Here is a 56,658-nt window from a genome sequence, read left to right on the forward strand (position 1 = left end):
GGCGCGCCCAGTTCCAAGGGGTGCAGTGGACACCCGGTGAGGACGGCGTGCCCCGGCTGCGCTCCACCCTCAGCTGGCTGCACTGCCGGGTGCACGAATGCGTCCCGGCCGGGGACCACGCGGTCGTGCTGGCCACCGTGACGGCCTGCGCGGCCGAGAGCGACAGGGCTCCACTGCTGTACTTCGCCGGGCATCTTCACCCCGGTCACATCCGGATCGAGGAGGAAACCACATGACCACGCCGATTCCCGCCGAGGCGGACTGGGACCAGGCCCCCGGACTGCTCGAAGGCGCCATGGACCTGGAGCTCACCGCGGCGGACTGCAACCTCCGCTACTGGCTGCAGGCCGTACCGCAGGGCACCCTGCGCGGCCGCCCGGACGGACACGACCCCACTCTCACGGTGGCCCCGCACATGCTGGAGGGGCCGTTCTACGAGGCCATCACCCAGGAGTACGCCTTCCGGGCACTGGCCGAGGAGAAGGCCACCAGGGTGCTGTCGTACCTGGTCCCGATCGCGCCGGACAACGACACCATGGAGTTCTACGCGACCCAGGTGCTGGACGAGTGCCGGCACGCCATGGTCTTCCGCAACCACCTGCTGGCGCTCGGCATCGCCCCCGAACGGCTGGTCGAGGCGGTCGACACCTTCGCCTCCCCGTACAAGGAGAGCGTGCTGGGGCCGCTGGAGCAGCGCAGCCTGGAAATCATGCGCGACGACCGCGACTTCATCGGCGGCGTGGTGATGATGACCATCATCCTGGAGGGCGCCCTCGCGCCCGCGGCCGAACTGAGCGAGCGCAAGTGGCGGCCGCTCGACCCGGCCGCCGCGGAGATCGACAAGGGCGCGGGCATCGACGAGATCCGCCATCTGACGGTCGGAGCGGACATCGCGCGCCGCCATCTGATCGACCACCCGCAGGACAAGGACCGGGTCGTGGAGCTGATCCGCCGCGGCATGGACATGTGGGAGGAGCTCCCCACCCACGACATGGTGCACTGGCGCGAGGAGAGGTTCCAGGAGGGACTGCGCCGCCACGGCGACGTGGTGGGCGACTACGAGATCTGGCCGGGCCGACGGCTGATGGACACCACCCCGCAGGAGCGTCAGGACACCGCCGACCAGTGGTCCGACGACATGAAGGCCAAGCGCCTGAAGTACATGGGGCTGGAAGAGGCCCTCATATGACGGGCGAGGCCGCCGCCGGCCGGCCGGCCGGACCGGCCGCGGTGCTGTGCGGGCTCGGCGGCTGGCTGCCGCCCAGGGTGGTGACCAACGAGGATCTCGTCGTCCGGCTGGACACCTCGGACGAGTGGATCCGCACCCGTACCGGTATCCGGCAGCGGCATGTGATCGAGCCCGGGATGTCCACCGGTTCGCTGGCCGTCGAGGCCGGAGCCAGGGCCCTGAAGTCGGCGCAGCAGGACTCCGTCGGAGCGGTGGTCCTCGCCACCACCACCTCGGACCGCCCCTGCCCGGCGACCGCCCCGGAGGTGGCCGCGCGGCTCGGCCTGGCCGGGGTACCGGCCTTCGACGTCGGGGCCGTCTGCGCAGGATTCGTCTACGCACTGGCGATCGGCGCCGGACTGATCGCCTCGGGCACGGCGGACGACGTCCTGGTGATCGGCTCGGACGCATACTCGACGCTGCTCGATCCCGAGGACCGCACCACAGGACCGATCTTCGGGGACGGCGCCGGAGCCGTCGTACTGCGCCGCGGCGAACCGGACGAGCCCGGAGCGCTCGGCGGATTCGACCTGGGCACCGACGGACACCTCTCCGATCTGATCGAGATCCCCGCCGGGGGCTCGCGCCAGCGGGGCAGCGGCGTACCGGCCGGGCCCCGTGACCACTACTTCGCCATGCAGGGCAAGCAGGTGTTCCGGCACGCCGTGCTGCGGATGACCGGCTCCGTGCAGAAGGCCGTCGAACAGGCCGGCTGGACCGTGCGGGACATCGACCGGCTCGCCGCCCACCAGGCCAACTCCCGCATCCTGGACGCCCTCGCCGAACAGCTCGGGCTGCCGCAGGAACGGGCTCTCTCCAACATCGACCGGGTCGGCAACACAGCGGCGGCATCGGTCCCGCTGCTGCTCGCCGACGCGGTAGCCGACGGCTCCCTGCGCGCCGGCCACTCGGTGGTGCTCACCTCCTTCGGAGGCGGCCTCGCCTGGGGCTCCACCACGCTGCGCTGGCCGCAACTGGACGCCGTCTGACCGCACGACCACACCCGTCCCATCCCGTCCCGTCCAAACCCTGTGCGTACACCGTTAGGAGACAGAGATGCCCAGCGTTCTCGACCGGATCACCGAGGTCCTCGTCAGCCGGTTCGGAGTCGAGCCGGAGGAGGTCACCGAGGACACCACGATGCGCGATCTCGACCTGGACTCCCTGGCCCTGGTCGAATTCGCCCTGGTCGCCGGTGGTGAGTTCAACATCCAGATCGACGACGAGGAGATCGGCGCGGAATCGTCGGTCAAGGACCTGATCGCCCTGATCGACAGCAAGAGCGCGGTGCTGTGAGCCCCGGCCGCGACGACGCCGGGGCCCGTGACATCGCCGTCACCGGTCTCGGCCTGCTGACCCCGGCGGGCAACGGGGTGGCGGAGAACTGGGCGCGGGTCCTGGACGCCGAGCCGGCCGCGGCCACCGACCCCGGTCTGGCGGGGCTGCTGGTCGACTTCAGCTGCCGCGCCGCGGACTTCGACCCGGTGGCCCACTTCGGCAGGCGACGGGCCTGGCGGCTCGACCGCTACGTACAGCTGGCCCTGATCGCCGCGGCGGAGGCCGTCCACGACAGCGGGCTCGACCCCGCCGACTGGGACGGAGCCCGGGTCGGCGTGGTCCTGGGCAACGCCCTCGGCGGCACCGCCACGTTCGAGCAACAGGTCCGCACCCTCGACCGGCAGGGGGCAGCGGCCGTCTCACCGATGCTGGTGCCGATGTCCGCGGTCAACATGGTGTCCGGTTACGCGGCCATGGAGTTCGGCGCCCTCGGCCCCAATCTCGTCACTGCCACGGCGTGCGCATCGGCCGCCACCGCCATCGGCACCGCACGGGACCTGCTGCGGTCCGGTACCTGCGATGTGGTGATCACGGGAGGCACCGAGGCGAGCCTGACCCCGGCGGTGCTGTCCGGCTTCGCCCGGATGGGAGCACTCTCCCGGCGGTGCGACGATCCGGCCGCGGCCTCCCGCCCGTTCGACACGGACCGGGACGGCTTCGTGGCGGCGGAGGGCGCGGGGGTGCTGGTGCTGGAGCGACTGGCCGACGCCCGCGCCCGCGGCGCCCGGGTGCGGGCCCGGCTGAGCGGATACGGGGCATCGGCCGACGCCCATCACGCCACCGCCCCCGACCCGGAGGGGCGGGGCGCCGAACGCGCGATCCGCACAGCGCTGCGCGACGCGGGCGTGGCCCCCGACGAGGTCGACCATGTCAACGCGCACGGCACCTCGACCCCGCTCAACGACCTCACCGAGGCACGGGTGTTGAAACGAGTGCTCGGCACGCGTCCCGTGGTGACGTCGTCCAAGGGCGTGACCGGGCACTCACTGGGCGCCGCAGGAGCCGTCGAAGCGGCGCTCACCGTCCTCGCGCTGGAGCAGGGGACCGTGCCGCCCACCGCGAACCTCGACAGCGTCGACCCCGCCATCGAGGTCGACATCGTGGCGAAGGCGCCCCGGGCCCTGCCGATCGGAGTGGCCCTGAGCAACTCCTTCGGATTCGGGGGACAGAACGCCGTACTCGTGTTCACCGCGGCCTGACCGCGGCGCCATTCGGCCCGACGTTTCGGCCCGACATGAAGGAGAAACGCTCATGCCCGCCCGACAGGACTCCCTGACCATCTCGCCGACAGGCTCCTTCGAGGAACTGTCCGATCTGGTCAAGCAGGCCGGGCTGATGGATTCCCGGAAGGACTACTTCACCTTCAAGATAGCCTCCAACCTCGTTCTGTTCGGGGCCTGCTGGGCGGCGCTGTTCTGGTTCGGGGACACCTGGTGGCAGTTGGTGACAGCGGTCGCGCTGGGGCTGGCCTTCGTCCAGACCGGCTTCATCGCGCACGACACGGGCCACAAGCAGATCAGCAAGGCCAAGGTGCCGTCCGAGGTGCTGGGTGCCATCCATATGAACCTGCTGATGGGCACCGCGTACGGCTGGTGGATCAACCACCACAACCGGCACCACAGCAACCCCAACAACCTCGACCGCGACCCGGACACGATGCGCCGTCAGGTCATCTTCGACGTGGACGAGATGCCGGCGAAGGCGACGAGCGGCTTCCGGCGGTTCGTCATCCGCTTCCAGGCGGTGATGTTCTTCGTGCTGCTGGGACAGGAGGCTTGGCGGCTGCACGCGTCCGGCTTCAAGGCGGCACGCGCGGGCGGGCTGCGCCGCCCCGTCCTGGAGCTCGGGCTGATCGGGGTGCACGCCGTGGTCTGTCTGGCCGCCGTGTTCACCGTGCTGTCACCGCTGACCGGCGTGGTGTTCGTGCTCCTCAACCAGGCGGTGTTCGGCCTGTATCTGGGCGCCGTCTTCGCCCCGAACCACAAGGGCATGGTCGTCTACCGCAGCGATGTCCAGCTCGACTGGCTCCACCGCCAGGTGCTGACGTCACGGAACATCCGGTCCAGCCGGCTGACCGACTTCCTGTACGGGGGGCTGAACTACCAGATCGAGCACCATCTGTTCCCCGCCATGCCCCGGGTCAATCTGCGGTACGTACGGCCGCTGGTCATCGACTACTGCGCGGAGCACGCCATTCCGTACCGGGAGGTGTCCGCCTGGGCCTCCTACCGCGAGGTGGCACGCTTCCTCGGGAAGGTCAGCGACGAGGCCCGCAACGGCGCGGAACCGCAGGCTGCGTGAGTGTCACGGCCGGGTCCGCCGGTGCCGGACCCGGCGGCGTCGCACGGCATCAGGTGCCGCCGGGCCCGCGTGCCGGATGGTACGTGGGCCCTCAGCCGTACCGGCCGACCCCCATACATTCTTGGCTATTTTTTTGCATACTCCGCTGAGAATGGGTTTTATCACGCCCCCGGTGATGCGTCAATTACTGGATGGGTAATGGACTTTGCCATTTCCCCTGCTGCACAGTTGGCTGTGCGAGGGGCGTGCTCGATAAACACCGACGAGTTACGGCCCTTCCCGATGGTCAACGGGCGATTGGACACGGGGGGATTCGTGACATTCAAGGTTCTCGGCTCAGTGGGAATAGTGAACGGAACCGGTCTGACCGCTTTACGGGGGGCGCGTCAGTGCACGCTGCTCGCACTGCTGCTCCTGAAGGCGGGGGAGCCGGTGACCAAGGAACAGTTCTTCGAGGAGCTGTGGGAGGAGGGAATACCGAGTCAGCCCGGAAACGCATTGCAGGCCCAAGTGGCCCGGCTGCGAAAAGTGCTCCGCGCCGAGCTCGGTGACGAGTTCGTCGGCCGGCGGCTGATCACCCGCCCGTCAAGCTATGTGCTGGACGTCGACCCGCTCGAAGTGGACGTGCACCTCTTCGGCTCCCTGACGAAACAGGCGCGCGCTTCGATGCGGAACGATCCGGCGGGCGCGAGGGAACTGTTCGACCGGGCCCTGTCGCTCTGGCACGGTGCGCCGCTGGAGGGTGTCACAGGCGGCCCGATCTGCCAGAGCGCCGCCGCGCAGTTCGAGGAGAACCGGCTCTCGGCCGTGGAAACGCGAATACAGCTCGACATCGCGATCGACGGATACGCCCAGGCCGTCAGCGAGTTGAAGATGCTCGCCTATCTCGCCCCCTGGCGGGAGCGGCTGTTCGAGCTGTTGATGGTGTGCCTCTACCGCCTCGGTCGTCAGGCCGAGGCCATACAGACCTACAACCAGCTGCGCAGCCGTCTGGTCGAGGAGTTCGGGATGGAGCCCTCGCCGAGCGTCAAGAGCTGCATGATGGCGATCCTCAACCAGGACCCGGCGCTCGGCGGCGCCGAACGGCTCGTGGTGGCACGTACCCCGCTGCGCGGTTCCGCGATCGCGTCCTGACCCGCAGTCCCGGCGCGCCGCTCCCCACCCCGCACCCCACGCACCCCACGCACCCCACGCACCCCGGAAAACGACTGTCGATGACGGAGGAATTTCTCGTGACGAAGCCCGACCGGACCCCTTCGCCGGATGCGTCGAAGACGGAACTCGACGAAGTGCGCGATCTGATTCTGCAGTACCCCGGCGTTGCCCGTGCACGACTGGAGCGCACGGCCGCGGGCCGGCTGACCGCACGCGTCCAGGGCTGGAACAATGCGAATGACCTCTCGCCCGCCGGGCCGCTGAGTGAACTCGCCGAGATCAATCCGCACGAGACACGATTTCTCTACGACGAGATATTCTCCGCCGAATCCTACTTACAGGGCGGTATCACCCTGCGCGAGGACGCCGTCGTCTTCGACGTGGGCGCAAATATTGGAATGTTCAGCCTCTTCGTCGGGGCCCGCTGCCCCTCGGCCAGTGTTTTCGCATACGAGCCGGTGCCCGATGTCTTCGACGTGCTGCGCCGAAATGTCGAGCGGCACGGCGTGTCCGCGCGGCTGCTTCCCTTCGGGCTGTCCGACCGGGAGCAGGAGATCGTCTTCAACTTCTATCCGGGCATCTCGATCATGTCGTGCCGCAGCGACTACGCGGACCTGGAGAACGAGGTCGATCTGATCAAGCAGTACGTCGCGAACACCCGGGAAACCGGCGCCGCGGGCCGGGACGACCATCTGGCCCAGGTGGAGGCCCTGGTCGCCAAGGACTTCGAACTCACCGAGCGGCGCTGCCGGCTGCGACCGCTGTCCGATGTGATCGAGGAGACCGCAGTGGAGCGCATCGATCTGCTCAAGATCGATGTGCAGCGGGCCGAGCTGGATGTCCTGCGAGGCGTCGAAGGCCGTCACTGGCCCTTGATCCAGCAGATCAGCATGGAGGTCCACGACGAGAAGGACACCCCGACCGAAGGCCGGGTGCAGCTCGTGCGGGACCTGCTGACCGCGAACGGTTTCCGGGCCACCGTGGCCGAGGAGGACCTGCTGCGTGGCACCGGCCGGTACGCCGTGCAGGCGGTACGCCCCGAGTACGCGGACGATCCCCGCCCGGTGGTGGCCTCGGCCGCGTCCGGCAGGCCGCGCCTCGACCCCCGGGCCATCGCCGACTGGCTGGCCGGACGCAGGCCCGCCGGACGCCTTCCGGACGAGATCGTGCTGGTCGACGGCCTGCCCCCGCAGGACTGAGCGACCGGGCCGCCGCCCGCACAGCCTGAAAGACCCCCGGGCCTGCGGGCCAGGGGGTCTTCCCTGCGGTGAGGGGGGGCAACCGTCAGGCGGTGGCCTGCTCGGGGACCGCATCCAACAGGGCGTCCAGCTCCGCCAGTGCAAGGTCCGCCGCCGCGGCGGCGGAAGCGCTGTCCGGGTCGCCGGCCAGGCCGAAGAACGAGTTCAGCAGCTGGCCTTCGGCGGCCTCCAACTGCTCCGGTGTCGGTCCCATGACAAGCTCCCGGGTCTCGGAACGGATCGGTTTGCGTACTCCGTACGTCACGAACGGACGGCGGGCCGCACCGGGCAGGTGCGGCGCGTCCTCAAATGGCGTTGGCCGCCTTGAAGATGTGAAGAAGCCCGCTCAACCGGGCCTCGCCCTGGAAGGCCACGTACTCCGGCAGTACCAGCGGTGCCCACTTCTGCTTGTACGCCAGCTGTGTCTGAGCCGGGTACACAGCGGCGCCATTGGCCAGCAGCCACCGCATGAACCAGGCGAAACCCCTGCTGGCGCCGGGCACTTCGTACTCCTCGGCGAGCCCGGTGAACGGTGTGAAGCCGAAGTGCAGCCAGTCGGCCCCCTCGGCGACGAAGGTGTCGATGGCCGTCCTGTTGATGGCCTCCATGATGCCGGGCACCTTGTCCGGAAGACGACGGCTGAGATCGTGCAGCCAGCCGCTGCGGCTGCCGTGGGCGGGCGAGTAGGAGATGTAGCCGACGGGCTTGCCGTCGATCCGGCCAACGAAGAGCCGGCGCAGCGCCTGCGCTTCACCGCCGAGCTCACCCACCAGGAACTCCAGCGGCTTGGCGTGCTCGCCCTTGCTGCCCAGCCAGGCACGGTCGACCTCCGCCACCGCCTCCGCGCAGCCCGCCAGCGGACTCTCCGTCACGGTGAGACCGGCCCGGAACGAGCGGGCGATCTTGTTCCGCAGCTGCATGAAGCGCGTGCCGCGCAGGCTGAAATCGGCCAGGTCGATGGCGTACGACGCACCCACCTGGTTCACGGTGAAGCCGTGTTCGGCGTACAGACCGGTCTCCGCCTGCTGGAGCTGCACCGACACGACCGGACGCTCCTGGGCCGCGGCGAACTCCAGAAAGCCCTTCAGCAGCCGGCCCGCGGCGTCCGGGGGAGACAGGGGACCGCCGAACTGCACCAGATACGGCCCGGAGGTCCGGTACACGATCACTCCTGGAACCCCGGGCAGCGCGAAGCGGGAATTACCGCTGCTGAGGGCCAGGAATGCGCTGGGATTGTCGCTGAACTCCGCCACGGCGCGGAGCGTGTTGTCGAAGTCGATGCTGTCTGCTGTAACACTGGAAGTCATCCTGCACGCCCCACGAGAATAGACGGGTAATGCGGTCTGCCGCCGCGCAGCGGGAAGTCAGACAGATCCGGCCCTGCTCCTGATGGAGTGCAGGGCCGGATCCATTGCTGCGTGCTGCGGAGAGGGCAGGATTCGAACCTGCGTGGACCGTTGAGGGCCCGACCTTGCTTGCGCGCGGTCCCCGATAAACCACTCCGGGCACCTCTCCGTGTTTCCGGTCCGGTTTCCCGTCCCGTTCACAGTTGAGAGTCTGCCAGAGGGGCCTGACATGGCCCTGACGTCCCGCTGATGGTGTGCCGGCCCCGGTTCAACCCTGCCCGGCGCGCCCTCACATGCGCCGCAGGCCCACGTACTGGAGTGCACCCATGGCCGCCACGACCAGGCCCTGGAACACGATCCAGCCGTTGCCGATCCCCGTCGCGGTCAGTGCGTCCACGGCGACAGCCGCGACGCTGGCCACGGCCCAGGCCACGTTCAGGGTGATGATGACGGCGACCGCGCCGCGGTTGATGCTCTCCTGGCGGGAGACGACCAGCACCCACAGGGCGTACACGGTGAGGAACACGCCCACCGGGTACTGCACCGAGAGGCGCACGCCGAGGAACGAGTCCAGGACCGTGGCGAGTACGAGGTATCCGATGCCGTTCGCACCGGTCAGGATCACGTCCGCCACGAGGGCGAATCGGAGAAGGCTGTCGGAACGGGCGGCGTCCGTCGCCGGGACCGTACCAGCGTTCTGGGACGACATCATGAGGTCTTCCTTTCGTTGTCATGCTGCTGACCTGGAGGTGTGTGCCGAGTGGGCCCTGAGGTGCTCCCGGCATCGGGGAACACCGGGGCGGGCGAACCGAGGAGGAACCGGGTCTCGGTATTCGCCGGCAGGAACGATTCGAGCGCGATGCCGCTCAGCGGACCGGATGGAAGATCGGAGAAGAGGGTGCCGGGGCGCTCTCCGAACGAGGTGACGATGTGGAAGAAGGTCAACAGGTGCCCCTCCCGGTACAGCTCGATGGGCAGAAGCAGGCGGTCCGCCTCCCCGGATGCGGTGAATTCGGCCTCCTCGGATTTGGCCAATTCGGCATCCTGCGCCGATGGAAGGCCCGCTATGGACGCTTCCAATTCCCGCAGGCGGCCGTCCCCGGTGATTGCGCTCCATCGCCGGAGCATTCGTATGACGTGGTATCTCACCTGGGGAAGATTGGTCAGATGTGGTGCCAGCCCCTCCGGGTGCAGAATGATGCGGAGGAAATTGGCGGGCGCCAGGAGATGGCCGGCGACATCGCTCATCAGCATTTCCATCGTGTGGTTGAGAGCCACGATGTTCCAGCAGCTGTCGGTGACCATGGCCGGATACGGTTCATGGCCGGTCAGTACCTTCTCCAGAACCGGGCGAGCGTCGGCCGGTAACGGGGGGACGCTGTCGTACCAGCGCAGCCTTCCCGCCGCGGTCGCACGGGCAACGAGCTGCTGCCGGTGCGCGGGCGGCAGCCCGAGCGCCTGGGCGATGTGGAGAACCGTCTCGGCGTCGGGCGTCTGTTCGCAGGCCTCGATTCTCCTCAGATGGCTGAGGGAAAAGCCGGCCCGCTCGGCAAGTGCCTGCTTGCTGAGCGATTTCTGGCGCCGCAGGTCACGCAGGAGCAGCCCCAGGACTCCGTCGTCTTCTGTGGAACGCATGCCCATACGGGGAAGGTAATGACCGGCACGGGGCCACCTCAATTACCTCCCAGGTAATGCTCGAAGGGGCTGCACCGGCTCGCGGGGCGTGCCAGGGCCCGTCCACCCCGGCCGGAAAAGGGGAGCCGCAAAAGCAGCTCCCCTTTTCCGGCCTCGCGATGTCAACGCGTAAGGGCTGTCCCGTAATCCCTGGCGGGCGCACGACGACAGCTACGGCACCTCGCCGCGTTGTCGGAACGCCCGAATACGCCCAGTATGAGGACGCCCCTCCGCCTTGCGATGCACCGCATCTGACGCCGTGCGCTGATCCGCCAGGGATTACGGGACAGCCCTTACCGTCCGCGGTCCTCTCGGCACCGACCGCCTCGGCGATCGTCCGTTCCATCGGAACGGCGCCCACCCGCCCCCGAGACCAGGAACGCGGACACCGTCGTCGCGACCGTGATCACTGTGCCGGGCCACACCATCGTCCCGACCGGCACGGTGTACGCCCCGAAGGAGGCCGGGGGCTCCGCCGCACGCGAAACTCGCTCGCCGCGCCGGTCGGACCGGTGCTGTGATGAGGTCATGACCGCCCCGACCAGGCCACAGCACGAGATCCGCGCCCAGTACACCGATACGACCGTCACCGTCTACCAGGCGTACGCCCCGTTCATCGGTCTTCCGGCCGTGCGCGACGGGCGCTTCCCGGAAGTCTGGAAGCGCGACCGCATGACATGGATCAAGCCGAGCTTCCTGTGGATGATGTACCGCTGCGGCTGGGCCACGAAGGAGGGCCAGGAGACCGTCCTGGCCGTCGAGATCACCCGTGAGGGCTTCGACTGGGCCCTGGCGAACTCCGAACTCTCGCATTACGTAAGGGGAGTTCACCCCGACCGTGCCGCCTGGCAGCGCAACCTGCGCCGGAGCCCGGCCCGTGTCCAGTGGGACCCCGAGCGCGACCTCCGCCTGGACCGGCTCGCGTACCGTTCCCTCCAGCTCGGGCTCTCGGGGGATGCGGCGCGGCGATACGCGGACGAGTGGACGGTGTCGATCCGTGACGTCACCCCGCTCGCCCGGCAGATCCATGAACTGGTGCGGGCCGGGCGGCTCGACGACGCGGCGGAACGCCTGCCGCGGGAGTCCCCGTACCCGTCGGCCGGTGCCGGGCTCCCGGCGGGGGCGACGGCCTGACCCGTAACCCGGGCAAAAGAGTTAATGCCCTATAAGGGATATATCTGGCGTTACGCTCCGCGCATGACCCACCATGCCATCCCCCTGGCGGCATCCGGCCTGAAGGTCGACTGGGCCAGGATGCCGACGTACAACACGATCATGGCGGTGGCCGCCGGTGCCGGGCTGTTGCTCGTGGTGGCGCTGGGGCGTCAGATCCTCGCGTCCGGGCGCGTCATCACCCCCGACGGCTGGGTGCTGGCGTTCGGGGCCATCGGCTTCACTCTTGTCACCACCGGCCTCCATATGACCCTGACCTGGCCGCTCGCCGGACAGGGCTTCCCGTTCGACAACGTCATCTTCGGCGAGCCGGCACTCGCCTTCGGCGTCTTTCTGCTGGCCGCGTCCTTCTACCTCTGGAAACGCGGCGCCGAACTCAACAGCGCCGACCGCATCGTCCGCACGGCCCGCGTCGCCTCGCCCATCTCCGTCTTCGTGTTCGGCCTCGGGCTCGCCTGCTTCGGGATCGCCGCCGCGGGCTGGAAATACACCCTCTTCGCCGCGCCGCCCGAGGAACCCATCTCCGGAGAATTCGCGAAGTGGCCGATGGTGGAAGCGAGCTTCATGTCCGGGCTGTACGTCCTCGTGGGCATCGGTGCGCTCCTGTTCCCGTTCGCGCTGCACCGGCCCAAGAGCTGGATGGCTCCGGTCATCGGAGTCGTCTGGGGTCTGGCCGGACTGGCGTTCCTGCTCTTCGGCGGGCTCAACTACTTCACCCACATCGGCCTCATCGTCAACACCATGTGAGTCGCTCAGGACCACGGTGGGCCCGGTCGGACGGCCGGGTCCACCGGGTCCCCCCACCCCGTGACGGCCACCACCTCGCGCGCGATGTCCGTCACCTTCCGCCCGTCCGTCGCGATCCGGACCGTGTCCGCCGGTGCATGCTCGTCCAGGAGACGGGCCTTGCGGACACTGTTCGCCACCTCACGGTCCAGTTCCGAGCCGATCTCGCGTCCCGAGAGCCGGCCGTACGTCGTGGCATCGGAGGCGGTGAGCAGGATGCGGACGATCCGTACATCCGCACCCATCGCTCGCTCGAACATCACCGCCGACTCCGGCAGCACGCTCACCGTGTTCGTGTAGATCAGGCGCCGGTAGCCGAGTTCCGCGAAGTTGGACCAGACCGCCGCCAGATTGCGCTCGGTGATCCCCGCGCGGTGCGGATCGCCCTTCGGCGCCGGATGGACCTGGCCCATCAGATCGCCCTCCACGACCGCGTGCGCCGCCTCGACGGCCCGCAGTTGCGCCGAAACCTCCCAGGCCACGGTCGACTTGCCTACGCCCGCGCGCCCGCCGATGAGCAGTACCTCTGCGTGATTCATGTCGGCAGGGTGCCAGCCCACGAGAGCTCCCGCGATCCGATCGCGCGGCCGTGTCGAACGCGCCCGCCCGAACGGCGCGGCATACCGCACATGGAGTACGGCGGGGGAGTGCCGTACGCCGCAAGAAGGCCGGAGAGTTCCCCCTGGCGGCTGCCCGCGCACCACGACTGTCGGCTTAGGGTCGTGAACCATGGAGACCCCTATTGCGCGTACGTCCCGGTGGCGGCGACTGCTGCCCCGTAAACGCGGCCGGTGGGCCGCGGGCCTCACGGCGCTCGTCGTGCTGGCCGGTGCGGGCACCTGGACCGCCACTGCCGACGACGGCGGGCCCGCCGTGCACCGCCAGGACCGGATGATGCGCGTGGACGGCGTGTCCATCGACACCTCCTACTTCACCACCGGGGGCACGCAGCGCAGGCCCGCCGTGCTGATCGGGCACGGATTCGGCGGCAGCAAGAACGATGTACGGGCGCAGGCCGAACAACTGGCCGGTGCCGGGTACGCCGTGCTGACCTGGTCCGCCCGCGGGTTCGGGAAGTCGGGCGGGGAGATCGCACTCAACGCCCCCGACCGCGAGGTCAAGGACGTGTCCCGGCTGATCGACTGGCTGGCGGACCGGCCCGAGGTGGAGCTCGACGCCAAGGGCGACCCCCGAATCGGGGTCACCGGGGCCTCCTACGGCGGAGCCGTCTCGCTCCTTGCCGCCGGGTACGACAAGCGCGTCGATGCCATCGCACCGCAGATCACCTACTGGAACCTGGCCGACGCCCTCTTCCCCGACGGGGTCTTCAAGAAGCTCTGGGCCGGAATCTTCGTCACCACCGGTGGCGGCTGCCAGAAGTTCGAGAAGCAGCTCTGCGACATGTACGAACGGATCGCCGTCAGCGGGAAGCCGGACGCCGCCGCGCGAGCGCTGCTGACCGAGCGTTCCCCGAGCGCCGTCGCCGACCGGATCAAGGTGCCCGCGCTCATCGTGCAGGGGCAGTCCGACTCCCTCTTCCCGCTCGGCCAGGCCGACGCCATGGCCGAGGCGATAAGCGGCAACGGTGCGCCGGTCGCCGTCGACTGGATCGCCGGTGGGCACGACGGCGGTGACCTGGAGACCGACCGGGTGCGGCAGCGGATCGGCGCATGGTTCGACCGGTATCTGAAGGGCGACAAGGGCACCGACACCGGGCCCGGCTTCCGCGTCACCCGGACCGGAGGTATCGACTCCACCGACGGGGCCGCCCTCACGCGTGGGGCCAGCAGCGATACGTATCCGGGGCTGAACAGCGGAGGAGAAACGATCGACCTCGGGCGCCGGACGCAGACGTTCCGTAACCCGGCCGGCGCCAACCCGCCCGCCATCTCGGCCGTTCCCGGCGTCGGCGGCGGTCTCTCCCGGCTGTCGTCCCTCGGCGTCGGCCTCTCGATCGACTTCCCCGGGCAGTACGCCCGCTTCGACTCGGCCCCGCTGGGCAAGTCCCTGCGCGTCACCGGCTCACCGACCGTGCGGGTCGTCGTCGATGCGGAACGGGGCGACGCCGTGCTGTTCGGGAAGGTGTACGACGTGTCGCCGGACGGCAAGCAGCAGGTGCTGCCCTCCCAGCTGGTCGCACCCTTCCGGATTCCGCAGTCCCAGCAGGGCAGGGGCGTGCAGCTGACGCTCCCCGCCATCGACCACCAATTCGACGCGGGACACCGGCTCCGCATGGTCCTCTCCGCCACCGACCTCGGCTACGCCTCACCGGCCGAGCCGACGACGTACGAGGTGACCGCCGCCGGCCCGCTGACCGTCCCCACCGCCCCCGCCCTGAAGACCGCGGCGGCCACCCCGCCCTGGTGGACCTGGGGGCTCCCGGCCGCCGCCGTCGTGATCGCCGCCCTGCTGCTGCTCACCGCCCGCCGCCGTACCGCGACCCCCGCACCCGAGCCGGCGCTCGCCGGGGTGCCTCTCCAGATCACCGGCCTGTCGAAGAAGTACGCCAGGTCCGCCGAAAGGTACGCCGTGAAGGAACTGTCCTTCCGGGTCGAGAAGGGGCAGGTGCTCGGCCTCCTCGGACCCAACGGCGCGGGCAAGACCACCACCCTGCGCATGCTGATGGGGCTCATCACGCCCGACGACGGCGAGATCCGCGTCTTCGGGCAGGCCATCCGGCCGGGAGCGCCCGTGCTGTCCCGCGTCGGCTCGTTCGTCGAAGGAGCCGGCTTCCTGCCGCACCTGTCCGGGCGCGCCAACCTGGAGCTGTACTGGCAGGCCACAGGGCGGCCCGCCGAGGACGCGTACATCGAGGAGGCCCTGGCGATCGCCGGGCTCGGCGACGCCCTGGCGCGTGCCGTCCGCACGTACTCGCAGGGCATGCGGCAACGGCTCGCCATCGCCCAGGCCATGCTCGGGATGCCGGACCTGCTCATCCTCGACGAACCGACCAACGGACTCGACCCGCCCCAGATCCGCGAGATGCGCGACGTGATGATCCGGTACGCGGCCGGGGGCCGGACCGTCATCGTCTCCAGCCACCTCCTCTCCGAGGTCGAACAGTCCTGCACCCACCTCGTGGTCATGGACCGCGGCCGGCTCGTCCAGGCGGGCCCGGTCGCCGAGATCACCGGCTCCGGCGACATGCTGCTCGTCACCAGCGCGCAGGACGTGGCCGAACCCCTCGTGGGCAAGGTCGCCGCACTGCCGGGGATCGGCTCGGCCGTCCGTACGGACGACGGCCGCGGACTGCTCGTACGGCTCGACGGCGCCACCTCGTCCGAGCTGATCGCCGAACTGGTGCGGCTGGACATGCCGTTGACCGGTGTCGGGCCGCACCGCCGCCTGGAGGACGCGTTCCTCACCCTGATCTCCGGAGGCTCCGCATGAGTGCCGCAGTCGATGTCACAGAAGCCGCCGAGGCTCCCGGCTACCGCGCCCGGCACACCCTGCCGCTGCGCGTCGAGGCGGTACGTCAGCTGCGCCGGCGCCGCACCCTGCTCATGGGCGGGGTGCTGGCGGCGCTGCCGTTCATCCTGATCGCCGCGTTCGCGATCGGCGGCACGCCGTCCTCCCGGGGCGGCGGCGACCGGCTGACCCTGATGGACACCGCGACCGCGTCCGCCGCGAACTTCGCCGCGACATGCCTGTTCGTGTCCGCCGGGTTCCTGCTCGTCGTCCCGGTGGCGCTGTTCTGCGGGGACACCGTCGCCTCCGAGGCCAGTTGGTCCTCGCTGCGCTATCTGCTGGCGGCGCCCGTGCCACGGGCCAGGCTGCTGTGGAGCAAGCTCGTCGTGGCGCTCGGCTTCAGTCTGGCCGCGATGGTGCTGCTGCCGCTCGTCGCACTGGCCGCGGGAGCCGCCGCGTACGGCTGGGGGCCGCTCGAACTCCCCACCGGCGGGGCGCTGGCGACCTCGGCCACCGTGCCGCGCCTGGCGCTCGTCGTCGCGTTCATCTTCGTCTCCCAACTGGTCACCGCCGGGCTGGCGTTCTGGCTGTCGACGAAGACCGACGCCCCGCTGGGCGCGGTCGGCGGGGCGGTCGGGCTGACCATCGTCGGCAATGTGCTGGACGCCGTCACCGCGCTCGGGTCCTGGCGCGAATTCCTGCCCGCGCACTGGCAGTTCGCCTGGGCGGACGCGCTCCAGCCCGATCTTGAATGGGGCGGCATGGCGAAGGGCGCGGCGATCTCGGTGACCTATGCCCTGATCCTGTTCGCTTTCGCCTTCCGGGGGTTCAGCCGTAAGGACATCGTGTCCTGAGCTTGACCTTCCGCCGATTCCCCGGCCTCCGTTGCCGCATCGAGATTCATCCGCAACGTCTTCGTCTGCTCCTCGGCACCGTCTCGCACGTCACATTCACAAGTGCTGACACGACGACGTTGGGGGCAGGGCATGGAACGCCGGACAGGGAAGTACGTACGGACATGGCGAGGGGCACTCGGCGTGCTGCTGGCGTGCGGGATGCTGCTCACCGGGTGCTCGGGGGCATCCGACGGAACGAAGTACTCCTCCGCCGACCGCCGGGCCGCCCCCGCCCCCGCACCCGCCGCGTCGGGCGGTGCGGCCGACAACGACGGCGCGAAAGGCGCGGACGGCTCGAAGAAGCAGGACGGGCCGCGGGAATCCGCGCCGCCCGACTACCTGTCCACCTTCGCCCTGGACGTCGACACCGCCTCGTACGGGTATGCGCGCCGCACCCTCGCCGACGGCAACCTGCCGGAGCCGGCCACCGTGCGGCCCGAGGAGTTCGTCAACAGCTTCCGCCAGGGCTACCGGCGCCCGGCCGGCAACGGCTTCACCGTGAACGTCGACGGCGCCCGTGCCGGGGCCGACGGCTGGTCGCTGGTACGGGTCGGCCTGGCCACCCGGGCCGCCCCCGCCCGTGACGAGCGCCCGCCCGCCGCGCTCACCTTCGTCGTCGACATCTCCGGCTCGATGGCCGAACCGGGCCGCCTCGACCTGGTGAAGAAGTCCCTGGGCATCCTCACCGACGAACTCCGCGACGACGACTCGATCTCCCTGGTCACCTTCAGCGACGAGGCGAAGACACTGCTGCCGATGACCCGGCTACGGGACCACCGCGGCAGGATCCGCGACAAGGTCGACTCCATGGAACCCACCGACTCCACCAACGTGGAAGCAGGCATCCGGCGCGGGTACGACGAGGCCGTCGACGGCCGCGTCAAGGGCGCCAGCAACCGGGTCGTCCTGCTCTCCGACGCCCTCGCCAACACCGGGGAGACCGATGCCGCAGCCATCCTCGAACGCATCGACTCCGCCCGCCGCGAGTACGGCATCACCCTCTTCGGCGTCGGCGTCGGCAGCGACTACGGCGACGCGCTGATGGAACAGCTCACCAACAAGGGCGACGGCCACACCACGTACATCGCCGACGAGACCCAGGCCCGGAAGGTCTTCGTCGACCAACTGCCCGCACACCTCGAACTGACGGCGCGCGACGCCAAGGCCCAGGTCGCCTTCGACCCGGAGAGCGTCGAGAAGTTCAAGCTGATCGGTTACGAGGACCGGAAGGTCGCCGACGAGGACTTCCGCAACGACCGCGTCGACGGCGGCGAGGTCGGCCCCGGCCACACGGTGACGGCGCTCTACGCCGTACACCTCCGGGACGGTGCCTCCGGGCATGTGGCGACCGCGACCGTGCGCTGGCTGGACCCCAGGACCCGGGCCCCGCACGAGCAGACGGGGGCGGTCGGGACGAAAGCGATCGACGGTCCGCTGTGGGGCGGCGACAGCGAGCGGCTCCAAGTGACGGCGGTCGCCGCCTATTTCGCCGATGCGCTGCGCGGAGGCCGGCTGCCGGGTGCGCCCGGACTCGGAGAACTCGCCTCACATGCTGACAAGTTGGCTTCCGGGACCGAGGACGACTCGGTACGGAAGCTGGCGACCGCGATCGGACAGGCCGACCGGCTCAAGGGCGGCGGGGGCGACAACGGGTCCGGAGGCGCACCGGAAGGCGAGATGGACTGACCGGGGGAGGCGTCGGGCCGCACCGGCATATGAAAGTGGGCTGTGCGGCCCGCCCGCCGACGCCATGATGTGCACCATGTCCTCTCTGTTGGCGACGCTCGCCGTGATCACGACCGGCCTCTATGCCGGCTTCCTGCTGACGTTCCTGATGGCGATCATGCCCGGCATCGCGGTACTGCCGGACGAGCGGTTCACGGCCGCGATGCGCCGCTTCAACGAGAAGGTGCCCTCACCGGCCTTCCTGGTCCTCTTCGTCGGTGTGATCGCCTTGCCGGCCGCCGTGGTCGTGGGAGCCGACGACGACGCGGACCGGGCGCTCGCAGTGGCGGCGCTGGTCTGCGCGGTCGGCAGCCACCTGATCACGATCGCCGGGAACATCCCGCTGAACAAGGCGCTCGCGGCGTCCGAGGGCGGCGATGACAGCGCGGCCCGCGAGGCGTTCGAGTCCCGCTGGAACAACCTCCACCGGATCCGGACGGCCCTGTCCCTCGCCGCGTTCGCACTGCTGGCTGTGGCCGCCGGGTAGGACGACGGGCCGGTTCCTCCCACCGTGAAGGTGCCGGCCCGCCCGCGCATCACGCGAGGTGGAAGACCTCGGCCGGCGGGACCATCGCCTCGTCCGCCGCCTCCGGCTGCTCGAAGAAGTCCGTCATCCCTGATCCCCGCAGGGAATCCCGGCCTTCAGGCCGGGCGGGAATGCGATCCTTGGACCGGAGGCGCGGAGCGCCGGAGTGCTCCGCCTCCAGGCCGGCGAGACCATCACCGCCGACCACATCGACGGTGACAAGTATGCCGACCTCGTCGTGGGCCGCACGGTCGAGGGCTACGACAGCGATCTCACAGGCCCTCTGCCCCCCGTCACGATCGCGGCCGGGGGTAGGGCCGGCCCTACCCCCGGAACTCGGGCAGCACGGATGTAACCGCCCCGGGACCGTCTCCTACGGTGGGGCCATGCGCCCTCGCACTGTGTGGCAGGCCCTGCCGACCCTCCGCTATCTGCTGACGCCCTGGCCCTGGAGGTCGGCCGGCTACCTGATCAGCGGTGCCCTGGCCGGCGCGGTCGTCCTGGTGGTGATCGTGATCGGCGTGGCCGTGGGCGGTGCGCTCTCCCTCGCACTGATCGGACTGCCGCTGCTCGCCCTCCTCGCTCTGACCGGGATTCCGGTCGCGGCCCTGGAGCGGCGCAGGCTCCGCCTCATGGACCGCACCCCGGCCTCCGACCCGCACCGCCGGCCGGAGGAACCGGGGCTGTGGAGCTGGATGACGTGCCGGTTCCGGGAGCGGGCGACCTGGCGGGAACTCGGGTACGTGCTGCTGCTGGCGGTGGTCCTGTGGCCACTCGACGCCCTCGCGGTGGGCATCTGCACGGTCGTCCCACTGGCGGTGGTGAGCACTCCCGTGGTGATGGAGGTGTACGGGGACGGCGCGGAGGCCCGGGTGGTGAAGCTGTGGACGGTCACGACGTGGCCCGAAGCCTTCGCGACCGCGGCGGGCGGACTCGTCACTCTGATGCTCGGCTGCTACTTCCTGGGCCTGCTGGCCGGAGCGAGGTCGGAGCTGACCCGCTTCCTGCTCACATACCGATCAGCCGAGCCGGACGCCCGGGTCATGGAACTCACCCGTTCCCGGGTCCGGTTGGTCGACGCCTTCGAGGCCGAACGCCGCCGTATCGAACGCGATCTGCACGACGGGGCCCAACAGCGCATTGTCGCGCTCACCATGATGCTCGGGCTGGCCCGTCTGGACGCCCCGCCCGGCCCCCTGGCCGACCAACTGGCCAGGGCCCACGAGGAGGCCGGCAAGGCTCTCGCGGAGCTGCGCGAGCTGATCCACGGCATCCATCCCAAAGTCCTCGCCGACTACGGCCTCCAGGCCGCGGTCGCCGACGCCGCCGACCGTTCCGTGATCCCCGTCGACCTGGACCTCGAACTGCCCGGCAGATTCCCCGAAGCCGTCGAGGCAGCCGCGTACTTCGTGGTCTGCGAGGCACTGGCCAACGTCGCCAGACACAGCGGCGCGCACCGCGTCGCGGTCAGCGGCGGCCACGCAGGAGGCCGGATGTTCCTGGAGATCCACGACGACGGACGGGGCGGTGCGAGCACATCCGGCGGCGGCAGCGGACTGACCGGCTTGGCCGACCGGGTGTCCGTACTGGATGGCAGACTCTCCCTGTCCAGTCCGGCCGGGGGCCCGACCCGATTGCGTGTGGAGATTCCTTGCGAGTGGACCGATCGCTCCGCGTAGTTCTGGCCGAGGACAGCGTGCTGCTGCGCGAGGGCCTCATCGGCCTGCTCACCCGCTTCGGCCACGAGGTGGTCGCGGCCGTCGGAGACGCGGAGGCGCTCACGGCGGCGGTGGCCGAGCACGGCCCGGACATCGTCGTGACCGACGTCCGGATGCCGCCCGGCTTCCAGGACAAGGGCCTGTACGCGGCGGTGAGGCTCCGCGAGAAGCAGCCCGCCCTCCCGGTGCTGGTCCTGAGCCAGTACGTGCAACGCACGTACGCCGCGGACCTCCTCGACTCCGGGGACGGCTCGGGCGTCGGCTACCTGCTCAAGGACCGGGTCGGCCAGATCGAGGAGTTCACCGACGCCCTGCAGGAGGTCGCCGACGGTGGCACGGTCGTCGACCCGGAGGTCGTACGCCAACTCCTGCGCCGCCGCCGCGATCCACTGGAGCGCCTCACCGCCAGGGAACGCGAGGTGCTCGCCCTGGTGGCCCAGGGCAGGTCGAACGGTGCGATCGCCCGCGACCTGGTGGTCTCCGAGGCCGCGGTGGGCAAGCACATCGGCAACATCCTCGCCAAGCTGGACCTCCCACCGGCCGACGAGACGCACCGCAGGGTGCTGGCCGTACTGACCTTCCTGCGCGCGTAACCCGGCGGATCTGCCACGACGTTCCGTGGCCGGATGCGGCAACCCCGCCGAGGAGCGCGCCGGAAGACACGGCAACCCGGGTCCGCTCGGCCTGTGGGCCGGCTAGAGCGGTGTGGCCGCGTGCAGGAGCAGGGCCAATGTGACCGCCGAATTCGCTGAGAACATCGCGGACAGGGCGGCGCCCGTAGTCGCGGCCCACAGCGCCAGGCCCACCATGGTGAAGGCGGGCGGCCAGGTGCGCGCCGCAGGCGGTGGACCGAGCAGGGCCGAGACCCGGCGCGGGAGAGGGCCGGATGCGGCGAGGGCCGCGAGCGTCGCCGGGAAGGTGCTGCGCGAGACGAGAGCGGCCTTGCCGATCGCACGAGCGACGGTTTTGCGGCTGCCGACGGCTTGGGCGGCCTCCTCGTCCGCCCACCGCTCGGCCGAGTAAGTCACCGCCGTGCGCAGGGGCCACAGGAACGGGTTGGCGCAGGCCGCCAGTTGCACGGTCAGGAGGTGGCGGTGATGCCGGGCGGCGAGATGGGTGCGCTCGTGGGCGAACAGGGCCCGGCGCTCCCGTGAGGTGAGGCAGGCAAGCATGCCGGTGGACACCACGATCCGGTCGCGCGGCCCGCCGGGCAGTGCGTAGGCGTACGGTTCGGCGTCGGGAAGCACCGCCACGCCTGTGCGGGGCAGGCCCGAAAGCGCGTTGTGGGCGCGCCACCGTACCCAGCGGTGGCGGAACAGGGCCCGGCCGCAGCTCATGACGACCGCGATCAGCGCGGGAATCGCGGCCTTTCCGGCGATCTCATGCCGGGGCACGCTCTCGCGCACCTCAGGATCCGACCAGCCGTCCGGCAGCGGGTTTCCGGGCAGTTGCGCGGTGCCGACCACCATCAGCAGCGCCAGGCACAGCGTGCTGCACACGGCCATGACACCGGACACGCCGGTCAGCAGCCCGGTGGCAGTGCGTGGATGCAGGTGTTTCTCGGCCAAACGCGCGACAGGCCACGCAGTCAACGGCAGCACCAGCGGCAGGAAGACGAAGATTCCCACGAGACGTCAGTCCTCCGACCCGTCGTCCGCCTGGTCCAGCAGTTCGCGCAGCAGTTGCCCGTCATCGGCCGGCAGTGCGGTGATGAAACTGGCCAGCACAGCCCTCCGATCGCGCTCACCGTCCAGCACCTTGTGCATCTTGAACGCGGCGAGCCCGGCCTCGTCAGCGGCGGGCAACCACACGAACGACCGGCCCTCCCGCCTGCGGGTGACGGCGTTCTTGCCCAGCAGCCGGGCCAGGACCGTCATCACGGTCGTGTACGCGAGGTCGGCGTCCAGGTGCTCCTGCACCCAGCCCGCGGTGGCCGGCCCCTCAGCAGTGTGCAGCGCCGCGAGGACCTGCGTCTCCAGCTCGCCCTGTGCTCGGCGCTGACCACGCAGAGGAGATTCCGCCACCCTCGCTCTGCCTCCTGCCTGATCCCGCTTCGCCCTGGGGCATTCGTGAGCCTCACATCGTATAGACCCCGTGCCCACAGCCCAGCGATCACGGCACGTGTGGCCGCGGTGCGTCAACCACTGCGGGCCGGTTCCATGCTCGGCGAGTGCGGCAGGGGCCGGAGACCCTGCGGCGCCGAGGGGCCGACAGCGCGCGCAGGAGCCGTTCGTCGTCCTCGGGCGGGGCGGCGAAGGCCCGACGCCGACAGCTGCGGCCCCAGGGAGGCGCGCCCGCCTCGCTCGCGGGGTTCCGCCCCCTTGGCTCAGAGCCGGGTCAGCAGGTGACCACGGTGGTGTGGGCGAGGTCGCCGTCGAACATCTCCCGCACGCGGGTGGCCGGTACCGGTCGACGTCCGGCGTACAGGGCGGCCGGCAAGTGGGGCCTCCAGCCCGGCAGGAACCCCGGTGTCTGGCATGCCGTCATATGCGCTTCCTCTTCGGCTCCTTGTGCGGGGAAGTCTGCGGGTGGCGCAAATTGGCGGCGCCTGTCCGCGTCGCCCCCTCCGTAACTTCTACAGTGTTGTAGATTTCAGTTCGGGTCCGTCTCCCGGATCCGTGGCGACCGCGTGCGTGGAGGGATGAGTCATGGGTGTTTCCCTGGCCAAGGGCGGCAATGTGTCGCTGAGCAAGGAGGCGCCGGGCCTGACCGCGGTGCTGGTCGGCCTGGGCTGGGATGTGCGGACCACGGCCGGTGCCGACTTCGACCTGGACGCGTCCGCTCTGCTGCTCAACGAGTCGGGCAAGGTCCTCTCCGACCAGCACTTCGTCTTCTACAACAACCTCACCAGCCCGGACGGTTCGGTGGAGCACACCGGCGACAACCTCACCGGCGAAGGCGAGGGCGACGACGAGTCCGTCAAGGTCAACCTCACCGGCGTGCCCGCCGACGTCGTCAGGATCGTCTTCCCGGTCTCCATTCATGACGCCGAGGCGCGCGGGCAGAGCTTCGGGCAGGTACGCAATGCTTTCATCCGTGTGGTCAACCAGGCCGGCGGTGCCGAACTCGCCCGCTACGACCTGTCCGAGGATGCTTCGACCGAGACCGCGATGGTCTTCGGCGAGCTGTACCGGAACGGCGCCGAGTGGAAGTTCCGTGCCGTCGGCCAGGGGTACGCGTCAGGTCTGGCCGGGATCGCCGCAGACTTCGGCGTCAATGTCTGACAGAGCTCGGCGCAGACGATCAGGGTGAGGGCCGCGTCCTTGGCCCTCACCCGTCCGTACGCGGGGACGAACGTCCGGGTGGTGTCCATCGAGTCTGCCAGGGAGATGGCGTGACCGGCGCGTCCAGCCTCCGTCCGGAGGCCGCGCGGACTTCGAGTCGGTGCTGCGCCTCGTGCTCGGCCTCCTCGGCATCCGCTCCGGGCTGTTCGACGACCCCGCCTTCAGGTCCTCGCCGCGTCTGTACGCCCAGGCGTCGGCTGCGGCGAGTCACGGACGCCGTCGGTGACCAGCGGCCGGACGGGTGCTCGCGCTCGCCGCGGTGGTGACCGCGGCCATCGGGCTCAGCGCCCTGCCGCATACGGCGGTCCGACAGCACGGCGGTCCCGATTTCGACGCCGGAGCCGTGTGAGCGGCGAGCTCGTGGACCGAGCCCGGGAGTGATGGCTGCAGGCTCTTCTGGACAGAGGCGTGCTGCCCTGCCCACGCAGCCGCCCGCCTGAGCCCCCGCCCCGTAGACCACACCCTGAACAACCCCGCAACAGAAAGCGAGATGACGCATGTCAGTCAACCTGAGCAAGGGCCAGCAGATCAGCCTGAGCAAGTCCGACGGCAGTGCCCTGATTTCCGTACGCATGGGACTCGGCTGGCAGGCCGCTCCCCGCAAGGGGTTCCTGGCCAAGCTCACCGGCCCCCGGGACATCGACCTGGATGCCTCGGCCCTGCTCTTCGCCGACCGTCAGCTCGCCGACGTCGTCTTCTTCCAGCACCTGACCAGCAACGACGGATCCGTGCGGCATGCCGGTGACAACCTCACCGGCGGTGCGGGTGCCGGCGGAGACGACGAGACCATCCTCGTCGACCTCGCCCGCGTGCCCGCCCACATCGACCAGATCGTCTTCACGGTCAATTCCTTCACCGGCCAGACGTTCGCGGAGGTCGAGAACGCCTTCTGCCGACTGGTCGACGACGCCAACGGCACCGAACTGGCCCGCTACACCCTCAGCGGCGGTGGTGCCCACACGGCGCAGATCATGGCCAAGTTCCACCGGAACGGCGGCTCCTGGCAGCTGCGGGCAATCGGCGAGCCCGCCGCCGGCCGGACGTTCGAAGACCTGCTGCCCGCCATCAGCGCACACCTGTAGCCAGGCCGGCGGGGGCTGGGCAGCCGTAGCCGCTCAGTCCCGGGAGTTGCCGAACAGGAGGCGGTATCCGATGAGCAGGACAAGGGAGCCGCCGATCGCCGCACCCCAGGTGGTCAGGTCGAAGAACTGCTTCTCCACCGGGCGGTCCAGGAACCGGGCGGAGATCCAGCCGCCCACGAAGGCGCCCGCGATACCGATGAGCGTCGTACCGATGAAGCCGCCCGGATCGCGGCCGGGAAGCAGGATCTTGGCGATCGCACCCGCGAGAAGCCCGAGGATGATCCAGCTGACAATGCCCATGTCGTCGTCTCCTTGCCGGGCCGCGTCCGGAAACGTCTCCCGCTCGACCGGCCGTTTTATGTTGCTCGGTTGCGCAAACTACAGCTACTCCGAGGACGCGGGGCGGGGCACTCGCGGTTGCGCGTTCCCCGGGTGCGAGATCCGTACAGGAGACACTCACTTTAAGTATTGCGCAACTATGGAACTGAAGGGATCCGGACCGCGTTGAGCAGGACGAGCGCGGAACGCCGGAGCAACTGCGGAGGAAGTTCATGGGTGTGCCCCTGACCAAGGGCGGAAACGTCTCATTGAGCAGTCAGGCCCTCGGCCTGACTGCCGTGACGGTGGGGCTGGGATGGCAGGTGGGAGCCGGCTGCGATCTGGACGCCAGTGCGCTGCTGTGCGACCGGGCCGGGAAGGTCCTGTCCGACCAGCACTTCGTCTTCTTCAACAACCTGAGCAGCCCGGACGGCTCGGTCCGCCATTCCGGAAGCGGAGACGCGGGCGCTGGAGGGGACGACGAACAGGTCCATGTCGACCTCGTCAAGGTTCCGGCAGACGTCGCGAAGATCGTCTTTCCGGTGTCCATCTACGAGGGTGTGCCCCGCGGCCAGAACTTCGGGCAGGTGCGCGGCGCCCATATTCGCGTGGCCGACCAGGAGGGTGGCGCCGAGCTCGCGCGCTACGACCTGGTGGCCGGGAGCCTGTCGACGGAGACCGCGATGGTTTTCGGCGAGCTGTACCGGCACGGTGCGGAGTGGAAGTTCCGCGCCGTGGGGCAGGGCTATGCCTCCGGGCTCGCGGGCATCGCCACCGACTACGGCGTCGACGTCCTGCGTGAGACGCCGGGTCCGAAGTCCACCACTTCGGCGCCGGACGCCGCGGACGACAGAGGCACCAGTACGTATGCGCCGACCGCGCCTGCGGTACCGACACCGACCGTCGTCGTGCCACAGCCGCCGATGGCCGCCCAACCACCACAACCGACAGGGAGTTCTCCCATGACCTGCTTCTTCGACCCCAGCCACGGTCCCGGCATGACGCCCGTGACATGGTCTCCTCAGTGGGGTGTGCCCCGGCAGATCCAGACGTGCGGCGGCTGCGCCCAGCGGGTGCAAACCACCCCTCCGCCTTACTACACCCCGCCCCAGCCGGGATATCCGCAGCCCGGCTACCCGCAGCAGCCGCAGGGCTACCCGCAGCAGCCGCAGGGCTACCCGCAGCAGCCGCAGGGGTACCCGCAGCAGGGCTATCCGCCCCAGCACGCAGACCACCAGGACCAGCAGGGCGGCCGCAGATTCGGTACGGGTGCGCTCATCGGCGCCGGTGCGGCCGGTCTGGTCGGTGGTGCGCTGCTCAACGAGGCGTTCAGTGACGACGAGCCGGAAGTGGTCGTGAACAACTACTACGAGGAGGACTGACCGGCTCATCCTGCCGCCCGCCCGGACGTCCTCGTCGGACGGCCGGGCGGATGCGCGAGCACCGGCGGTGATCCGGACGGGCACGGACGCCGGGTGGCGGACACCTAGACTGGGCCGAGGCACAGGACGGTGATCACGACGGGACGGGAGAGGGCTGTGGCGGCAGACGTTGGTGGCTCCGAGGATCCGCCCGCCGGGGTGCTGGCCGAGGCAGCCGCTGCGTTCGGGCTGCTGGCGTCGTCGGCGCGGCTGCACATCATGTGGGCCCTGGCGCAGGGGGAGAGCGATGTCACACACCTCGCGGAACGGGTGGGTGGGGCCCTGCCCGCGGTCAGCCAGCACCTGACAAAACTGAGACTCGCCGGTCTCGTGCGCTCCCGCCGCGATGGCCGACGCCAGGTCTACTACGTCGACGACCCCGACATCGTGACCGTGGTCCGGCTGATGGTCGGCCAGCTGGCCGCACGTGCCGAGGGAGCATCGGCGCCGACGGGCCGACTGCGCGAGACCGGTGCCTGAGACCTCCGCGGCCGCGGGAACGGGCTCGGAGATGTCCGGGCCCGCAGTCGCGTCGGCGGCGGGTAACGGCCCCGTCGGCGGCGAAGTCATGCACGAACGGACGGCGCCGACCACGCTTGAGGTGCTGCGGCGGCTGGACAGCGGGCCGCGCGGGCTGATGGAGGTCCAGGCCGAGGAGCGTCTGACCCGGTTCGGCGAGAACACTCTGCCCACCCGGCGGCCGGATCCCTGGCTCGGGCGTTTTCTGCGCAGTCTGCGGGATCCGTTCACCGCCGTGCTGCTGTGCCTCGCCCTGGTCTCGGCGCTCGTGGCCTCCTGGGGCACCGCGGGCGTGATCATGGTGCTGGTCGTGGTCAGTTGCGTGCTGCGCTCGTCCGGCGAGCACCGGGCGGAGGGGGCGATGACGACGCTGCGCGCGTTGGTCGCGACCACGGCGACCGTGCTGCGGCGCGCCGACGAGGACGCGCCGTCCGTGGCCCGGGAGATCCCGGTCGACCAACTGGTGCCGGGAGACGTGATCCGCCTCGGCCCGGGCGACCTGGTCCCGGCCGACGTACGGCTCCTGCGGGCCTGCGGGCTGAGCCTCTACCAGGCGGCGCTGACCGGGGAGTCGGCGCCGGTCGCCAAGTACCCCGTCGACGCGCCGCCCCCGGTCGCGGGCGGGATCTTCGATCAGCCGCAGCTGTGCTTCCAGGGCAGCAGCGTCGCCGCAGGCAGTGGCACCGCGGTGGTGTCGGCGACCGGGCCGCGCACGCGTCTGGCCGACAGGTACGAGGAGCGCGGGCACCGCGAGGCGAACGCCTTCGACCAGTCCGTGCACGGCATCTCCTGGATCCTCATCCGGTTCATGCTGCTCACGCCGCCGCTGGTGCTGATGGCCAACGCGGCGCTGCGCGACCGGGGCCTGGAGACCCTGCCGTTCGCCGTCGCGGTGGCGGTCGGCCTGACCCCGGAGATGCTGCCGGTCATCGTCACCACCTGCCTGGCCCGCGGCGCGTCACTCCTCGCCCGCTCGCACGGGGTGATCGTGAAGCGGCTGCCCGCGCTGCACGACCTCGGTGCCGTCGACATGCTGTGCCTGGACAAGACCGGCACGCTCACCCTGGACCGCCCGGTCGTGGACCGCGCACTCGACGCCAAGGGCAAGGACACGCCCGAGGCACTGCACTGGGCCTCCGTGAACGCCTGGTGGACCCTTCAGCTCGCCGACCTGCCCACGCCGGACGCCTTCGACGAGGCGATCCTGGAGGCGGCCGGCGTGGACGCGGCGGAGCGTTACGACGGCACAGCGGCCATCCCCTTCGACCCGGTACGCCGCCTGGCCACCGCCGTCGTACGCACCCCCGGGCGCCTCGGCACCCACATCCTGGTGGTCAAGGGCGCGGTCGAATCCGTACTGGAACGCTGCGTGCTGGAGGACCGCGAGCGCGAGCGCCTGCTCGCGCTCGCGGCCGAACAGGCGGACAGCGGACTGCGAGTGCTGGGGGTCGCCACCGCCGAACGCCACGCCCGCACCCGCGACTACACCCCGGCCGACGAACGCGGCCTGACCTTCCGGGGTTTCGTCACCCTGCGGGACGCGCTCGTACCGACCGCGGCCGACGCCCTCAAGGCATTCGCCGACCGAGGCGTCACCGTCAAGGTCCTCACCGGTGACCACCCCGGTACGGCGGCCCGTGTCTGCCGCGACCTGGGCCTCGCCCCCGGAGACGTACGGATCGCCGACGACATCGATACTCTCACCGATACCGAACTCACCGAACTCGCCCGCCGTACCACCGTCTTCGCCCGCTGCACACCGCAGCACAAGGCCCGGATCACCACCGCCCTGCGCGCCGGCGGACACACCACTGGATTCCTCGGCGACGGCGTCAACGACCTGCCCGCACTGCACGCCGCCGACGTAGGCATCTGTCCGCGCGACGCCGTGAACGTGACCCGGGAAAGCGCGGACGTGGTGCTGGCCGACAAGGACCTCACCGCGATCGACCACGCCATCACCGCAGGCCGGTACTCCAGCGGCAACATCGCCACGTATCTGCGTACCACGCTCTCCTCCAACCTCGGCAACGTCATCGCGATGCTTGGCGCGGGACTCCTCCTGCCCTTCCTGCCGATGCTCCCCACACAGGTCCTGGTGCAGAACCTGTGCTTCGACGCCGCCCAGCTCGCCTACGCCTACGACCGTCCCGCACGCAATGCGCTGCGGCGGCCCACGGTTCTGCGCCCGCGGGACCTCCTGCGTTTCATCACCGGCTTCGGCGTCCTCAACGCCACCGCCGACCTGGCCACTTTCGGTGTGCTCGCGCTGGCCCTGCACGGGCCGGGGACGGGAGACGACGAGGCGGTGTTCCACTCCGGCTGGTTCACCGAGAACCTGCTCACCCAGGCTCTGGTGATGCTGCTCCTGCGCCTCGGCCGGCGCGGTGCCGAAGTCCGGACGTCAGGACCGGTCGGCCGGGCCGCGGCCGGGCTCGCCGCTGCCGGACTTCTGCTGCCCCTGTCCCCGCTCGCTCCGCTGCTCGGCATGGCACCGCTGCCGGGTCTCTACTACCCGTTGCTCGGCCTCGTCCTCGCGCTCTACGCAGCCGCGCTGAGGGTGGCCAGGGCACGCTACGAACGACAGTGAGCAGCTTTGTCGGCGAGGTGCCATCGTATGAACGCGCTGCCCCGAAGACGAGCACGCCGAAGACAAGACGCCGCTTTCCTGGATGGTGTGCACATGCGTCTGCCGGGTGGCCCTACCCGTACGACAGGTTGGAGCACAGGTCGTCATCGGCTGAGCGGGCGTCGTCGGCCACGGTGGTGGGTACCGCGGCAGCCTCGGCCGAGGCGTCCTCGGTCGCGTAGGACCGGCCCAGGGTCACACTGATGCCTGTGCTGGTTGTCGACTGCAACCGGGCGCTCGGGAAGAGCCTGGCGACGCTCTGGGCCTGGCTCTTCTGCCCCGGTCCGTACTCGATCACTGTGATGGCGTGGTCCTGGGTGCTCGCGTTCGCCGTACCGGTGACGGTGAAGTGGTGGTCGGTAAGGGTGGCTGCGGCACGTGCGGCAAGGCCGCTGGTGGTGGTGCCGTTGTAGACCACGACGTCGACGCCTTCTCCGGACAGGTTCTCGTCGGTGCTCGGCGAGGCGGAGGCCGCCGCCTCGCTCTTCTTGCCGCTGGCGTCCTTGCCGTCGACGGTCCGGTCGGCCTTCAATGCGGCCCAGAGTTCGTCGGTGTCCGGCTGGACGATCGCGACGCGTGCACCCTTGTACCGCCAGGGGATGGTGACGAACTTGGTGTTGTGCAGGTCGATGTTCTGCAGGGACATCGCGAAGGAGATCAGTTTGTCGGCCGAGCCGAGACCGGGGTCGACGGTCATCGACTTGGTGGCGGCGTCGGCGAGCGGCAGCAGCTTGGTGGGGGTGATGCCGTCGCTCTTCACCCTCGTGATCAAGCTGGCCACGAACGCCTGTTGGCGCTTGATGCGGCCTATGTCGGAGCCGTCGCCGATGCCGTGCCGGATGCGTACGTAGTCCAGCGCCTTCTGGCCGGAGACGGTCTGCTCGCCCTTGCTGAAGAGGAGTCTGCCCTGGGTGGTGCGGTTGGGGTTGAGGTCCTTCTGGTAGATGTCCTGCGGCAGGCACACCTTCACACCGCCGACCACGTCCGTCAGCTCGGCGAAGCCCTTGAAATCGACGACCACCGTGTGGTCCACGCGCAGCCCGGTGAGTTCCTCGACGGTGTTCTGGGTGCATGCGGGACTGCCGTTGGCTGTCTGCCCCACCGCGTAGGCCTCGTTGAACATGGCGTCGGTCCGCGTCTTGGTCCACGAGCCGTCCGGCAGCTTGCAGGGCGGGATGGTGACCAGAGTGTCGCGCGGGATGGATACGGCGACGGCGTGCCGGCGGTCGGCGTAGACGTGCAGCAGGAAGGCGGTGTCGGAGCGGCCGATGTCGCTCTTGTCGCCGCCGCCCAGCGCGCTGTTGCCGCCGGTGCGCGCGTCCGACCCGATGACGAGGACGTTCTCGCCCTTCGCGGCTTTGGGGCGGTCGCCGGAGATGCCGTCCGCGCTGAAGGTGGCGATGTTGCCGTTCAGGTTCAGGAAGACCCAGCCGAGCCCGGCTGTGCCGAGCACGAGTATGGACACCGCTATGAGGAGGGTGATCCGCAGGGGACTGCGTTTACGGCGCCGCCTGGTGCTGCCGCTGTGGTGTCCGCCGTTCCGCGGTGGAGGTGCCGTGTGCCTGCGGCGCGGCGGAGCCGCCGGGTGGCTGGTTGTCATGTGTGCGCCCTCATCCGTCTGCCTCATACGGAGGGGACGACTGACCCCACCGAAAGGTTGTACAGTTGCGCAATGTAGCAAGCATTGCGGATGGTGCGGCGCGCTCGGCACCCACCTCTGTCCGGTGAAGGGAATGGGGTGGGCGGGATGCTCCGCAACGGACTGGAACCCTGGCACTTGCTGATCGTCGCGATCGTGGTGATCGTGCTGTTCGGCTCGAAGAAACTGCCGGAGACCGCCAGATCCCTGGGCAAGTCGATGCGCATCCTCAAGAGCGAGGCCAAAGCCATGAAGCAGGACGGCGCCGCGGAGACCTCTGCCGCCCCTGCCGGTGACACCTCGGCGCAGGAAGCGCCGCGCATCATCCGGGCGGCACCGGGAGACGCCGCCTCGGGCCGTCCCGCCACGGAGAGCGACGCCACCCGCTGAGCCGCGCGCGACGCGCCCATCAGGGACTGGGCTCCGCCGACCGTCTCGCCCTTGCGCGCGAGGCCGAGGCAGGGGACCGGCGGGTAGCGCGCGCCCTGCAGGTGCTGGAACGGCCGTCCTTCATGCTGTCCGGCGCCCAGCTCGGTATCACGGTGACCGGTCTCGTGGCCGGCTTCATCGCCGAGCCGCCCGTGTCCGCGCTGCTCAATCCCGCGCTGTCCGGCATCGGTAGTGGTGGGCGATGGCCCCCAAGTCGTGGGCCATCGCCCACCCCGAGCGCTCGGCAGTGCTGCTCTCCCCACCCTTCCGGGCGCCGGCGAAGGCCGTACGCCCGCTCATCCGGCTGCCGAACAGGATGAGCAACAGCCTGGTCCGGCTGTGCAGGGTCATCCCGCGCGACGAGCCCGCCTCGGTCCACAATCGCGAACAGTCACCCAGCTGGTCGAGGAGTCCGAACGGCTCGGGCTGATCAGCGAGGCGATCGGCGCCAAAACCCCATGCCGGACGAGCATCAACTCGGCGGCGTCATGGAGCAGATGGCGCGTTGCGCTCCCACTGCCCCGGAGCGGGGCCGGCTTCAGGCACGCGGAGAGCGCTGGGCGCCGTCGACGACGCTGCCGGACACCACACTGCCTTCCGAAGTCGTCGGCGTCCCGGAGTCCTGCTCCTTGAGAGCCTTGGCCTCGCTCTTGAAGATCCGGGCCGCCTTGCCCGCCGAACGCGTCAGCTCGGGCAGCTTCTTGATCCCCAGGATCACGATGACGACGACGAGGATCACGGCCAGCTCGCTCAAGCCGAACATCAGGTCTGCTCTCTCCCGGGGCGGTCGTGGGCCGATACGGCGTACCGGACACCCGCCACAATCTACAGTGCTGTAGAAGTCTCTCCTGGAGCGTAATCGCTCAACAAGCCCGCCTTCCAGCCCGGTTGGCCAAAAGGGGCGCACGACGCGAAGGAGCGGAGACAGCATGATGTCGGACCATCACGGCCACGGGGCAGGGGCCGCCGTCCGGCCGGCCCGGCAGGAACTGGCCGGCCTCTGCCGCACCATCACCGAGGCCCGATGGTTCGCCCTCACGGTCTTCGGCGTCATTGTGGCCAACGCGGCGTTGCTGGGCCTGGAGACATACTCCGGTCTGGTCGCCGACGGACAGCGCTGGCTGCGGCTCGCCGAGCACACCTGCCTTGCCGCTTTCACCGTCGAGATAATCCTGCGCCTGGCCGCACACGCCGACCGCCCCCGCGACTTCTTCCGCGACCCGTGGAACCTCTTCGACCTCGCCGTGGTCCTGTGTGCCTTCCTGCCCGTCGTGCGGGAGAACACCACCGTACTGAGGCTGCTGCGGCTGGCCCGCGTCCTGCGCACCGCCCGCTTCCTGCCGCAGCTGCGCGTCGTGCTGGTCGCGATCGCCCGCAGCCTGCCCGGCGCCCTGAGCTTCCTGCTCGTCGGCGCCCTGCTGTTGTACGTCTACGCCATGGTGGGCTGGGTCTTCTTCTCCCGCCATGACCCCGAGCATTACGGCTCCATCGGCCGCGCCGTGCTCACCCTTTTCCTCCTGATGACCCTGGACGGCATCGGCGACGCGGTTCAGGCCGGCCTGGAGATCTCCCGCTGGAGCCTGCTCTACTACGCCTCCTACGTCCTGCTCGCCTCCTTCGTCCTCGTCAACGTCCTCATCGGCGTCGTCATCACCTCTCTCGACGAGGCCCGCGAGCTGGAGCAGGAGCCACAGCTGCCGGGATCACCCGCTCGGTCGGCGCCCGAGGACGCGCAGCCGCTGCTCGAACGCATCACGGCGGCCCGCCGCGCTCTGGACGAACTCGAACGTGACCTTGTCCAGGCTGCGACGCCGCGGGCCCGGGAAGCCGGACGCATGGTCCCGGCCCCGGGCGAACACCCGTGATCCCTCCCTGCGGCCGCCGCTCCTGCGGTCCATGGGCGGCGATGTCGTCCCCGCCATGAGCACCCAGCAGCTTCCTTATCCGGCCCCGCCGTAGAGAGACCACACCCAAAGCTTCGGGAAGTTTTCGGGAAGAACAGCCGCCGGAAGCCGTGTGAAACCGCCTCCAGCCGGACTGTCGCCCGCCCCACCAGCGCTTCCGCCAAGGCTTACGCCGCCACTACGCTGCGCTCGCTAACGTGCCTCTGATCCCGCGAAAAGGCCCTCCTGGTCAGAGGGCCTCGGGGTGGTGCGGGCAAAGTGCCCCCGGCAGGACTCGAACCTGCGGCCAAGCGCTTAGAAGGCGCCTGCTCTATCCACTGAGCTACGGGGGCCGGGTGTTGGCCTGGGCGGCCTGGAGCCCTGGGGCCGGGCCGGTCGATGACCCGCCGGGACAAGGATAGGGCTCCGATCGCCTCGACCCGGTTGCTTCACCTGCGTGGCACGATGTGGAGGTTCGGTGAAGCGAACCGATAATCGCAGGTGGGCGGGATTCCCGCATCGCTTTTGACGCCTCGCGGCCCGGGTGTTGTGCACTCGTTATGCCTGTGCCCCACTCGTCCCCTCTGTCCCGACTCTGTCCCAGCAGGAGAACCGGCGCGCAGAGGTGGCTATACGCTTCAAAAAGGCGCCAAAATTGGGCATTCTTCGCATGTGGTGACCTTGGACGTACGGCCTCAGCTCATCGACGCACTTTCCGCCCTGCGCGACCGTGTCGCTGCCGTGCGTCTTCCACTTCCGCTGCCGGGGGCCGCGCGCGCCCGCCAGACCCGTAGCGAGCTGCTCGCCCAGCTCGACGACTATCTGCTTCCCCGGCTCAGAGATCCTGAAGCGCCCCTGCTCGCGGTCATCGGCGGGTCCACCGGGGCGGGGAAATCGACGCTCGTCAATTCGCTGGTGGGGCGGCTGGTCAGCGAGGCCGGGGTACTGCGCCCGACCACGCGGACGCCCGTGCTCGTCTGCCATCCGGATGATCACCACTGGTTCGCGGGGGTCCGCGTGCTGCCGCAGCTCACCAGGGTCTGGCTGCCCCCGGAGGAGAACGGGGACCCTGGCAGGTGCGACGACCTCGACGGGAGCGAGGAGGACGGGACCGCGCTGCACGTCGAGACCGCCACCGGGCTGCCGCGCGGGCTCGCGCTGCTCGACGCGCCCGATATCGACTCGCTCGTGGTACGGAACCGGGTCCTGGCCGCCGAGCTGATCTGCGCCGCGGATGTGTGGGTGATGGTGACCACGGCCTCCCGGTACGCGGACGCCGTGCCGTGGCACCTGCTGCGTACCGCCAAGGAGTACGACGCCTCGCTCGTCACCGTCCTCGACCGGGTACCGCACCAGGTGATCGCCGAGGTGTCCCGGCAGTACGGGGCGCTGCTCACCAAGGCGGGCCTCGGTGAGGTGCCGCGCTTCACCATCCCCGAGCTGCCCGAATCGGCCGGCGGCGGCAGCGGCCTGCTGCCCACCACCGCGGTCGCCCCGTTGCGGGCCTGGCTCAGCCACCGCGCCCAGGACCCGGCGGCCCGTCAGCAGGCGGTCGGGCGCACGACGGCCGGGGTCATCGACTCGCTGGACGTACGGATGCCCGCGCTGGCCGGGGCCGTCGCGGCACAGTACGCGGCGGCCGTGCGGCTGACCGGTGTGGTCGAGGACGCGTACCGCACGGAAGGCATCCGGGTCCGGCGGCGGCTGCGCAACGGCGGCGTGCTTGCCGGGGACGCCCGGACCCGGTGGCGTGGATATCCGACGTACAGCAACTCCGAGGAACTCCTCGAAGCGCTGGTGGAGAGTCTTGCCGCACTTCTGCAGTGCGCGGTGGCCGCAGCCGACGAACAGATCCGCACGACCTGGCAGCGCGAGCCCGCGGCCGGGGTGTTCGGCTTCGAGGATGTCGGCCGGGAGGCCGGGGGATGGGGGCCCGCCGAGGACATCCGGGGCCGGATCACCATGGCCGTACGGCGGTGGTGGCGGGTGCTGGAGGAACTGGCCGAGGAAGAGGTGCGCCGGCTCGAACGCAACGCCGCACCCGACGCCGAGACAGTGGTGGCGCTCCTGGCCGCCGCACTGCTCGGCGGTCGCCGTACCCGCGGTGCCGGGGAACAACTCGCCGAACGGATCGGGGCCCAGGGTGCGCTGCGGCTGCGCGACAAGGGCGGCGCACTGCTCACCAACTGCCTCGACCGGGTGCTGGACAGCGAGCGCGACCGGCGGCTCGCGCCGCTCGACGCACTCGATGTGGCCCCGGAGCCGCAGGCCGAACTGATTGCCGCGCTGTCCGTACTGCAGAAGGAGAGGTGGCAGCGATGACTGCCGTCATTGACGAGGGGCCCGGCCGGGGCGAGAGTCCCACTTCTCACGAGGACCGGAACCGGAACCACCGGAGCCGGCGCCGGACACCCGACGACCTGCGCACAGCCGTGCCGGAGGCGGGCGGGGACTGGAACGACGGGCTCATCGCCCGGCGCGCAGCCGCCAAGGGGGCAGACACCGAGACCGGGAACGCCCCGAACGACGAGGTACGGCTGCCCCAGGTCGAGGCGTACGTACCGTCGAGCGGTCCTCTCCGGCCGCGGCTCGACGCGCTGCGTGAACTCGTCGGGCTGTCCAGGGCCAGGCTCGACCGGGCCACCCTCGCCGAGGCGGGACGCGTGCTCGACGAAGCGGCGGCCCGCCAGCGGCTCTCCTCCAGGCACACCGTCGTCGCCATCGCCGGAGCGACCGGCAGCGGCAAATCGACCCTCTTCAACTCCCTCGCGGGTGCCCCGATCTCCGACACCGGTCTGCGCAGGCCGACCACCTCCGCCCCCATCGCCTGCTCCTGGACCGACGGGGCCGCGGGGCTGCTGGACCGGCTCGCCATTCCGGGACGGCTCAGGCGCAGGCCGCAGCAGAGCGGTACGGACGCCGACGAGGCACTCCAGGGGCTTGTCCTCGTCGACCTGCCCGACCACGACTCGGCGGCGACCGGACACCGTGATCAGGTCGACCGGGTGCTTGCGCTGGTCGATGCGGTGATCTGGGTCGTCGACCCGGAGAAGTACGCGGACGCGGCCCTGCACGAGCGCTACCTGCGGCCGCTCGCCGGGCACGCCGAGATCACGTTCGTCGTCCTCAACCAGATCGACCGGCTGCCCGGCGACGCCGCCGACCAGGTTCTCGACGATCTGCGCCGGCTGCTCGACGAGGACGGCATGGCGCTCGGCGAACACGGCGAACCGGGCGCCACCGTCATGTCCCTGTCCGCACTCACCGGCGAAGGCGTGGGCGAACTGCGCGAGGTGCTCGGCCGGTTCGTCCAGGAGCGCACGGCAGCGGCGCGCCGGCTGTCCGCGGATGTGGATGCCGCCGCGGCCAGGCTCCGTCCGGTGTACGTCGCCGAGGGGCGGCCCGGTCTCGGCGAAGGGGCCCGCGAGGAGTTCGCCGACCGGCTCGCGGAGGCCGTCGGAGCGGCCGCGGCGGGACAGGCGGTCGAGCGCGAGTGGCGAAGGAACGCCGGCCGGGCGTGCGGCACGCCGTGGCTGCGGCTGTGGCGCTGGTACGAGTCCACCCGGCGGCCGGGAAGCCTGGAGTGCCCGGCGCAGCCCGCACCCCCCGAGGAGCAGCTCACCGCCCGGCAACGCGTCGAACAGGCCGTGCGGACGGTGGCGGACGAGGCCGCCGACGGGCTGCCCGGCCCCTGGGCACAGGCGGTCCGCGAGGCCGCGGTGAACGGTGCGGAAGGGCTGCCGGAGGCGCTCGACGAGCTGGCGGAAAGGGCCGGCAGCACGGACGGGCGGGGATGGGCGGTGAGCTGCTTCTCGGGTGGTGCGGCAGGCGGTGCGCAGGGTTCGGTCGGTCCGGGCGGTTCGACGGTTGTGGCGACCGGGGTGGCCGGGGCCTCCGGTGTGGCGCACAGCGGTCGCGTGGGCGGGAAGCCGCCGCGGCCCAGGTGGTGGCCCGCCGCCGTGCTGGCACAGGCATCGATGACATTGCTGCAGATCTTCGGCGGTCTCTGGCTGGTGGGCCAGATCGTCGGCGTACTCGAACCGGGACTCCTCACGCCCGCCCTGGTGATGCTGGCCGGGATCACCGGCGGTCCGCTCGTGGAGTGGTCGTGTGCGGCCGCGTCCCGGGGGCCCGCCCGACGGCACGGGCAGGAGGCCGAGCGGCAGTTGCGCGAGGCGGCGGCGGCCTGTGGGCGGGCACGGGTGCTCGATCCGGTGGCGGCGGAACTCGTGCGGTACCGCGAGGTGCGGGAGCGGTACGTGACGGTGACGGAGTTTTCCACAACTGTTCGGTAGTCCACAGGCATCAGCAGGATTTCCGCCTTCCCTTCAACCTGGGATCAGTGGCCGTGCGGGTGCGGTCGCTGGAGCCGAAGGCCGAAGGGGAGGCGGAGTCATGAATGACACCTTGGTGACACTGGTGGGAAACGCGGCGACGGGCGTGGAGTTCCGGGAGACCGCGACCGGCGGAATGGCGCGATTCCGGTTCGCGGTGACGCCGCGCCGCTGGGACCGCGAGAAACAGCTCTGGACGGACGGGCACACCAGCTTCTACACCGTGTGGGCCTGGCGGACGCTGGCATCGAATCTGGCCGGTTCCGTCTCCGTCGGAGAACCACTCGTCGTGCACGGCAGGTTGAAGGTGCGCGAGGAGGAACGGGAGGGCCGGCGCAGGACGTTCGTGGACATCGAAGCGGTGGCGGTGGGGCACGACCTGACCCGGGGGACGGCTGCGTTCCGGCGGGTGGTGAGGGGCGATCCGGGGCTGGTGACGCGTGGGGGGAGTGTGGACCAGGGCGACGGGCCGGTGCGTTCGGACGAGCCGGACTGGTCGGGCGGCCCGGCGCGGGAGGCACAGGAAGCACGGGAGGTGGGCGAGGCGCGGCCGGGTGGTTCGCGCGAAGCGTCACGGGCCGAGGGGGACGAGCGGGAGGGGGGAGGCGAGCAGAGTGAGCAGTCCGAACAGTCACAACGGGTCGGGCGACAGCGGGTGCGGCGGCCGACGGTACGTCAGAAACGCGGTCAGGAACTTGCGTCGGTGTCGTGACGGGACGGGAGCGAGGGGCAGATCTGACGGGAAGTCGGATCGGGGGGCGTCGAGGCGCCGCGCGCGATACCGGCGATAACGATTCCGATTCGGAATGGTTGTACGACGGTATGAGGGGGGAATGTTCATCTCTTCCTCCTTAGGATTCCCCCGTACTCACGGGGCACTTGAGTCGACTGGCGGGGCAATCCCCACACGCGCATCAGGCGCGGAGGGTCTCGCCCGGAGGGGAATTCTGTGTTTTCTGCTCATTCAGCGACCGTTTCGTCTTCCACGGAGACGACCAGTTCTCCACGGCGGCGGGGCATAGCCCGGCTGGCCGCTACGGTGGTGGCATCCGGTCTGGTCATGGCAGGCACCCTCGTCGGTGCCGGCAGCGCGGTCGCCGACGAGGCGCCGCAGCATCAAGGTGGCGCGGCAGCGGTTCTGGACGGGTTGAAGACCTACGACCGCGCCGTGCTCCACGCGAACGGCAAGAACGAGCCGCTGCCCGCCGGGCTCTTCGAGATGACCGTCGACGGCGGCGGCAAGCTCAAGACGTACTGCATCGACATCCACAACCCCACCCAGGACCAGGCGAAGTACCTGGAGACCCCCTGGAACCAGACCTCGCTCGGCAGCAACAAGAACGCGGGCAAGATCCGCTGGATCCTGGAGCACTCCTACCCGCAGGTCGACGACCTCTCGGAGCTCGCCAAGCAGGCCGGCACCGGGCCGCTCACCGAGAAGACCGCAGCGGCGGGCACCCAGGTCGCCATCTGGCGCTACTCGGACAACGCCGATGTCGACGCAACCGACAGCCAGGCCGGGAAGCTCGCCGACTGGCTGGAGAAGAACGCCGCCGATCAGGCCGAGCCCAAGGCGTCTCTCGCCCTGGACCCGGCCGCGGTCTCCGGCAAGTCCGGTGAGCGGCTCGGCCCCGTCACCGTCCACACCAACGCGGGCCAGGTCTCCGTGACCCCGCCCGCCGACGCCGCCAGCGGTGTAAAGGTCACCGACAAGGCCGGCAAGCCTGTGACCACCGCGGCCGACGGTGCCCAGCTCTACTTCGACGTTCCGGCGGGCGCCGACGACGCTTCGGCCTCGCTGACCGTCCAGGCCACCACGTCGGTGCCGGTCGGCCGGGCCTTCGCCGGGGTGACCAAGAGCCAGACCATGATCCTGGCCGGCTCCAGCGAGTCCACGGTCTCCGCGACCGCCACCGCGACCTGGGCCAAGCAGGGGGCGATCCCGGCGGTCTCGGCGAAGAAGAACTGCGCCAAGGGCGGCGTGGACGTCACCGCGAGCAACACGGGCGATGAGGCGTTCACGTTCGAGCTGGCCGGGGCGGAGCACACCGTCGAGGCGGGCAAGTCCGAGACCGTGACCGTCCCGGTCGCCGAGGACCAGGCGTACGACATCACGGTGACCGGCCCCGGTGGCTTCACCAAGACGTTCAAGGGCGTCCTGGACTGCAAGACCAGCGGCAGCGGCACCGGCGGCACCGGCACCGACACCCAGACCGGCGGTGACAAGCCCGCCCCGGCCACGACCGGTGGCGGCTCGACCGGTGGCTCGGGTGACCTCGCCGAGACCGGTGGCTCCAGCGCCACTCCGATCATCGGGGGCGTCGCGATCGCCCTCGTCGTCGTCGGCGGCGGCGCGGTCTTCTTCCTCCGCAAGCGCACGACGCAGTCCTCCGCCCAGTAAGCACGGAGTGACGAACGGCGGGCAATCTGTCACGCCTGCCTGATGGTGGCCCCGGTACGCGTCCGCGTACCGGGGCCGTCGCATGCCGGAAGACAGGGGCGGTGCGTGCCGGGAGGCGGGGCGGGGTGTACCGGGGAGCGGACTGGTTTCCGTCCCGGGATGGACGTCAGGCAAGATGGGGTGTATCTGCCCACACATCGATTGCCGGACGGTTTCTCTTGGCTGAGTACATCTACACGATGCGCAAGACGCGCAAGGCGCACGGCGACAAGGTGATCCTTGACGACGTCACGCTGAGCTTCCTGCCCGGGGCGAAGATCGGTGTGGTGGGCCCCAACGGCGCCGGTAAGTCCACGGTGCTGAAGATCATGGCGGGCCTGGAGCAGCCGTCCAACGGTGACGCGTTCCTGTCGCCCGGTTTCAGCGTCGGCATCCTCATGCAGGAGCCGCACCTCGACGAGGCGAAGACGGTCCTGGAGAACGTCCAGGACGGCGCCGCCGAGATCATGGGCAAGCTCAAGCGCTTCAACGAGGTCGCCGAGCTCATGGCGACCGACTACTCCGACGCGCTCATGGACGAGATGGGCAAGCTCCAGGAGGACCTGGACCACGCCAATGCCTGGGACCTGGACGCCCAGCTGGAGCAGGCCATGGACGCCCTGGGCTGCCCGCCCGGCGACTGGCCGGTCGTCAACCTCTCCGGTGGTGAGAAGCGCCGCGTCGCGCTCTGCAAGCTGCTGATCGAGGCCCCCGACCTGCTGCTCCTCGACGAGCCCACCAACCACCTCGACGCCGAGTCGGTGAACTGGCTGGAGCAGCACCTCTCGAAGTACGCGGGCTGCGTCATCGCCGTCACGCACGACCGGTACTTCCTGAACAACGTCGCCGAGTGGATCCTCGAACTCGACCGCGGCCGCGCCATCGCCTACGAGGGCAACTACTCCACGTACCTGGAGAAGAAGCAGGCCCGCCTCAAGGTCGAGGGCCGCAAGGACGAGAAGCGCGCCAAGCGGCTCAAGGAAGAGCTGGAGTGGGTCCGCTCCAACGCCAAGGGCCGGCAGACCAAGTCCAAGGCGCGTCTCGCCCGTTACGAGGAGATGGCGGCCGAGGCGGACAAGATGCGGAAGCTGGACTTCGAGGAGATCCAGATTCCGCCGGGCCCGCGGCTCGGTTCCGTCGTCGTCGAGGTCGAGAACCTCTCGAAGGCCTTCGGCGACAAGGTCCTCATCGACGACCTGTCGTTCACGCTGCCGCGCAACGGCATCGTCGGCGTCATCGGTCCGAACGGCGCGGGCAAGACCACGCTGTTCAAGATGATCCAGGGCCTGGAGACCCCGGACACCGGCTCCATCAAGACCGGTGACACGGTCAAGATCTCCTACGTCGACCAGTCCCGCGCCAACATCGACCCGAAGAAGACCCTCTGGGCCGTCGTCTCGGACGAGCTGGACTACATCAACGTCGGCCAGGTCGAGATGCCCTCGCGGGCCTATGTCTCCGCGTTCGGCTTCAAGGGCCCGGACCAGCAGAAGCCGGCCGGTGTTCTCTCCGGTGGTGAGCGCAACCGCCTGAACCTGGCGCTGACGCTCAAGGAGGGCGGCAACCTGCTGCTCCTCGACGAGCCCACCAACGACCTCGACGTCGAGACCCTGTCCTCGCTGGAGAACGCCCTGCTGGAGTTCCCGGGCGCCGCTGTGGTCATCTCCCACGACCGCTGGTTCCTGGACCGCGTCGCCACGCACATCCTGGCGTACGAGGGCGACTCCAAGTGGTACTGGTTCGAGGGCAACTTCGAGTCGTACGAGAAGAACAAGGTCGACCGCCTCGGCGCGGACGCGGCCCGCCCGCACCGTGCCACGTACAAGAAGCTCACGCGAGGCTGATCGTCTTGGCACGTCACATCTACAACTGCCCGCTGCGCTGGTCGGACATGGATGCCTTCGGCCACGTGAACAACGTGGTCTTCCTCCGCTACCTGGAGGAGGCGCGCATCGACTTCATGTTCCGGCTGGCGCCGGGGGACGGCTCGCCGTCCTTCTCGGGCGGGTCCGTCGTGGCCCGGCACGAGATCGACTACGTGCGTCCGCTGGTCCACCGGCACGAGCCGGTGACCGTCGAGTCGTGGGTCACGAAGATCGGCGCCGCGTCGCTGACGATCGCGTACGAGATCAAGGACCCGGACCAGGTCTACGTACGGGCCTCGACCGTCGTCGTGCCGTACAACCTGGCCGAGGAGCGGCCCCGGCGGATCTCCGCCGAGGAGAAGCTCTTCCTCCAGCAGTACCTGGCCGAGGAGCCTGCCGCAGCATGACGGTGCCCGTGCGGTCGCTGGAGTTCGCCGACACGAGGGAGGCCGCGGATCTCGCGGCCTTCCTCGGCCGGCTGCTCCACTACGACCGGGCAGCCGCGGTGCGGATGCAGGCCGGCGGCAGTGCGCTGGCCGTGTTCGGCAGGCCGCCGTCGTTCGAGGTCCTGGCGATCCGGGCGGCGCGGCTGGCCGGATCGCACGACTTCGACGTCACGGTGTCCGCCGGCGAACTCCTCGAATCCCTCGACGCCGAGGGCACGGCAGCCGGTTCGGGCGCCCTGCCCGCACCCGTCACCGGGCCACCGTGGACGGGTGTCCTCCCGCCCCGCGGCGGCTGGCACGAACTGCCGGGCCTGCCCGACCCGGTCTCCCTGCGCACGGCAGTCACCGCCGCGGTGGCGGAGTTCCGCTCCCGCGACGAGGCCCTGCCGGAGGACCGCCGCACCCGGGCGGAGCGGGACCTGATCGGCCGCGAGATCTGGTCGCGCACGGTCGCCGGCACCGAACTTCCGCTGCGGGCCGTGCACGCCGCCCAGTCCCTCGGCTTCCTCCGCCCGGCGCCGGACTTCCCCATCGCCCTGCTCGCGGCCGGGTCCTGGCTGCGGCTGCGCACCCCGTTCGGCTCGATCGCCCTGCGCGGACCGGGCAGCGGGCTCGGCACGCTCGCGGTGACGGTGGGCACGGGCTGAGCGACGGCCCGACGGCAGGACCCGTCCGGACAGGCCGACGGACCCGTTCGGACAGACTGACAGGACCTAACCGGTCAGGGCCCTGTCCACCAGCCGGAGCGCGGCCAGGTCCTGGGCGTCCTGTGCCGGGTCGCCCATCCGCAGGGTGAACGTGGCGCTGGTCGCGGCCCGCGCACCGTCCGGCGTCACCCCGCTCTCGGAGACGATCCCCAGATGGGTCCGCCGTGGAACCAGATCCCGCTGCGGCTCCCGGCCACCGGGCGCCAGGCGATGCCCAGTCCGCAACGGACCGTTCCTGGGCAGTGAGCAGGAGTGAGCCCGCCCCACTGGCACGCCCCGAACGGTCTTGGGCGCGCTGGTCCTCCGTACGCCGGTGGCGCCGGTGGCCCGGATCGCGTCCACATCGCTCCGGAGGCGGCTGCGGAGCCCGGGGGCGCGGTGGGGTGCGGCGGCCGTCGCCGCGGGTCCGGACGCTCCGGTGAGCAGGGCCGCTGCCGTGACCGCCAGGCCCGTACGTCTGCTGATCACCGGTCCTCCCCGGTGCGGGAGCAGGTCAGGTCGGCGCCGGGCAGCGTGCCCTCGCGCAGATAGTCGTTGACGGCTCTGTCGGCGCAGGGGACGGGGGTGAGGCCGTCGAGTCCGCGCCCGTACACCCCGTGCGAGCGGATGTCCGCCGTCACCAGCCGGGAGCCGGTCAGGCGGCGGTGCAGGGCCAACGCCCCTTCGTACGGGACGTTGTTGTCGCGCCGGGCCTGGAGCATCAGGACGGGTACGTCGTTGCCGATCACCGTGGCCGGCTCGCGGGACGTGCTCGTCCAGAACGCGCACGGGGCGATCATGCTGTTGACGAGCGGGCCGAAGACGGGCTGGGTGGCGCGACTGGCCTCCATGTTCTTCCAGTACGTCTCCGGGTTCCGTGGCCAGCCGCCGGCCGGCCGGCCGCTGTCGCCGCACATGAAGAGGGTGCCGCCCAGCATGCTGTCCGCCAGCTCGGGCGAGGCTAGCAGCTCCAGCATGGCGGCGAGCTCCGGGCCGGGCTCGACCGGCCTGCCCGCCGCGGCGTCGGCCAGGTCCCGCACCGTGGCGGCGAGCGCCGGGTCGTACTCCTCGTGCTGGATGAGCTGCCGCAGCACCAGCCGCAGCAGCGGCGCGTCGAGCCGGACGCCGGAGACGGTCACCGGGCGCCGCTCGGCCCCGTCGAGCAACTGCTGGACAGTCGACCGTACTTGGACGGGCGTCTTGCCGAGCCGGTAGGTGCCGTCGTGCCGCGCGGTCCATCCGGCCCAGGCGTCCAGTGCCTCTTCGAGCGGCTTGCCCGCCCGCTGGAAGAGTTCGTACTGGGTGGCCGTCGGGTCGGTCGAGGAGTCGATGACGATGCGGTCGGCGCGGCGGGGGAACATCTGGGTGTAGACGGCGCCCAGATCGGCGCCGTAGGAGACGCCGTAGTACGACAGCCTGCGCTCACCCAGCGCCGCGCGGATCGCGTCCATGTCGCGGGCGACGTTCCGGGACGTGGCGTGCGGCAGGAGCCGGGCGTTGTCCCCGTGCTCCAGGCAGCGGCGTGCGGTGTCGCGAGCGGACCGTACCGACCGCTCGAAGTCCTCGCGGCGGGTCGTGGTCGGGCCGGGCGCGGGCGTCGGGGCGGCGGGGTCGCAGGCGATGGGGGTGGACTCGCCGAGGAAACGGGGATCGAAGCCGATCAGGTCGTAGCCGTCCGCCACATCCTTCAACGCGGATCGCAGATAAAGGGTGTTGGCGAGTCCGGGGCCGCCCGGACCGCCCGGATTGGACAGCAGGATGCCCCGGCGCTTGCCGTGTTTCGCGTCGGTCTTGATACGGGAGACCGCGATCCGGATCGTCGGGCCGCCGGGATCGGAGTAGTCGAGGGGAACGGTCACCTTCGCGCACTGCGCGCCCGCCTCGTTCAGCTCCTGCTGCTGCGGCGAGCAGGGGCCCCAGACGAGCCGCTGGTGGGCGGGGGCGGAGGGGGTGGCGGGGGCGGCCGACGCGGGCACCGTGCCCGCGAGTAGACAGGTCAGGCCCAGGCCGGCGGTGGCCAGTGAGGCGACGCGCATCGTGCTCCTCGGGAAATCAGGTGGATGACTCCCGCACGACGCTACGGGCGTACGCGGCGCGGGAACATGGGGCCACCGGGCCGAAGCGACCTGGGGCCAGCACCACCAACTGACGTCACGGGCGCGGCTGGTCGTCCGGCCAGACCCCGATGTGGTCCTGCTCCAGCTCCAGCATCACGCGGTGCTCCATCCCGAGCGCCTCCGTGTAGTCGGCGGGCAGCTGCAGGCGGCCCGCGCGGTCGAGCATCGCGTACTCCCGCGCCACCTGGGACTCCAGGCCCGTCGCCGCGTCCACCTCGGTGCGGCGCAGCACCTCGGAGGACGTACGGCCGTCACGGATGGCGACCGTACGGCGGACCTCGTTCGCCACCGCCTGGTCGTGCGTGACGATCACGATCGTGGTGCCGAGCTCCTCGTTGGCGCGGCGGAACGCGGCGAAGACCCGCTCGCCGGAGGCCGAGTCGAGTTCGCCGGTCGGCTCGTCGGCAAGCAGCACCGACGGGCTGTTGGCGAGCGCGACGGCGATCGCCACCCGCTGCTGCTGGCCGCCGGAGAGCTGCTGCGGGCGCCGGTCGCGGCACTCCTCCAGCCCCAGCATCCGCAGCAACGACTCGGCGCGCTCGGCCCGTTCACGGCCCCGGCCCCGGCCACGCAGCTGCATCGGCAGGGTGATGTTCTGTGCGGCGGTGAGGTACGGGAGGAGATTCCGGGCCGTCTGCTGCCAGACGAACCCGACGATGTCCCGGCGGTAGCGGAGCCGTTCCTTCGGCCCCATCGACAGCAGATCGCACCCCGCGACCTTCGCCGACCCGGCCGTGGGCACATCGAGGCCCGCCAGGATGTTCATCAGGGTCGACTTGCCGCTGCCGGACGCACCGACCAGGGCCATCAACTCGCCCTCGGTGACCAGCAGATCGAGGCCCTGGAGGGCCTGCACCTCCACCCCGTCCGCGGAAAAGATGCGGACCAGCCGGTCGCAGGCGATCAGCGCGTCGTGCCCGTAGGAGGGCCGGTCGCGGCGTGCGGTGGCCCGCTGTTCGAGCTCGGCCAGCGTGGTGTCGGTCGACGGCGACGTCATCGGGGGTCTCCTGCCCTGAGTTCGGTGATCGATCCGCGGCGGCCGGCCCACCAGGCCTGGACGGCGGCCACCGCGGCGGTGAGGACGACCACGCCGAGCGCCGGAAGCGTCAGCGACCACGGGTCGGCCCGCAGCGCAATGGTGTCGTCTCCGCCGGATTCCGGCCCGGCGGAGAGAGCCAGGCTCACCAGGTCGACGCCCGGCGCCAGCAGGGCGGTCGTCGCCCATCCGACGAGCAGCCCGCCGACGGCGGCCAGCAGCGCCTGCGGCATCGCTTCGAGGCCGAGGAGCCGTCTGCCCTGCCGGGAGGTGAGCCCCATGGTCCGCAGCCGGGCCAGCAGGGCGGTGCGTTCCGGCGCGGTCTGCAGCAGCGACAGCAGCACGGCGAGCAGGGCGTAGCCCGCGCCGGCCGCGATCGCCGCCGCGTAGATCTTCTCGGCGCCCCGCTGCACGGAGGTGTCGACGAACGCCTCGCGTGCCTCGGAGCGCAGCCGCACAGAGACGTCCTTGCCCGCGTGGTGCGCCGCCGTGCGCAGTGCCTTCGCGTCCGGGGAGCCGCCGGTGACCAGCAGGGTGGTGGTCTGCCGGCGGGTGAGCGACGCGGCGTCGACGATCAGGAAGTCGCTGCCGGAGACGGCGGGAGTGCGCGTGACGGTACCCGCCACCCGCACCGTGAAGTTCCCGGCCGCCGCAGAGAGGTCGCGCGCCCGGTCGCCGAGCCGCTCGGCGACGGACGGCGAGGCGATGACGGGCAGCACCGGGTCCTTCGTCGGTGCGGACTTCTTCGCTGCCGCGGAGGCCCTCAACCGGTCGGCGGGGAAAGCCCCGAGACCGGTCGCGCGGGCCAGCCGGGCATACGTCGCCGGGTCGACGCCCACCAGGGTGGCGTCCTTCGTGCGCTGGTCCCCGGTCCCGTCGGCCGGCAGCACCACGTACTCGATCTGCACGCGCGCCACGTCCCGCACGCCGCCCGCTTTCCGTACCTCCCGGATCAGGCGGTCCGGCAGCGGCACGGAGTTGCCCGGGCCGCTGATCCGGGCATCCGCGCCGATCGCGCGTCCCGCCGCGTCGTCCCGCGCGTCCGCGATGCCCGCGAGCACCGAGCCGCCGAACGCCGCGGTGGTCAGCGCGATCAGCAGTGCGAGCAGCGGGAGCGTGCCGCCCGCCGAGGTGCGCCCGGCGCGGGCCAGCGACAGGAACCCGACCGCGCCGCGCCGACGGGCGACGGAGCGCGAGGCGAGACGCAGCGGCAGCGGAAGAAGCCGTACAAGGACCAGGGCGGCGATCAGACCGACGAGTACGGGGGCGGCGCTGACCAGCAGATCGCCGCCGCCGGAGCCCGTACCGCGCCGGCGCAGGGCGACGACCGCGCCGACGGCCAGCACCAGCAGGGTGAGTTCGGCGACCGTGCGCCATCGCGACGGGCGGGCGTCCATCAGGTCGTCGCGGGCTCCGTGCAGCCGCGGCCTGCGGTGCGGCAGTGCCGTACACAGCGGCAGGGCGACGCAGACCAGTACGGTGACGGCGACCGCGCCGGTGACCGAGGGCCACAGCCGGGCATCCCCGATGGTCACTACGGCGATCAGCAGACCCAGCGCCGCCGCGGGCACCGTGGTCACCACCGTCTCGGCGAGCAGCCGGCCGCCGATACCGCGCAAGGATCCGCCGCGTGAGCGCAGCAGGGCCAGTTCGCTGCGGCGCCGGCCGCCCATCAGCCCGATGGTCATCAGCAGGACGACGGCGGCGACGGCTCCGATGCCCACGGCGGCGACCATGACGACCGGGCCGATCGCCTGACGCAGGGAGTCGTACCTGGTGAGGATCGCGTCCAGGTCGGTCGTGAGCGCGGTGTTCGTGCCGGCCACCGCACGCATGCTCACCAGTCCCGGACCGCCCTCCAGCGAGGCGATCGACGAGCGCAGGGCCGCCACGTCGGTGACGGTGAGGGGGGAGGCATCCGGTGGGATCCGCCAGAACGCCTCCGGCTGACTGGCGGTGGCGAGCAGCGCGGGCGCGGCGTCCGGTGGCAGCAGGACGGCCGCGATCCAGTAGTAACGCGGGATGTCACGCGTCGGTTTGGCCACCAGGGACGGGGTCCGGAGCAGTGGCTGGACCGACCAGTAGGCGGCCGCGGGACGCTCCGGGGTGACGATGCCGGTAATGCGCACGGTCAGCGGTGTTCCGCCTTGGGTCGGTACGGAGATGGTCGAGCCGACCGTGATCCGCAGGGCTTTCGCCGTCTCCTCGGTGACCGCGCCCTCCACCTCCGGCGTGCCCGCCGTGACCGTGCCGTGGACGGCGGGCCAGGTCCCGGCGTGCAGGGTGGCGTGGTCAGGGAGGTCCGACAGGGTCGAGTAGGTCAGCTCGGGGTCGATGAGGGACGGCCGGGGCAGCCAGCCCTCTCGCGCGGGGATCGGTTTCCCGGTGTGGAAGCCGTACGCGGACTGGGCGGTGTCGGGCCGCACCACGTCGGGCAGCCGGGACAGCACCGCGCGATGGACGGACGCCAGCGACGCCGCACTCACCGCTTCCTCACGCAGGGGCTGGGGCACCTGCAGATCGGGCTGCGGCGTGCTGAGCTCCAGCACACTGAGCCCGGGGTCCGCGGCGGCGATGTCGTGGCGCAGCCCCTCGTTCTCGTAACGGTCGACGGCACGCGGGAAAGCGGCGGCGAGGAACGCCGTCAGCAGCACCAGCAGCCCGAGCGCCCAAGCCGTGCCGGGAGCGGTACGCAGCCGGGTACGGACCCAGGGCGCACAGGCGGCGGGGGCGCGACGGTCTCGAACGGAACGCGCACTCATGTCAGTTGTCCCCCTGGTGGCGCAGCGAGGTCGCGGGGTCGGCACCGCGCAGGGCGAGAAACACGACGATCAGCAGCGGCAACGCGGCGACACCCGCCAGCAACGCGGCTACCTGCCCGGCCGGCAACTGCACCAGCACCGGGGGCACCGGAGCGGTGGCCTGCCCGGTCAGCACGATGAGCGGCACGACGGCGCGGTTCAGTACGGCCCCGAGCGCGGCCCCGACCAGCAGCGCGATCGCGATCAGCACGCCCTGCTCGGCGGCGATCATCCGGGTCAGCCGTCGGCGCGGCGTCCCCAGCGCCCGCAGGACGGCGAACTCGGCGGAACGTTCGCGCTGCGCGCCGGCGGCGCTCACCGCGAAGCCGACCGCGGCCAGGGCCGCGGCGACGACCGCCACCGCGGGCAGCGCGGACTGCGGCCCGGCGCCCAGCGGATCGCTGACCAGCTCCCGCGCGATCTCGTCGCGCACCTCGACCTGGGCCGGATCGGTGTAGGGCTGTGCCCGCAGCGCGGCGGCGACCTTTCCGGCCTGCCCGGGGGCGGTACTCAGCCACCACTCGACGGGGGTGAGCACAGTGCCCGGACGGTGTGCGAGGACCTGGCCGACGGCCCTGAGGTCGAGCAGCAGCGCGCCGCCGTCCCGGGCCCGGTCGGAGCCGGTGACGGAGGCATCGGAGCCGGTGCCGGGGCCCGTGGTCGGCAGCCTGCGCACCACATCCGCGATCTTCACCCGGACCGTCTCGCCGGCCAGCGTGATGTCGACGCTCTGCCCCTTCCTCGCTCCGGCGGCCTTCAGATACGCGTCGGTGACGATGGCGTTCGGCGTCGGCGCCTTCGGACGGGGCGCGGTGGCCCGTACGGAGAAGGCGGGCGACTCCCACGCGTCCGGGGCCGAGCCGGTGTCGTACCCGAAGGCCAGCAGGCTCTTCGCGGAGACCGTCGCGTGCACCGGATCGCCGGGCTGCTCCTCGCCGGGCTGCTCCTCATCGGATCCGGCGGCGGCGTTCTGCGTGGCGTCCCAGGCGAACCCGTCGGGCACCGGGACCGCCTGCTCGGTGCCGTCGGCCGTCACGGTCCTGAGGGCGCCGATGTCGACCCGGTGGGACTCGCTCCGGCCGGCCGGCCGGTTGCCGTCCAGCTCGAACCCGGTCACCGCGAGATCACCCGCGGCCGCCACCGCGAACGCGAACGGATGCGTCGTCCCGTCGACGGGTACGGTCCCGGCCGGTACCCGGTACGGGAAGCCGTAACGATCCTCCAGCAGCACGGTGACGAGCGGCGCGGTGCCGGACGGCGACCGCCGTCCGGGCGCCCCGGCCACCGTGATCCGCACGTCGAACCGGACCTGTTCGCTGCGCTGCGGCAACAGCAGCCCAGCCCGCGCGGTCCTCGGCGGGGCGAGCGAGTCGAACAGCCGCTCCGGCGGCCCGTCGCCGAGGTCGCCGCGCATCAGCATCCGCTCGTCGGCGTGCGCGGTGTCCAGGGCGAGGATCTCGGCGGTGCGTTGACCGGAGAGGTCCACGGTCGTACGGAACGCGGGCGCCGCCTCCCGTACGCCCGGCAGCCGCGCGTACGCGCCCGCCTTCGCCGGATCGTCCTCGACACTGCCCACCACGCGCACCGACGCACCGGCCCTGAAGTCCGCCTGGTCGCCCTGCGAACGGTCCCAGGAGGCGCGCTGCCCGATCGCCAGCATGCCCATGGCGACCGACAGGACCAGCAGCAGCACCGGTCCGGCATTGCGCAGCGGGCGCCGGCTGAACTGCCAGCCGGCCAGTGCCGTGATCAGCCCCCGGCCGCCCGCCGCACGGCGCTCCGCGAGCCGGGCCGCGGGCGGCAGCAGACGCAGCGTCAGTACGGTGCCCGCGAGCAGCAGCAGGGCGGGAGCCGCGACGAGCAGCGGATCGACGCCGAGACCGCCCTGCCGGTCACCGCTCAGCACGCCGCCGCCGGAGCCCGTGGTCTGACGGTCGAGCTGCCAGTACGCCACCGCCGCGATCACCAGCAGACCGAGGTCGGCACCCGCCCGGAGCGGCGCGGGCAGCGCGACGGCGCGGCGGGAACGACGCTCCCCGGCACCGGCCGCCAGCGCGGGCGCCACGACGGCCAGCGCACACGTCAGCGCGGCGACGGCGGAGACCAGCCACACGGTGGCGGTCGCGCCCCCGTCGAGCCGCAGTCCGATCCGGGACAGCGCGCCGCGGTCCGCGAGCAGCCGGGTCAGCGGCCCGGCGAGCAGCGGGGCGAGGAGCGCCGCGGGCAGCGCGAGCATCAGCGCTTCGATGGCGGCGAGCGCGGTGACGCGTCCGCGCGATCCGCCGCGGGCCCGCAGCAGCCGGGTCTCCCCGTCGCGCTCACTGCTCAGCAGCCGGGCCACCAGCAGCAGCGCGTAACCGGCGAGCATCACCAACTGGACGGCCACGATCATCAGCGTCGAGCGGGAGACCAGCAGCGCCCGGTCGATCTGCTCCAGCACCTGGGGGAGCGAGGTCCGCACGGTGGCCCCGCTCCTGAAACCGGGGGCGGCCTGCAGCTTCTTCGGAGCGGCCGTGGCGGCGCTGTGCAGAGCCGCCGTCCGGCCCGTGGTGACGGTGCGGAAATCTGCGGTTGCCAGCCAGGACATCGTGCCGGAGCTCATCCGTCCGGAACCGAACACGGCAGGATCGGTGAGCAGCGGACCGTACGTCGTGAAGGCGACCTTGCGGATGCCGCGCCCGTCGAGTTCGTCCAGCTGCCAGTACGGGTCGGCCTGGTCGGACGCCTCGTACACGCCGGTGATCAGGACGCGCACCGGCTTGTCGTCCAGCCGGTCGGTGAGGGTGAGCCGCGAGCCGGGCCGCAGCTTCAGGACCCTGGCGGCGGTGTGCGGCAGGGCGACCTGGACGGGATCGCCGGCTCTTCCGTTCCCGGCCGCGGGCATGCGGCCCGCGGTCAGCCGGACGCGGCTGCGGTCGAGCGCCGCGAAGTGGGTGAGGTCCGGGTCGCCGCCCCGGACGTCCGAAGCCTGTGGACCGCCCGGCAGCGCGTACGAACCCGACGTCTCCAGCGTCCGGACGGTCACGGGAAGGCCGTCGAAGGTGTCGCGGGCGGTTCTCCGCGCGGTCGCGTCGGCCGCGTCCCGCTGCGCGGGCATCACCTGCGCGGACACGACGAGGGAGGCGGCGGACGCCGACCGATGCGTGAGGGCGTGGCGCAGCGCCGCGTCGCCGATGGAGCCGGAGAACGCGGTGAGCGCGGCCAGTACCGAGGCGGTGAGCAGGATCGCGAGGACAGCGGCGGTGAGCAGGAGCCGATAGGCCCTCACCCGGAGAAAGACAAACCCCGTCACACGTGCCCCCCTGAACCCTCACCGCACACACGCCCCCCGGCGATGTAGGGATGATCTCAGGACACACGTGCTGTTGGAAACCGCTTACGTGCGCACCTTGATGGGATTGTGATCGTTAATCGGTGACGGAGGAACGAATTCCGCACCTGGTGCGGGGGACAGGGGCGTGTTCTCAGCCCTCGGTGTTCACCATCGAGGCGGCGGCGTAGGTGAGGTAGTCCCACAGCTGCCGCTCGTGCTCCGGCGCCAGTCCGAGCTCGTCCAGGGCGACCCGCATATGGCTCAGCCACGCGTCGTGCGCCGCCCGGTCCACCTGGAACGGAACGTGCCGCATCCGCAGCCGCGGATGTCCGCGCAGCTCACCGTAGGTACGAGGACCGCCCCAGTACTGCATCAGGAACAGCCGGAACCGCTCCTCGGCCGGGCCCAGATCCTCCTCCGGATACATCGGCCGGAGCAGCGGGTCCTCGGCGACCCCCTGGTAGAAGCGGTGCACCAGGCGTCGGAAGGTCTCCTCGCCGCCGACCTGCTCGTAGAAGGTCTGCTCCTGCAGCGTGTCGTGCGGAATGTCAGTCACCCGTCCATGGTCGCAGACGCACCGGCCGAGGACCGGGGTCCTAGGTCCTGCCCTCGGACCGCCGTCCGCCGGCCCGGACCTGCCCCGGCCCGGTTCCTGGCCCCGAGACCCCCGGCGCAGGAAGGTGGAGGTATGGACGACGCACACCCGGACCCGTTCGCCGCGGCCGCAGCCGAGGAGCGATGGGCCATGGTGCGCGGGATCGTGGCCGGTGGGGCGCTGGGTGACCCGCAATGGCTGGCCGCGTTCGAGGAGGTGCCGCGGCATCTGTTCGTGCCCTACTACTTCGTGGGCGGTGGATTCGACCGCCTGTGGTGCGAGGACCCCGACCCGGTCAGGCGGGCCCAGTGGCTGCACGGGGCGTATGCGGACGGGGCGCTGGCCACCCGGATACGGGACGGTGAGCTGATCTCTTCGAGCAGCCAGCCGTCGCTGATGGCCCGGATGCTCGAAGAGCTGGACGTACGGGAAGGGCAGCGGGTCCTGGAGATCGGCGCGGGCAGTGGCTACAACGCGGCGCTGCTCGCGCACCGGCTCGGTGACGACGCCGTGACCACCGTCGACCTCGACCCGGAGATCACCGAGTCGGCCCGCCGGCATCTGGCGGCGGCCGGATACCGCCCGGCGGTGATCACCGGGGACGGGGCACGGGGCTGGCCCCCGCGCGGCCCGTACGACCGGATCATCGCGACCTGCACCCTGCCGTGCGTACCGCAGGCCTGGCTGGAACAGTGCACACCCGGCGCACGGATACTGGCGCCGTTCGCCACCGGACTGATCGTGCTGCGGGTACGGGAAGGGGCGCACGGGAAGTATGCCGAGGGCCGGTTCCTGCACACGCCCGCGTACTTCGTACCGCTGCGCGGTACACCGCCGCGGCCCGCGCGGCGTCCGCATACCCGCGCACTGCCGAGGCGCGTCAGCGAGAACGAACTCTTCCGGTTCCTGCTGACACTGACCGAGGCCACCCTCGACCCGCGCGAGGCCCTCGCTCTCTGGCAGCGCGAGCGGCGTCCCGAACGGGAGAGGTTCGGCATCACGGTCCGGGACGGGCGGCAGTGGGCCTGGCTGGACGACCCCGAGGGGCCGTACGCCTGGCCACTGCCCAGCGGGTGAGCGCGGGTCAGCCCCGGCGGATCGTGATCGTCGTCCACGCCCCGACGTGCACCTGGTCGCCGTCCTGGAGCGGGACGGGGACATAGGGCTGGATCGGGTCCTCGGCGCCGTTGAGCGTGGTGCCGTTGGTGGAGTTCTGGTCGACCACGGCCCAGCTGCCGTCGGGCTGCTGCACCAGCACCGCGTGCTGGTGGGAGACGCCCGGGTCCTCCGGCGGGACGGACAGATCGATGTCCGGGGACTCGCCGGTGCTGTGCCTGCGCCGACCGATGGTGATCTGGTTGCCGGTCAGCGAAAGCTGCTGTTCCGGGGAGTACGCGGGCAGGTTGAGCCCGGTCGCCTCGGGACCGCTGCGCTGCATCATCGCCAGGAAGTACTCACGGTCCGGGGCGATGACCGCGGTCCAGGTCGCGGGCGGCTGGTTCTGGTTCTGACCCGGGAACGGCGGCTGCTGCTGCGCCGGGGCCGGCGGCTGCGGAGCCTGCGTCCGGGACGGCGGCGACAGCATCCAGTCGTCGTCATTGCCGGACTGCGGCCCCTGCGGCGGGGCCGGCGGCTGGGGGGCCTGCGGGGCGGGTGGACCGGGCCGCTCGAGCGCGGGCGGCGCCGACTGCTGCTGGAACGGCGGCGGCGGGGTCTGCTGCTGGAACGGCGGGGGCGGCGCGGTCTGCTGCTGGAAGGACGGCGGAGGCGGTGGCCCCTGCTGCTGGAACGGCTGCGGCGGCTGCGGCGACTGCGGACCCGGCGCCGGGGGCCCGGGCCGGCTTCCCTGGTCGGGGGAGAGCGGTTCGGCCGGGCGGTTCACCTGCGAGGGCCGTGAGCCCTGGTACTCGAACGGCTCGCGCTGCTGCTGAGGGCCCGGCGGCTGCTGTGCCTGGAAGCCGGGCGGCAGGCTGAGACCGGGCGGAGGGCCGGGAAGGCTGTGGGGCGGCGCCAGCGGCGTGTACGACGTCGCGGTGTTCGTGAGGAAGTTCCAGCGGCACTCCTCGCAGAACGGCGCCATGGCCTCACGCGGTGTGCGGCACTGCGGGCAGAGCTCGGCCTGCTGGGTCGCACCGGGGCCCTGCGGGTGGCCGTAACCGGGAGCGGGCGGCGGGGGAGGCGGCGGGGGGACTGCACCCGCAGGCGCGCCCGCCCCGGCCATGCGATGGCCGCAGACCTCGCACCAGTCATCGGAACCCGACTGGTGTCCGTTCGGGCATGTCGGCATGTCGGCGCTTCCCCCTCTCCTCGTCCGGCCCTGGGGGCCGTCATTTTTTTTCTTGCTCTTCGCCACCCGGCGGATCGCTCCGGCCGGGCGGCTCGACTGTGTGGCTGTGTGGTTATTTCTTGACGCGAACGGTCTTGGTCGAGCGTGTTTCGAGTGTCATCGAGTCGGCTTCCGCGACCTTCGCCTTCAGTCGCACAGTACCGGTCGCGGCATCGACGACGTCCACCACCTTCGAAAGCAATTTCGCAGTGTCCTCGTTCCCGGACGCCGATGCGAGCTGCACCGCGCGGCCCAGTTTCGCCGTCGCGCCGTCGAAGTCTCCCGACTTGCGGGCATCGAGCCCCTGCTGGATGACTTGTGCCAGTTCCGCCTGGCCCGTGTAGTGCGCGACCTGCGGGTTGATCGAGGTGGACGCCACCATGTCTTCCGTCCACACCGCCCGTACCAGGCCCTGCGAAAGGGTCTGCGGGGCCCCGCCCGACGGGTCGGGGAGGATCAGCGAGACCCTGGACGCCAGCATCTCCTGCCCGATGCCCGCCTCCGGCACCTGCACGCACACGTGGTAGTCGCGGGACTCGTCTCCCCAGGAACCCGTGGGATAGTCCCCGGCGCGGGGGCCCGCCTCGGTGCGGCGGCCGGTCAGATCGACGACCGTCGGTGCGACCTGTTTCACAAACTTGATCGCGACCCCGACGGGCGTCCAGAGCCGCAGCGCGACATCCGCGACCTCCTTGCCCATCGCGTTCTCCATCATCTGCGTGAAGTCCGCGGCCAGCCCCGCCGGGTCGGCGACGATGTCGGCCGTGCCGAGCAGCGCGGAGGCTATGGCTGTGACCTCTTTCACCTCCCAGTCGGTGCCGACACCACGGGCGTCACAGGTGAAGCGGCCCGCGCAGGATTCGAGCGCGGCCCGCAGATCCTCCGGCGCCTCGTGCTCGTTGCGGCCGTCGGTGAGGAGGATGCCGTGCCGGATCTCCACATCGGCGGCGCCGAGCAGCCGGTCCGTCAGCCGCAGCCAGGTG

Annotated in this window: 50 protein-coding genes, 2 tRNA genes and 2 pseudogenes (2 of these 54 only partly in view); 32 read left to right on the plus strand and 22 right to left on the minus strand. The window is 70.8% G+C overall.

Annotated elements, in window-relative coordinates; genetic code table 11:
- The 8 genes from ACIPEK_RS01605 to ACIPEK_RS01640 form a co-directional block, all read left to right on the plus strand.
- Positions 1-236 carry the final stretch of a flavin reductase family protein gene (locus ACIPEK_RS01605; RefSeq protein ID WP_383068996.1) on the plus strand. It extends 301 nt beyond the left edge of the window, so 236 of the gene's 537 nt are visible here — the last part of the coding sequence; the start codon falls outside the window, past its left edge; its stop codon occupies positions 234-236.
- Positions 233-1,189, plus strand: a complete 957-nt coding sequence (locus ACIPEK_RS01610; protein ID WP_401989607.1) for a VlmB-like protein — start codon at positions 233-235, stop codon at positions 1,187-1,189. The genes ACIPEK_RS01605 and ACIPEK_RS01610 overlap by 4 nt, the downstream gene beginning before the upstream one ends.
- A complete protein-coding gene (locus tag ACIPEK_RS01615; protein ID WP_401989608.1) occupies positions 1,186-2,217 on the plus strand; it encodes a beta-ketoacyl-ACP synthase III in 1,032 nt (343 codons plus the stop codon). Before ACIPEK_RS01610 ends, ACIPEK_RS01615 begins: the two co-directional genes overlap by 4 nt.
- 67 nt (positions 2,218-2,284) lie before the next feature.
- Positions 2,285-2,524, plus strand: a complete 240-nt coding sequence (locus tag ACIPEK_RS01620) for a phosphopantetheine-binding protein (RefSeq protein ID WP_401989609.1) — start codon at positions 2,285-2,287, stop codon at positions 2,522-2,524.
- Positions 2,521-3,765: a beta-ketoacyl-[acyl-carrier-protein] synthase family protein gene (locus tag ACIPEK_RS01625; protein ID WP_383068990.1), complete on the plus strand. Its 1,245-nt coding sequence runs from the start codon at positions 2,521-2,523 to the stop codon at positions 3,763-3,765. Before ACIPEK_RS01620 ends, ACIPEK_RS01625 begins: the two co-directional genes overlap by 4 nt.
- Positions 3,766-3,817: 52 nt before the next feature.
- Entirely contained in the window at positions 3,818-4,867 is a 1,050-nt protein-coding gene (locus ACIPEK_RS01630) for a fatty acid desaturase family protein (RefSeq protein ID WP_383068988.1), read from the plus strand.
- 348 nt (positions 4,868-5,215) lie between these two features.
- Positions 5,216-6,001: a BTAD domain-containing putative transcriptional regulator gene (locus ACIPEK_RS01635; protein ID WP_401989610.1), complete on the plus strand. Its 786-nt coding sequence runs from the start codon at positions 5,216-5,218 to the stop codon at positions 5,999-6,001.
- 98 nt (positions 6,002-6,099) lie between these two features.
- A complete protein-coding gene (locus ACIPEK_RS01640; protein WP_401989611.1) occupies positions 6,100-7,221 on the plus strand; it encodes an FkbM family methyltransferase in 1,122 nt (373 codons plus the stop codon).
- A gap of 85 nt (positions 7,222-7,306) precedes the next feature.
- On the opposite strand, the gene ACIPEK_RS01645 is transcribed toward ACIPEK_RS01640, so the two are convergent.
- The 5 genes from ACIPEK_RS01645 to ACIPEK_RS01665 all read right to left on the minus strand — a co-directional run bounded on the left by ACIPEK_RS01645 (position 7,307) and on the right by ACIPEK_RS01665 (position 10,241).
- Positions 7,307-7,474: an ABC transporter ATP-binding protein gene (locus ACIPEK_RS01645; protein ID WP_383068982.1), complete on the minus strand. Its 168-nt coding sequence runs from the start codon at positions 7,472-7,474 to the stop codon at positions 7,307-7,309.
- Between the two features lie 91 nt (positions 7,475-7,565).
- A complete protein-coding gene (locus ACIPEK_RS01650; protein ID WP_401989612.1) occupies positions 7,566-8,567 on the minus strand; it encodes a DUF2156 domain-containing protein in 1,002 nt (333 codons plus the stop codon).
- Between the two features lie 117 nt (positions 8,568-8,684).
- Positions 8,685-8,775, minus strand: a tRNA-OTHER gene (locus tag ACIPEK_RS01655).
- A gap of 120 nt (positions 8,776-8,895) precedes the next feature.
- Positions 8,896-9,318: a hypothetical protein gene (locus ACIPEK_RS01660; RefSeq protein ID WP_401989613.1), complete on the minus strand. Its 423-nt coding sequence runs from the start codon at positions 9,316-9,318 to the stop codon at positions 8,896-8,898.
- Positions 9,315-10,241: a helix-turn-helix domain-containing protein gene (locus ACIPEK_RS01665; RefSeq protein ID WP_401989614.1), complete on the minus strand. Its 927-nt coding sequence runs from the start codon at positions 10,239-10,241 to the stop codon at positions 9,315-9,317. The genes ACIPEK_RS01660 and ACIPEK_RS01665 overlap by 4 nt, the downstream gene beginning before the upstream one ends.
- Positions 10,242-10,808: 567 nt before the next feature.
- Between ACIPEK_RS01665 and ACIPEK_RS01670 the strand changes: the two genes are divergently transcribed.
- Entirely contained in the window at positions 10,809-11,414 is a 606-nt protein-coding gene (locus ACIPEK_RS01670) for a DUF4291 domain-containing protein (RefSeq protein ID WP_401989615.1), read from the plus strand.
- Between the two features lie 63 nt (positions 11,415-11,477).
- Positions 11,478-12,200, plus strand: coding sequence for a DUF981 family protein (locus ACIPEK_RS01675; protein ID WP_401989616.1), 723 nt, complete (start codon positions 11,478-11,480; stop codon positions 12,198-12,200).
- A 5-nt stretch (positions 12,201-12,205) separates the two neighbouring features.
- Here ACIPEK_RS01675 and ACIPEK_RS01680 read toward each other — a convergent pair whose 3' ends face one another.
- The gene (locus ACIPEK_RS01680; RefSeq protein ID WP_401989617.1) at positions 12,206-12,778 is read right to left on the minus strand and encodes a hypothetical protein; all 573 of its coding nucleotides are present in this window, start codon (positions 12,776-12,778) and stop codon (positions 12,206-12,208) included.
- 190 nt (positions 12,779-12,968) lie between these two features.
- On the opposite strand from ACIPEK_RS01680, the gene ACIPEK_RS01685 reads away from it, so the two are divergent.
- The 4 genes from ACIPEK_RS01685 (at position 12,969) to ACIPEK_RS01700 (ending at position 18,755) form a co-directional block, all read left to right on the plus strand.
- Positions 12,969-15,629 carry an alpha/beta fold hydrolase gene (locus tag ACIPEK_RS01685; protein ID WP_401989618.1) on the plus strand — a complete coding sequence of 887 codons (2,661 nt, stop codon included), beginning with the start codon at positions 12,969-12,971 and terminating at the stop codon, positions 15,627-15,629.
- On the plus strand, positions 15,626-16,501 hold the full coding sequence (locus ACIPEK_RS01690; RefSeq protein WP_401989619.1) for an ABC transporter permease: 876 nt from the start codon (positions 15,626-15,628) through the stop codon (positions 16,499-16,501). Before ACIPEK_RS01685 ends, ACIPEK_RS01690 begins: the two co-directional genes overlap by 4 nt.
- A 132-nt stretch (positions 16,502-16,633) precedes the next feature.
- Complete coding sequence (locus ACIPEK_RS01695; RefSeq protein ID WP_401989620.1) at positions 16,634-18,229, plus strand: von Willebrand factor type A domain-containing protein; 1,596 nt, start codon at positions 16,634-16,636, stop codon at positions 18,227-18,229.
- Positions 18,230-18,305: 76 nt separating this feature from the next.
- Positions 18,306-18,755, plus strand: a complete 450-nt coding sequence (locus ACIPEK_RS01700; protein ID WP_401989621.1) for a DUF1772 domain-containing protein — start codon at positions 18,306-18,308, stop codon at positions 18,753-18,755.
- A 49-nt stretch (positions 18,756-18,804) separates the two neighbouring features.
- Here the strand turns inward: ACIPEK_RS01700 and ACIPEK_RS01705 are convergent, their stop codons facing one another.
- Positions 18,805-19,002, minus strand: a complete 198-nt coding sequence (locus ACIPEK_RS01705; RefSeq protein ID WP_401989622.1) for a hypothetical protein — start codon at positions 19,000-19,002, stop codon at positions 18,805-18,807.
- A gap of 178 nt (positions 19,003-19,180) precedes the next feature.
- On the opposite strand from ACIPEK_RS01705, the gene ACIPEK_RS01710 reads away from it, so the two are divergent.
- Entirely contained in the window at positions 19,181-20,473 is a 1,293-nt protein-coding gene (locus tag ACIPEK_RS01710; protein ID WP_401989623.1) for a sensor histidine kinase, read from the plus strand.
- Positions 20,446-21,105: a response regulator gene (locus tag ACIPEK_RS01715; RefSeq protein WP_401989624.1), complete on the plus strand. Its 660-nt coding sequence runs from the start codon at positions 20,446-20,448 to the stop codon at positions 21,103-21,105. Before ACIPEK_RS01710 ends, ACIPEK_RS01715 begins: the two co-directional genes overlap by 28 nt.
- A 102-nt stretch (positions 21,106-21,207) precedes the next feature.
- Here the strand turns inward: ACIPEK_RS01715 and ACIPEK_RS01720 are convergent, their stop codons facing one another.
- The 3 genes from ACIPEK_RS01720 to ACIPEK_RS01730 all read right to left on the minus strand — a co-directional run bounded on the left by ACIPEK_RS01720 (position 21,208) and on the right by ACIPEK_RS01730 (position 22,999).
- Entirely contained in the window at positions 21,208-22,140 is a 933-nt protein-coding gene (locus ACIPEK_RS01720; RefSeq protein WP_383068957.1) for a M56 family metallopeptidase, read from the minus strand.
- A gap of 6 nt (positions 22,141-22,146) precedes the next feature.
- Entirely contained in the window at positions 22,147-22,536 is a 390-nt protein-coding gene (locus tag ACIPEK_RS01725) for a BlaI/MecI/CopY family transcriptional regulator (protein WP_383068955.1), read from the minus strand.
- A gap of 313 nt (positions 22,537-22,849) precedes the next feature.
- Complete coding sequence (locus ACIPEK_RS01730; RefSeq protein ID WP_401989625.1) at positions 22,850-22,999, minus strand: hypothetical protein; 150 nt, start codon at positions 22,997-22,999, stop codon at positions 22,850-22,852.
- 161 nt (positions 23,000-23,160) lie between these two features.
- Between ACIPEK_RS01730 and ACIPEK_RS01735 the strand changes: the two genes are divergently transcribed.
- Both ACIPEK_RS01735 and ACIPEK_RS01740 read left to right on the plus strand, forming a co-directional pair.
- Positions 23,161-23,736, plus strand: a complete 576-nt coding sequence (locus tag ACIPEK_RS01735) for a TerD family protein (protein ID WP_401989626.1) — start codon at positions 23,161-23,163, stop codon at positions 23,734-23,736.
- 557 nt (positions 23,737-24,293) lie between these two features.
- Positions 24,294-24,878, plus strand: coding sequence for a TerD family protein (locus ACIPEK_RS01740; protein WP_401989627.1), 585 nt, complete (start codon positions 24,294-24,296; stop codon positions 24,876-24,878).
- Positions 24,879-24,911: 33 nt separating this feature from the next.
- On the opposite strand, the gene ACIPEK_RS01745 is transcribed toward ACIPEK_RS01740, so the two are convergent.
- Positions 24,912-25,178 carry a GlsB/YeaQ/YmgE family stress response membrane protein gene (locus ACIPEK_RS01745; protein WP_383068949.1) on the minus strand — a complete coding sequence of 89 codons (267 nt, stop codon included), beginning with the start codon at positions 25,176-25,178 and terminating at the stop codon, positions 24,912-24,914.
- Positions 25,179-25,429: 251 nt separating this feature from the next.
- Here ACIPEK_RS01745 and ACIPEK_RS01750 point away from each other — a divergent pair.
- From ACIPEK_RS01750 to mgtA, 3 genes and pseudogenes are all read left to right on the plus strand, one after another.
- A pseudogene (locus ACIPEK_RS01750) lies at positions 25,430-25,990 on the plus strand (TerD family protein); the annotation flags it as partial.
- Between the two features lie 744 nt (positions 25,991-26,734).
- Positions 26,735-27,097: an ArsR/SmtB family transcription factor gene (locus tag ACIPEK_RS01755; protein WP_401989628.1), complete on the plus strand. Its 363-nt coding sequence runs from the start codon at positions 26,735-26,737 to the stop codon at positions 27,095-27,097.
- Positions 27,098-27,128: 31 nt separating this feature from the next.
- On the plus strand, positions 27,129-29,726 hold the full coding sequence (mgtA, locus tag ACIPEK_RS01760) for a magnesium-translocating P-type ATPase (protein WP_401989629.1): 2,598 nt from the start codon (positions 27,129-27,131) through the stop codon (positions 29,724-29,726).
- Positions 29,727-29,838: 112 nt separating this feature from the next.
- Here mgtA and ACIPEK_RS01765 read toward each other — a convergent pair whose 3' ends face one another.
- A complete protein-coding gene (locus tag ACIPEK_RS01765; protein ID WP_401989630.1) occupies positions 29,839-31,365 on the minus strand; it encodes an LCP family protein in 1,527 nt (508 codons plus the stop codon).
- Positions 31,366-31,512: 147 nt separating this feature from the next.
- On the opposite strand from ACIPEK_RS01765, the gene tatA reads away from it, so the two are divergent.
- A complete protein-coding gene (gene tatA / locus ACIPEK_RS01770; protein WP_401989631.1) occupies positions 31,513-31,794 on the plus strand; it encodes a Sec-independent protein translocase subunit TatA in 282 nt (93 codons plus the stop codon).
- Positions 31,791-32,271: pseudogene (locus tag ACIPEK_RS01775) on the plus strand (CNNM domain-containing protein); the annotation flags it as partial. The gene tatA and the pseudogene ACIPEK_RS01775, both read left to right, overlap by 4 nt.
- Positions 32,272-32,371: 100 nt before the next feature.
- Here the strand turns inward: ACIPEK_RS01775 and ACIPEK_RS01780 are convergent.
- Positions 32,372-32,596, minus strand: coding sequence for a twin-arginine translocase TatA/TatE family subunit (locus ACIPEK_RS01780; RefSeq protein ID WP_401989632.1), 225 nt, complete (start codon positions 32,594-32,596; stop codon positions 32,372-32,374).
- Between the two features lie 169 nt (positions 32,597-32,765).
- Between ACIPEK_RS01780 and ACIPEK_RS01785 the strand changes: the two genes are divergently transcribed.
- Positions 32,766-33,698: an ion transporter gene (locus ACIPEK_RS01785; protein WP_401989795.1), complete on the plus strand. Its 933-nt coding sequence runs from the start codon at positions 32,766-32,768 to the stop codon at positions 33,696-33,698.
- Between the two features lie 298 nt (positions 33,699-33,996).
- Here ACIPEK_RS01785 and ACIPEK_RS01790 read toward each other — a convergent pair.
- Positions 33,997-34,069: transfer RNA gene (locus ACIPEK_RS01790), tRNA-Arg, on the minus strand.
- Between the two features lie 328 nt (positions 34,070-34,397).
- On the opposite strand from ACIPEK_RS01790, the gene ACIPEK_RS01795 reads away from it, so the two are divergent.
- From ACIPEK_RS01795 to ACIPEK_RS01825, 7 genes are all read left to right on the plus strand, one after another.
- Positions 34,398-36,038, plus strand: coding sequence for a dynamin family protein (locus ACIPEK_RS01795; protein ID WP_401989797.1), 1,641 nt, complete (start codon positions 34,398-34,400; stop codon positions 36,036-36,038).
- Positions 36,035-38,011, plus strand: coding sequence for a GTPase (locus ACIPEK_RS01800; protein WP_401989633.1), 1,977 nt, complete (start codon positions 36,035-36,037; stop codon positions 38,009-38,011). The genes ACIPEK_RS01795 and ACIPEK_RS01800 overlap by 4 nt, the downstream gene beginning before the upstream one ends.
- Positions 38,012-38,111: 100 nt before the next feature.
- Positions 38,112-38,762, plus strand: a complete 651-nt coding sequence (locus ACIPEK_RS01805) for a single-stranded DNA-binding protein (protein WP_401989634.1) — start codon at positions 38,112-38,114, stop codon at positions 38,760-38,762.
- Between the two features lie 237 nt (positions 38,763-38,999).
- Positions 39,000-40,451 carry a Cys-Gln thioester bond-forming surface protein gene (locus ACIPEK_RS01810; protein WP_401989635.1) on the plus strand — a complete coding sequence of 484 codons (1,452 nt, stop codon included), beginning with the start codon at positions 39,000-39,002 and terminating at the stop codon, positions 40,449-40,451.
- A 218-nt stretch (positions 40,452-40,669) separates the two neighbouring features.
- Positions 40,670-42,334, plus strand: coding sequence for an energy-dependent translational throttle protein EttA (gene ettA / locus ACIPEK_RS01815; RefSeq protein WP_401989636.1), 1,665 nt, complete (start codon positions 40,670-40,672; stop codon positions 42,332-42,334).
- 5 nt (positions 42,335-42,339) lie between these two features.
- Positions 42,340-42,762: a thioesterase family protein gene (locus ACIPEK_RS01820; RefSeq protein ID WP_266361441.1), complete on the plus strand. Its 423-nt coding sequence runs from the start codon at positions 42,340-42,342 to the stop codon at positions 42,760-42,762.
- Positions 42,759-43,448, plus strand: coding sequence for a hypothetical protein (locus tag ACIPEK_RS01825; protein ID WP_401989637.1), 690 nt, complete (start codon positions 42,759-42,761; stop codon positions 43,446-43,448). The genes ACIPEK_RS01820 and ACIPEK_RS01825 overlap by 4 nt, the downstream gene beginning before the upstream one ends.
- Positions 43,449-43,514: 66 nt before the next feature.
- On the opposite strand, the gene ACIPEK_RS01830 is transcribed toward ACIPEK_RS01825, so the two are convergent.
- The 6 genes from ACIPEK_RS01830 to ACIPEK_RS01855 all read right to left on the minus strand — a co-directional run bounded on the left by ACIPEK_RS01830 (position 43,515) and on the right by ACIPEK_RS01855 (position 53,310).
- A complete protein-coding gene (locus ACIPEK_RS01830) occupies positions 43,515-43,976 on the minus strand; it encodes a hypothetical protein (RefSeq protein ID WP_401989638.1) in 462 nt (153 codons plus the stop codon).
- On the minus strand, positions 43,973-45,523 hold the full coding sequence (locus tag ACIPEK_RS01835) for an alpha/beta hydrolase (RefSeq protein ID WP_401989639.1): 1,551 nt from the start codon (positions 45,521-45,523) through the stop codon (positions 43,973-43,975). Before ACIPEK_RS01835 ends, ACIPEK_RS01830 begins: the two co-directional genes overlap by 4 nt.
- A gap of 115 nt (positions 45,524-45,638) precedes the next feature.
- Entirely contained in the window at positions 45,639-46,601 is a 963-nt protein-coding gene (locus ACIPEK_RS01840) for an ABC transporter ATP-binding protein (protein ID WP_401989640.1), read from the minus strand.
- A complete protein-coding gene (locus ACIPEK_RS01845) occupies positions 46,598-49,402 on the minus strand; it encodes an FtsX-like permease family protein (protein ID WP_401989641.1) in 2,805 nt (934 codons plus the stop codon). Before ACIPEK_RS01845 ends, ACIPEK_RS01840 begins: the two co-directional genes overlap by 4 nt.
- A 1-nt stretch (position 49,403) precedes the next feature.
- Positions 49,404-52,733, minus strand: coding sequence for an FtsX-like permease family protein (locus ACIPEK_RS01850; RefSeq protein ID WP_401989642.1), 3,330 nt, complete (start codon positions 52,731-52,733; stop codon positions 49,404-49,406).
- 172 nt (positions 52,734-52,905) lie between these two features.
- A complete protein-coding gene (locus ACIPEK_RS01855; protein ID WP_401989643.1) occupies positions 52,906-53,310 on the minus strand; it encodes a globin in 405 nt (134 codons plus the stop codon).
- Positions 53,311-53,442: 132 nt separating this feature from the next.
- Between ACIPEK_RS01855 and ACIPEK_RS01860 the strand changes: the two genes are divergently transcribed.
- Entirely contained in the window at positions 53,443-54,426 is a 984-nt protein-coding gene (locus tag ACIPEK_RS01860) for a methyltransferase domain-containing protein (protein ID WP_401989644.1), read from the plus strand.
- 7 nt (positions 54,427-54,433) lie between these two features.
- On the opposite strand, the gene ACIPEK_RS01865 is transcribed toward ACIPEK_RS01860, so the two are convergent.
- Together ACIPEK_RS01865 and ACIPEK_RS01870 are read right to left on the minus strand one after the other, a co-directional pair.
- Complete coding sequence (locus tag ACIPEK_RS01865; RefSeq protein ID WP_401989645.1) at positions 54,434-55,636, minus strand: FHA domain-containing protein; 1,203 nt, start codon at positions 55,634-55,636, stop codon at positions 54,434-54,436.
- 112 nt (positions 55,637-55,748) lie between these two features.
- Positions 55,749-56,658: the 3' portion of a VWA domain-containing protein gene (locus ACIPEK_RS01870; RefSeq protein ID WP_401989646.1), read on the minus strand. The gene runs 449 nt beyond the window's last position; only the last 910 of its 1,359 coding nucleotides appear in the window; its start codon lies off the right edge, out of view; it ends in the stop codon at positions 55,749-55,751.

It is taken from the genome of Streptomyces sp. NPDC088246 (assembly GCF_044741025.1).
GTDB lineage: Bacteria > Actinomycetota > Actinomycetes > Streptomycetales > Streptomycetaceae > Streptomyces.

Bases quoted from the DNA above. Each gene is read 5' to 3' on its own strand.
- ACIPEK_RS01610 (WP_401989607.1), top strand. From the start codon at position 233: ATGACCACGCCGATTCCCGCCGAGGCGGACTGGGACCAGGCCCCCGGA.
- ACIPEK_RS01615 (WP_401989608.1), top strand. From the start codon at position 1,186: ATGACGGGCGAGGCCGCCGCCGGCCGGCCGGCCGGACCGGCCGCGGTG.
- ACIPEK_RS01620 (WP_401989609.1), top strand. From the start codon at position 2,285: ATGCCCAGCGTTCTCGACCGGATCACCGAGGTCCTCGTCAGCCGGTTC.
- ACIPEK_RS01630 (WP_383068988.1), top strand. From the start codon at position 3,818: ATGCCCGCCCGACAGGACTCCCTGACCATCTCGCCGACAGGCTCCTTC.
- ACIPEK_RS01645 (WP_383068982.1), bottom strand. From the start codon at position 7,474: ATGGGACCGACACCGGAGCAGTTGGAGGCCGCCGAAGGCCAGCTGCTG.
- ACIPEK_RS01650 (WP_401989612.1), bottom strand. From the start codon at position 8,567: ATGACTTCCAGTGTTACAGCAGACAGCATCGACTTCGACAACACGCTC.
- ACIPEK_RS01660 (WP_401989613.1), bottom strand. From the start codon at position 9,318: ATGATGTCGTCCCAGAACGCTGGTACGGTCCCGGCGACGGACGCCGCC.
- ACIPEK_RS01665 (WP_401989614.1), bottom strand. From the start codon at position 10,241: ATGCGTTCCACAGAAGACGACGGAGTCCTGGGGCTGCTCCTGCGTGAC.
- ACIPEK_RS01670 (WP_401989615.1), top strand. From the start codon at position 10,809: ATGACCGCCCCGACCAGGCCACAGCACGAGATCCGCGCCCAGTACACC.
- ACIPEK_RS01675 (WP_401989616.1), top strand. From the start codon at position 11,478: ATGACCCACCATGCCATCCCCCTGGCGGCATCCGGCCTGAAGGTCGAC.
- ACIPEK_RS01680 (WP_401989617.1), bottom strand. From the start codon at position 12,778: ATGAATCACGCAGAGGTACTGCTCATCGGCGGGCGCGCGGGCGTAGGC.
- ACIPEK_RS01685 (WP_401989618.1), top strand. From the start codon at position 12,969: ATGGAGACCCCTATTGCGCGTACGTCCCGGTGGCGGCGACTGCTGCCC.
- ACIPEK_RS01690 (WP_401989619.1), top strand. From the start codon at position 15,626: ATGAGTGCCGCAGTCGATGTCACAGAAGCCGCCGAGGCTCCCGGCTAC.
- ACIPEK_RS01695 (WP_401989620.1), top strand. From the start codon at position 16,634: ATGGAACGCCGGACAGGGAAGTACGTACGGACATGGCGAGGGGCACTC.
- ACIPEK_RS01700 (WP_401989621.1), top strand. From the start codon at position 18,306: ATGTCCTCTCTGTTGGCGACGCTCGCCGTGATCACGACCGGCCTCTAT.
- ACIPEK_RS01710 (WP_401989623.1), top strand. From the start codon at position 19,181: ATGCGCCCTCGCACTGTGTGGCAGGCCCTGCCGACCCTCCGCTATCTG.
- ACIPEK_RS01730 (WP_401989625.1), bottom strand. From the start codon at position 22,999: ATGACGGCATGCCAGACACCGGGGTTCCTGCCGGGCTGGAGGCCCCAC.
- ACIPEK_RS01735 (WP_401989626.1), top strand. From the start codon at position 23,161: ATGGGTGTTTCCCTGGCCAAGGGCGGCAATGTGTCGCTGAGCAAGGAG.
- ACIPEK_RS01740 (WP_401989627.1), top strand. From the start codon at position 24,294: ATGTCAGTCAACCTGAGCAAGGGCCAGCAGATCAGCCTGAGCAAGTCC.
- ACIPEK_RS01745 (WP_383068949.1), bottom strand. From the start codon at position 25,178: ATGGGCATTGTCAGCTGGATCATCCTCGGGCTTCTCGCGGGTGCGATC.
- mgtA (WP_401989629.1), top strand. From the start codon at position 27,129: ATGTCCGGGCCCGCAGTCGCGTCGGCGGCGGGTAACGGCCCCGTCGGC.
- ACIPEK_RS01765 (WP_401989630.1), bottom strand. From the start codon at position 31,365: ATGACAACCAGCCACCCGGCGGCTCCGCCGCGCCGCAGGCACACGGCA.
- tatA (WP_401989631.1), top strand. From the start codon at position 31,513: ATGCTCCGCAACGGACTGGAACCCTGGCACTTGCTGATCGTCGCGATC.
- ACIPEK_RS01780 (WP_401989632.1), bottom strand. From the start codon at position 32,596: ATGTTCGGCTTGAGCGAGCTGGCCGTGATCCTCGTCGTCGTCATCGTG.
- ACIPEK_RS01785 (WP_401989795.1), top strand. From the start codon at position 32,766: ATGTCGGACCATCACGGCCACGGGGCAGGGGCCGCCGTCCGGCCGGCC.
- ACIPEK_RS01800 (WP_401989633.1), top strand. From the start codon at position 36,035: ATGACTGCCGTCATTGACGAGGGGCCCGGCCGGGGCGAGAGTCCCACT.
- ACIPEK_RS01805 (WP_401989634.1), top strand. From the start codon at position 38,112: ATGAATGACACCTTGGTGACACTGGTGGGAAACGCGGCGACGGGCGTG.
- ACIPEK_RS01825 (WP_401989637.1), top strand. From the start codon at position 42,759: ATGACGGTGCCCGTGCGGTCGCTGGAGTTCGCCGACACGAGGGAGGCC.
- ACIPEK_RS01835 (WP_401989639.1), bottom strand. From the start codon at position 45,523: ATGCGCGTCGCCTCACTGGCCACCGCCGGCCTGGGCCTGACCTGTCTA.
- ACIPEK_RS01840 (WP_401989640.1), bottom strand. From the start codon at position 46,601: ATGACGTCGCCGTCGACCGACACCACGCTGGCCGAGCTCGAACAGCGG.
- ACIPEK_RS01845 (WP_401989641.1), bottom strand. From the start codon at position 49,402: ATGAGTGCGCGTTCCGTTCGAGACCGTCGCGCCCCCGCCGCCTGTGCG.
- ACIPEK_RS01860 (WP_401989644.1), top strand. From the start codon at position 53,443: ATGGACGACGCACACCCGGACCCGTTCGCCGCGGCCGCAGCCGAGGAG.
- ACIPEK_RS01865 (WP_401989645.1), bottom strand. From the start codon at position 55,636: ATGCCGACATGCCCGAACGGACACCAGTCGGGTTCCGATGACTGGTGC.